The organism is Chryseobacterium sp. JM1 (assembly GCF_000737715.1).
In the GTDB taxonomy this organism is placed as follows: Bacteria; Bacteroidota; Bacteroidia; order Flavobacteriales; family Weeksellaceae; genus Chryseobacterium.
In genome coordinates this window covers 115,343-173,013 of the sequence record NZ_JPRN01000008.1, presented here as the reverse complement: position 1 = coordinate 173,013, position 57,671 = coordinate 115,343, and the positions used below count along the sequence as shown (strand labels likewise).

At 37.1% G+C, this 57,671-nt stretch carries 53 protein-coding genes and 1 tRNA gene (2 of these 54 running past the window's edge); 20 read left to right on the top strand and 34 right to left on the bottom strand.

Annotated features, from left to right (window positions below; translation table 11 throughout):
• A protein-coding gene (uvrA, locus tag IW22_RS14835) for an excinuclease ABC subunit UvrA (RefSeq protein ID WP_034727773.1) crosses the window boundary here: on the top strand, window positions 1–1,018 show its 3' portion. The gene continues 1,775 nt to the left of window position 1, outside the view; only the last 1,018 of its 2,793 coding nucleotides appear in the window; its start codon lies off the left edge, out of view; it ends in the stop codon at window positions 1,016–1,018.
• A gap of 51 nt (window positions 1,019–1,069) precedes the next feature.
• On the opposite strand, the gene IW22_RS14830 is transcribed toward uvrA, so the two are convergent.
• From IW22_RS14830 to IW22_RS23695, 4 genes are all read right to left on the bottom strand, one after another.
• Window positions 1,070–1,711, bottom strand: coding sequence for an NAD(P)-dependent oxidoreductase (locus tag IW22_RS14830; RefSeq protein WP_034727914.1), 642 nt, complete (start codon window positions 1,709–1,711; stop codon window positions 1,070–1,072).
• A gap of 995 nt (window positions 1,712–2,706) precedes the next feature.
• Entirely contained in the window at window positions 2,707–3,438 is a 732-nt protein-coding gene (locus IW22_RS14825; protein ID WP_034727771.1) for a hypothetical protein, read from the bottom strand.
• 5 nt (window positions 3,439–3,443) lie between these two features.
• Window positions 3,444–4,427 carry a hypothetical protein gene (locus tag IW22_RS14820; RefSeq protein WP_034727769.1) on the bottom strand — a complete coding sequence of 328 codons (984 nt, stop codon included), beginning with the start codon at window positions 4,425–4,427 and terminating at the stop codon, window positions 3,444–3,446.
• A gap of 67 nt (window positions 4,428–4,494) precedes the next feature.
• Complete coding sequence (locus tag IW22_RS23695) at window positions 4,495–5,928, bottom strand: tetratricopeptide repeat protein (protein WP_117616586.1); 1,434 nt, start codon at window positions 5,926–5,928, stop codon at window positions 4,495–4,497.
• 463 nt (window positions 5,929–6,391) lie between these two features.
• Between IW22_RS23695 and IW22_RS14810 the strand changes: the two genes are divergently transcribed.
• Both IW22_RS14810 and IW22_RS14805 read left to right on the top strand, forming a co-directional pair.
• On the top strand, window positions 6,392–7,633 hold the full coding sequence (locus IW22_RS14810; RefSeq protein ID WP_034727767.1) for a PKD domain-containing protein: 1,242 nt from the start codon (window positions 6,392–6,394) through the stop codon (window positions 7,631–7,633).
• A gap of 95 nt (window positions 7,634–7,728) precedes the next feature.
• A tRNA-Arg gene (locus IW22_RS14805) sits at window positions 7,729–7,800 on the top strand.
• Window positions 7,801–7,823: 23 nt separating this feature from the next.
• Here IW22_RS14805 and IW22_RS14800 read toward each other — a convergent pair.
• The 8 genes from IW22_RS14800 to IW22_RS14765 all read right to left on the bottom strand — a co-directional run bounded on the left by IW22_RS14800 (window position 7,824) and on the right by IW22_RS14765 (window position 17,077).
• Window positions 7,824–8,678, bottom strand: coding sequence for an EamA family transporter (locus IW22_RS14800; protein WP_034727766.1), 855 nt, complete (start codon window positions 8,676–8,678; stop codon window positions 7,824–7,826).
• A gap of 142 nt (window positions 8,679–8,820) precedes the next feature.
• Window positions 8,821–10,566, bottom strand: coding sequence for a CocE/NonD family hydrolase (locus IW22_RS14795; RefSeq protein ID WP_034727764.1), 1,746 nt, complete (start codon window positions 10,564–10,566; stop codon window positions 8,821–8,823).
• 28 nt (window positions 10,567–10,594) lie between these two features.
• Complete coding sequence (locus IW22_RS14790; RefSeq protein ID WP_034727762.1) at window positions 10,595–11,314, bottom strand: LytR/AlgR family response regulator transcription factor; 720 nt, start codon at window positions 11,312–11,314, stop codon at window positions 10,595–10,597.
• Window positions 11,311–12,360, bottom strand: a complete 1,050-nt coding sequence (locus IW22_RS14785; protein WP_051891253.1) for a sensor histidine kinase — start codon at window positions 12,358–12,360, stop codon at window positions 11,311–11,313. The genes IW22_RS14790 and IW22_RS14785 overlap by 4 nt, the downstream gene beginning before the upstream one ends.
• A gap of 367 nt (window positions 12,361–12,727) precedes the next feature.
• Window positions 12,728–13,723 carry a T9SS type A sorting domain-containing protein gene (locus IW22_RS14780; protein WP_034727756.1) on the bottom strand — a complete coding sequence of 332 codons (996 nt, stop codon included), beginning with the start codon at window positions 13,721–13,723 and terminating at the stop codon, window positions 12,728–12,730.
• Window positions 13,724–13,945: 222 nt separating this feature from the next.
• Complete coding sequence (locus IW22_RS14775) at window positions 13,946–14,860, bottom strand: helix-turn-helix domain-containing protein (RefSeq protein ID WP_034727754.1); 915 nt, start codon at window positions 14,858–14,860, stop codon at window positions 13,946–13,948.
• Between the two features lie 78 nt (window positions 14,861–14,938).
• Window positions 14,939–15,736, bottom strand: a complete 798-nt coding sequence (locus tag IW22_RS14770; RefSeq protein ID WP_034727751.1) for an SDR family oxidoreductase — start codon at window positions 15,734–15,736, stop codon at window positions 14,939–14,941.
• 282 nt (window positions 15,737–16,018) lie between these two features.
• Entirely contained in the window at window positions 16,019–17,077 is a 1,059-nt protein-coding gene (locus tag IW22_RS14765; RefSeq protein WP_034727749.1) for a 3-oxoacyl-ACP synthase III family protein, read from the bottom strand.
• 240 nt (window positions 17,078–17,317) lie between these two features.
• Here IW22_RS14765 and IW22_RS14760 point away from each other — a divergent pair, with 240 nt between their 5' ends.
• Window positions 17,318–20,662: a DEAD/DEAH box helicase gene (locus IW22_RS14760; protein WP_034727747.1), complete on the top strand. Its 3,345-nt coding sequence runs from the start codon at window positions 17,318–17,320 to the stop codon at window positions 20,660–20,662.
• 222 nt (window positions 20,663–20,884) lie between these two features.
• On the opposite strand, the gene IW22_RS14755 is transcribed toward IW22_RS14760, so the two are convergent.
• The 5 genes from IW22_RS14755 to IW22_RS14735 form a co-directional block, all read right to left on the bottom strand.
• Entirely contained in the window at window positions 20,885–21,679 is a 795-nt protein-coding gene (locus IW22_RS14755) for a T9SS type A sorting domain-containing protein (protein ID WP_034727743.1), read from the bottom strand.
• A 211-nt stretch (window positions 21,680–21,890) separates the two neighbouring features.
• Window positions 21,891–22,391, bottom strand: coding sequence for an endonuclease V (locus IW22_RS14750; protein WP_034727741.1), 501 nt, complete (start codon window positions 22,389–22,391; stop codon window positions 21,891–21,893).
• 15 nt (window positions 22,392–22,406) lie between these two features.
• Complete coding sequence (locus tag IW22_RS14745; RefSeq protein ID WP_034727909.1) at window positions 22,407–22,769, bottom strand: glyoxalase; 363 nt, start codon at window positions 22,767–22,769, stop codon at window positions 22,407–22,409.
• Window positions 22,769–23,212: a GNAT family N-acetyltransferase gene (locus tag IW22_RS14740; protein WP_034727738.1), complete on the bottom strand. Its 444-nt coding sequence runs from the start codon at window positions 23,210–23,212 to the stop codon at window positions 22,769–22,771. The genes IW22_RS14745 and IW22_RS14740 overlap by 1 nt, the downstream gene beginning before the upstream one ends.
• Window positions 23,213–23,521: 309 nt before the next feature.
• On the bottom strand, window positions 23,522–24,565 hold the full coding sequence (locus IW22_RS14735) for a M28 family metallopeptidase (RefSeq protein ID WP_034727735.1): 1,044 nt from the start codon (window positions 24,563–24,565) through the stop codon (window positions 23,522–23,524).
• A gap of 388 nt (window positions 24,566–24,953) precedes the next feature.
• Between IW22_RS14735 and IW22_RS14730 the strand changes: the two genes are divergently transcribed.
• Window positions 24,954–26,093, top strand: a complete 1,140-nt coding sequence (locus IW22_RS14730; RefSeq protein WP_034727732.1) for an aminotransferase class I/II-fold pyridoxal phosphate-dependent enzyme — start codon at window positions 24,954–24,956, stop codon at window positions 26,091–26,093.
• 309 nt (window positions 26,094–26,402) lie between these two features.
• On the opposite strand, the gene IW22_RS14725 is transcribed toward IW22_RS14730, so the two are convergent.
• The 10 genes from IW22_RS14725 to pdhA form a co-directional block, all read right to left on the bottom strand.
• Window positions 26,403–29,138: a sodium-translocating pyrophosphatase gene (locus IW22_RS14725; protein ID WP_034727729.1), complete on the bottom strand. Its 2,736-nt coding sequence runs from the start codon at window positions 29,136–29,138 to the stop codon at window positions 26,403–26,405.
• A gap of 315 nt (window positions 29,139–29,453) precedes the next feature.
• Complete coding sequence (locus tag IW22_RS14720; RefSeq protein WP_034727727.1) at window positions 29,454–30,065, bottom strand: inorganic pyrophosphatase; 612 nt, start codon at window positions 30,063–30,065, stop codon at window positions 29,454–29,456.
• A gap of 17 nt (window positions 30,066–30,082) precedes the next feature.
• Complete coding sequence (locus IW22_RS14715) at window positions 30,083–30,595, bottom strand: hypothetical protein (RefSeq protein WP_034727726.1); 513 nt, start codon at window positions 30,593–30,595, stop codon at window positions 30,083–30,085.
• 211 nt (window positions 30,596–30,806) lie between these two features.
• The gene (locus IW22_RS14710) at window positions 30,807–31,739 is read right to left on the bottom strand and encodes a phytanoyl-CoA dioxygenase family protein (protein WP_034727723.1); all 933 of its coding nucleotides are present in this window, start codon (window positions 31,737–31,739) and stop codon (window positions 30,807–30,809) included.
• Between the two features lie 72 nt (window positions 31,740–31,811).
• Window positions 31,812–32,666 carry a hypothetical protein gene (locus tag IW22_RS14705; protein ID WP_131401738.1) on the bottom strand — a complete coding sequence of 285 codons (855 nt, stop codon included), beginning with the start codon at window positions 32,664–32,666 and terminating at the stop codon, window positions 31,812–31,814.
• Between the two features lie 8 nt (window positions 32,667–32,674).
• Window positions 32,675–33,352, bottom strand: a complete 678-nt coding sequence (radC, locus tag IW22_RS14700; RefSeq protein ID WP_034727720.1) for a RadC family protein — start codon at window positions 33,350–33,352, stop codon at window positions 32,675–32,677.
• An 84-nt stretch (window positions 33,353–33,436) separates the two neighbouring features.
• On the bottom strand, window positions 33,437–34,015 hold the full coding sequence (locus IW22_RS14695) for a murein L,D-transpeptidase catalytic domain-containing protein (RefSeq protein WP_228384050.1): 579 nt from the start codon (window positions 34,013–34,015) through the stop codon (window positions 33,437–33,439).
• Between the two features lie 16 nt (window positions 34,016–34,031).
• Window positions 34,032–34,700, bottom strand: a complete 669-nt coding sequence (locus tag IW22_RS14690; protein WP_034727716.1) for an ABC transporter ATP-binding protein — start codon at window positions 34,698–34,700, stop codon at window positions 34,032–34,034.
• A gap of 255 nt (window positions 34,701–34,955) precedes the next feature.
• Window positions 34,956–36,572 carry a 2-oxo acid dehydrogenase subunit E2 gene (locus tag IW22_RS14685; protein WP_034727715.1) on the bottom strand — a complete coding sequence of 539 codons (1,617 nt, stop codon included), beginning with the start codon at window positions 36,570–36,572 and terminating at the stop codon, window positions 34,956–34,958.
• 98 nt (window positions 36,573–36,670) lie between these two features.
• Entirely contained in the window at window positions 36,671–37,672 is a 1,002-nt protein-coding gene (gene pdhA, locus IW22_RS14680) for a pyruvate dehydrogenase (acetyl-transferring) E1 component subunit alpha (protein WP_034727713.1), read from the bottom strand.
• Window positions 37,673–37,796: 124 nt separating this feature from the next.
• Between pdhA and IW22_RS14675 the strand changes: the two genes are divergently transcribed.
• Genes IW22_RS14675 through IW22_RS14665 form a run of 3 tightly spaced genes read left to right on the top strand, consistent with a single transcriptional unit; the run spans window position 37,797 to window position 40,717 of the window.
• Window positions 37,797–38,399 carry a phosphatase PAP2 family protein gene (locus tag IW22_RS14675; protein ID WP_034727711.1) on the top strand — a complete coding sequence of 201 codons (603 nt, stop codon included), beginning with the start codon at window positions 37,797–37,799 and terminating at the stop codon, window positions 38,397–38,399.
• Between the two features lie 9 nt (window positions 38,400–38,408).
• Window positions 38,409–38,903 (top strand): BlaI/MecI/CopY family transcriptional regulator, encoded by a 495-nt coding sequence (locus IW22_RS14670; protein WP_034727707.1) that lies wholly within the window; start codon window positions 38,409–38,411, stop codon window positions 38,901–38,903.
• Between the two features lie 23 nt (window positions 38,904–38,926).
• Complete coding sequence (locus IW22_RS14665; protein WP_051891251.1) at window positions 38,927–40,717, top strand: DUF4153 domain-containing protein; 1,791 nt, start codon at window positions 38,927–38,929, stop codon at window positions 40,715–40,717.
• 515 nt (window positions 40,718–41,232) lie between these two features.
• Here IW22_RS14665 and IW22_RS14660 read toward each other — a convergent pair.
• On the bottom strand, window positions 41,233–41,601 hold the full coding sequence (locus tag IW22_RS14660) for an RNA recognition motif domain-containing protein (RefSeq protein WP_034727704.1): 369 nt from the start codon (window positions 41,599–41,601) through the stop codon (window positions 41,233–41,235).
• A 309-nt stretch (window positions 41,602–41,910) separates the two neighbouring features.
• On the opposite strand from IW22_RS14660, the gene IW22_RS14655 reads away from it, so the two are divergent.
• The 6 genes from IW22_RS14655 to IW22_RS14630 all read left to right on the top strand — a co-directional run bounded on the left by IW22_RS14655 (window position 41,911) and on the right by IW22_RS14630 (window position 47,507).
• Window positions 41,911–42,114, top strand: coding sequence for a helix-turn-helix domain-containing protein (locus IW22_RS14655; RefSeq protein ID WP_034727699.1), 204 nt, complete (start codon window positions 41,911–41,913; stop codon window positions 42,112–42,114).
• 53 nt (window positions 42,115–42,167) lie between these two features.
• Window positions 42,168–42,578, top strand: coding sequence for a DUF6157 family protein (locus IW22_RS14650; RefSeq protein WP_034727698.1), 411 nt, complete (start codon window positions 42,168–42,170; stop codon window positions 42,576–42,578).
• Between the two features lie 95 nt (window positions 42,579–42,673).
• Window positions 42,674–43,066 carry an acyl-CoA thioesterase gene (locus tag IW22_RS14645; protein WP_034727696.1) on the top strand — a complete coding sequence of 131 codons (393 nt, stop codon included), beginning with the start codon at window positions 42,674–42,676 and terminating at the stop codon, window positions 43,064–43,066.
• Window positions 43,063–43,623 carry a helix-turn-helix domain-containing protein gene (locus IW22_RS14640; protein ID WP_034727694.1) on the top strand — a complete coding sequence of 187 codons (561 nt, stop codon included), beginning with the start codon at window positions 43,063–43,065 and terminating at the stop codon, window positions 43,621–43,623. Before IW22_RS14645 ends, IW22_RS14640 begins: the two co-directional genes overlap by 4 nt.
• Window positions 43,624–43,908: 285 nt before the next feature.
• Window positions 43,909–46,773 (top strand): heavy metal translocating P-type ATPase, encoded by a 2,865-nt coding sequence (locus tag IW22_RS14635; RefSeq protein ID WP_034727691.1) that lies wholly within the window; start codon window positions 43,909–43,911, stop codon window positions 46,771–46,773.
• A gap of 5 nt (window positions 46,774–46,778) precedes the next feature.
• Window positions 46,779–47,507: a DUF72 domain-containing protein gene (locus IW22_RS14630; RefSeq protein ID WP_034727689.1), complete on the top strand. Its 729-nt coding sequence runs from the start codon at window positions 46,779–46,781 to the stop codon at window positions 47,505–47,507.
• Between the two features lie 4 nt (window positions 47,508–47,511).
• Here the strand turns inward: IW22_RS14630 and IW22_RS23690 are convergent, their stop codons facing one another.
• Window positions 47,512–48,339 (bottom strand): carboxypeptidase-like regulatory domain-containing protein, encoded by an 828-nt coding sequence (locus IW22_RS23690; protein WP_081873956.1) that lies wholly within the window; start codon window positions 48,337–48,339, stop codon window positions 47,512–47,514.
• Between the two features lie 263 nt (window positions 48,340–48,602).
• Between IW22_RS23690 and IW22_RS14620 the strand changes: the two genes are divergently transcribed.
• The 5 genes from IW22_RS14620 to IW22_RS14600 all read left to right on the top strand — a co-directional run bounded on the left by IW22_RS14620 (window position 48,603) and on the right by IW22_RS14600 (window position 54,208).
• Complete coding sequence (locus IW22_RS14620; RefSeq protein WP_034727687.1) at window positions 48,603–49,469, top strand: polysaccharide deacetylase family protein; 867 nt, start codon at window positions 48,603–48,605, stop codon at window positions 49,467–49,469.
• A 289-nt stretch (window positions 49,470–49,758) separates the two neighbouring features.
• Complete coding sequence (locus IW22_RS14615; RefSeq protein WP_034727686.1) at window positions 49,759–50,418, top strand: YggS family pyridoxal phosphate-dependent enzyme; 660 nt, start codon at window positions 49,759–49,761, stop codon at window positions 50,416–50,418.
• A gap of 56 nt (window positions 50,419–50,474) precedes the next feature.
• Entirely contained in the window at window positions 50,475–51,659 is a 1,185-nt protein-coding gene (locus tag IW22_RS14610) for a sigma-54-dependent transcriptional regulator (protein WP_034727684.1), read from the top strand.
• 105 nt (window positions 51,660–51,764) lie between these two features.
• A complete protein-coding gene (locus IW22_RS14605) occupies window positions 51,765–53,123 on the top strand; it encodes an MATE family efflux transporter (protein WP_034727682.1) in 1,359 nt (452 codons plus the stop codon).
• A gap of 257 nt (window positions 53,124–53,380) precedes the next feature.
• Window positions 53,381–54,208: a GLPGLI family protein gene (locus IW22_RS14600; RefSeq protein ID WP_051891249.1), complete on the top strand. Its 828-nt coding sequence runs from the start codon at window positions 53,381–53,383 to the stop codon at window positions 54,206–54,208.
• 51 nt (window positions 54,209–54,259) lie between these two features.
• Here the strand turns inward: IW22_RS14600 and IW22_RS14595 are convergent, their stop codons facing one another.
• Both IW22_RS14595 and IW22_RS14590 read right to left on the bottom strand, forming a co-directional pair.
• Window positions 54,260–54,760 (bottom strand): GNAT family N-acetyltransferase, encoded by a 501-nt coding sequence (locus IW22_RS14595; RefSeq protein WP_034727681.1) that lies wholly within the window; start codon window positions 54,758–54,760, stop codon window positions 54,260–54,262.
• Window positions 54,761–54,981: 221 nt separating this feature from the next.
• Window positions 54,982–55,548 (bottom strand): Crp/Fnr family transcriptional regulator, encoded by a 567-nt coding sequence (locus IW22_RS14590; RefSeq protein WP_034727679.1) that lies wholly within the window; start codon window positions 55,546–55,548, stop codon window positions 54,982–54,984.
• Window positions 55,549–55,625: 77 nt separating this feature from the next.
• Between IW22_RS14590 and IW22_RS14585 the strand changes: the two genes are divergently transcribed.
• Window positions 55,626–56,315 (top strand): HAD family hydrolase, encoded by a 690-nt coding sequence (locus IW22_RS14585; protein ID WP_034727676.1) that lies wholly within the window; start codon window positions 55,626–55,628, stop codon window positions 56,313–56,315.
• 10 nt (window positions 56,316–56,325) lie between these two features.
• Here the strand turns inward: IW22_RS14585 and IW22_RS14580 are convergent, their stop codons facing one another.
• From IW22_RS14580 to IW22_RS14570, 3 genes are all read right to left on the bottom strand, one after another.
• Window positions 56,326–56,775, bottom strand: coding sequence for a hypothetical protein (locus IW22_RS14580; protein WP_034727673.1), 450 nt, complete (start codon window positions 56,773–56,775; stop codon window positions 56,326–56,328).
• Window positions 56,776–56,826: 51 nt separating this feature from the next.
• Window positions 56,827–57,540: a hypothetical protein gene (locus IW22_RS14575; protein WP_131401737.1), complete on the bottom strand. Its 714-nt coding sequence runs from the start codon at window positions 57,538–57,540 to the stop codon at window positions 56,827–56,829.
• A gap of 65 nt (window positions 57,541–57,605) precedes the next feature.
• Window positions 57,606–57,671, bottom strand: partial view of an alpha/beta hydrolase family protein gene (locus IW22_RS14570; protein ID WP_034727666.1) — the final stretch only. It continues 2,337 nt past the right edge of the window; 66 of the gene's 2,403 nt are visible here — the last part of the coding sequence; its start codon lies off the right edge, out of view — the gene reads right to left on this strand; it ends in the stop codon at window positions 57,606–57,608.

Below are 57,671 nucleotides of genomic sequence, written 5' to 3'. Positions count from 1 at the left end.
AAGAAAAGCCAAGGAATGGATCCATATCAAAGGAGCAAGACAGAATAATCTTAAAAATATAGACGTAGACGTACCCCTGGAAAGCCTTACGGTGATCTCAGGTGTTTCCGGAAGCGGAAAATCTACGCTGATGAAGGAAATTTTAACCAATGATATCCAGATTCAGCTTGGAATGGGTGGTAAAAAGGGAGATTATGATTCCGTAGAATTTCCAAAGAAACTGATTAAAAATATTGAACTGATCGACCAGAACCCGATCGGAAAATCATCAAGATCCAACCCGGTGACTTATCTGAAAGCCTATGACGACATCAGGGATCTTTTTGCCAAGCAGAAAGTATCAAAAATGATGGGTTATAAGCCTAAGCATTTCTCTTTCAACGTAGACGGCGGAAGATGCGATGAATGCAAAGGTGAAGGGGTCATCAATGTTTCCATGCAGTTCATGGCAGATATTGAGCTTGAATGTGAAGTATGTAAAGGAACCCGTTTCAAAAGCGAGATCCTGGAAGTGAAATTCGATGAGAAAAGCATTTCTGATATTCTTCATATGACGGTAGATGAGTCTCTGGAATTCTTTAAAGACAATAACGAAGAAAAGATCGTGACCAAACTGAGACCGCTTCAGGAAGTAGGATTAGGTTATCTTCAGCTGGGACAGAGCTCTTCTACCCTTTCCGGAGGTGAAGCACAGCGTGTGAAACTGGCTTCTTTCCTTGTTAAAGGAGTAACCACAGATAAAACCTTATTTATCTTTGACGAACCTTCTACAGGGCTGCATTTCCATGATATTCAGAAACTGTTGAAATCGTTGCAGGCTTTGATCGATCTTGGGCATTCCGTGATCGTTATTGAGCATCAGCCGGATATTATCAAATCCGCGGATTATATAATAGATATCGGGCCTGAGGCTGGAAAATATGGTGGCGAAGTTGTTTTTGCAGGCACACCGGAAGATCTGGCGAAAGATAAAAAATCGCATACCGCGAAGTACATTAAGGAGAAACTTGAAAACTAAATACAAATAGAGAGCCGGATGGCTCTCTATTCTTTTGTAGGAACGTGAATTCTATTCCTTTACATTATACAGAAATGGACTCTGTTTATTATAAGTATTATCCTCAATCTGGGAAACCAGAAACTCAGAAAGGTCTGCTGCGCTGATCTGTTCGCCTTTGCAATCTGTCAGATTCGTTTCTGTTTTGAAATGTTCTGAAGTCGGAATGATTAAGGGAAGCCTGACCAGAGTCCAGTCCAGATCGCTGTTGACAAGGATTTCGTATTCATCCTGCTTATCTTTTGTGGTTTTGGGATAATTCTGGTACATCCAGTCTGTAGCCGCTTTTACCTTTTCGTTCTTATGATCAAAAGGAGTGTCCACATTCAGGCCGGTGATCGCAATATATCTTTTGATCCCATGCGCATTCATCGATTGTATAATATTGTTTGTGGCATCGGTGAATATTGATTTCTCTCCGACAGGCTGTCCTATCTTACTGATCACGGCACTGCAGCCTTTAATAAGGTTGTCAACAGCACTAAAATCTCTCGCATCTCCTTTCACTAATTGAATTAAAGGATTCTGAAGAGTAAAATTTTCAGGAGTCCGGAGAAGTAATTTCATAGGATACCCTTTTTTAAGAAGTTCTTGAACAAGATAGTTTCCGGTTTTTCCGGTTCCGCCTAGTACGGCAATGGGAGTTGTTTTCATAATGATCTCTTTTGGTAGCCAGAAAATAAAGCCATAGTGAATGATGAATAAATCCATGCACTTATGGTCAGTTTCTCTTTAGCGTTAAATAAAATAATAGTAAAGTCAGGTTCAGATAATTTGAACCTTAAGGTTTCAGACGTTTAAAAATGCGTCTGAATGGGGAATGATATTTATTAAGAGATATTAATAGCCCAAATGTAGAGCTTAATTTTTAATCTGCAAAAAAAAACGACCAAAGAGTAATTTTATAAATATTTTATACTGAACTCGTTTAAACTTTTTCTTTGAAGTTGATTAACTTTATTTTCGCCAGGAATGAAACAGAAAAATCAGGTCCTTTCCATTGATCCAATGATATTCAAAATTTTAAAGCTTCCATATAACACGATTTCTATCATGAATATTTCTGCCACCAGATTGTAAAATTTCCTTTATTTAAAGGAAAAAAAGACTGAAAAATACCATTGAAGATAAAGCAACTCCATACTTATCCACAAAAAAATGTGGATAACTTGTGAATTTTAACATTAAATTCATATTTCATATTAAAAATATGACTACATTTACTATGTAATACAACTGAAATGAAATCTTTTTTTGCTTTTTTCAGCTTTGAAATTGCAATTAAATTTGAAATAAAAATTTAAGCACAGCATTGTCGGCTGTGCTTTTTTAATTGTTGTCTAATTAAAAAAATGAGATGTTTTATCTACTGGATCCGCTTCTAAAGAGCGGGTCCTTTTTTTTACCCCTAATAGAGGCCTTTTGGAGAGATTCTTTATATGTTTTTTTGATTCAAAGCTGATAGATTTTTCTCTTTGTACTACTTAAACTATCTGATGTTATGAGACAACTCTGCATTTATTAAAACCCCAAATTGCACAAATATTTTTCATAAATGACACCAATAGGCATGACCTAATGGTGCTATTTATTCTTAAAATGATTGGATTGTTTTATTCTCGCAGATCAAGCCAATTGAGCAGATGCTATTATTCCCTTTCAAACTTTTTCAAGGTTCCGTTTTGATTGAGTTCAATGGAGTGTCTTTCCCTGCTGCCATTAATACTTGCCGGAAACCATCGAATTTTGTTATTGGCAATGGATATATAAATACTGGTGAGCGGTTTTGCTCCTTCTATCTGTGCTATCTTTTGGCTGTAAAGATCTGCAGCTTTGGCGACGTTGGCAAAATCCATTTTATCCAAAGGGACCAAACGGCTTTGGATATCATCCCTTACAGATATCTGCTCAGGTCTCGGTTCAGACCACTTCCCGTCTTTGTATTCATAATTATCAATATAATCAGGATTCGTAGGGTGCTGAAGCATCACAAGGATACTGCCATTGTCATAAAAATACATGGTGTAATAAATATTAATTTCTTTTCCGGCATACTGAGGAAGTTTTCTTAAGGCTTCCTCAGCGTTCTTCAGCTTGTTTTCATTGGTTAAAAAACCTGTGTTTTTACCTTCTGTATAGGTATCGTTTTGTGTTTTGGTATGTTTTTCCAGCATCGTGTTGACCAGTCGCTGGGCTTCTTCTATCTGTTTTTCAACCTCCGGACTGTAAGAATTGGGAGCAGAAACCGGAATTTTTTCATCTTTTTTATGCTGAACTGTACTATCTTCTGTAGGTTCAAAAGTTTCTTTTACGCTTTTGGAAACCTGCTCACAGCCTGTTAAAAGAATGCTTCCTATAATTATAATGACATAATTTTTCATGGTATTTAACTTATATTGTCAAGATCCTCCGCAAAGGCGATTCGGTTCGGATCTTCTTTCAGGTAAAAAATATCAAAAGTTGGTTGCTTTACATTATTCATATCAAGAAGGTTGACGATCTTCTTAATTTCAGCTCTCCGGGTCTGATTCTGTTCATCGGCATATTCCACTTTAAACAAAACCATCGGCTGTTCATTGATATAAGTTCCGGTCAGATCAGCACTGATTAATCTGGCTGTCGTTCTGATTCCTTTAAATTTAATCAATTCAGGTTCTCCTTTTTTACCATTGAAAATCCTGTTGATAAAGTAGAAAAAAATAAGTTTATAAAACAGTAATATCGCAGGACAGAGCAGCAAAGGATGCCAATATATAATGAACCGCCACCCCATTCCATTGCTCTCGGTCTGATAGGAGTAGATATAATACCATGCAACCAGAGTAACAATGGTCAGCCAGCCTACAGTGATTAGAAAAATGGTCAGAATATTGATGCTCGCCTCACTTCCCGCAAAAATAAAATAGGGCATTTTCTTTACCTCTTTATCAATGAGTATGTCTACTGTTTTTCCTTTTTCAAACCGATGTTGATGAGGTTTTGAATCATTAACAACTGCTTTCTGTTTGATATCCGTGTTGACCAGATTCTTAAAAGCAAGCACAAGTTCATAGGTATCATATTGACTCCCGGGCTTAGATATTTTTACCGCTTCCAGAATTTCAGCTTTTCTTCGAACACCGTGTTTAGCAAGATGGATCACATTTCTTTTAGCAATAAAGTTTACCACGATCCATTTATAAAACCAACTCAACAAAACAATGCTCCATAAAAGTACAGAAAGCCCCAAAAGCCCTACTGCAAGCCATGGATTAGTGTCGTTGAGAAAGGGCGGTTCCGCATCTTTGATGTTATAATACAAAATCATGGGAAAAGGTACCGCAAAAAACAGCATATAAAGCATCCAGAATATTCCAAAGCCTCGACTCATATTTTTGTTTTTTTGTTAATCATAAGATACTCATTTTAGGTAAATTATATGGACAAGCAAAAATATTTTATTTCATCAAATCCCGGAACCACAGATAAATCTCTGTATCATTCGGAATATTGAGCTTTTTCCGGATGCGGTATTTTTTTGTCTGAACTGTTCTTACCGAAGTATAGGTATAGGCTGCAATATCTTTTGTAGAGAAATTAAGATAGACATAGGCACAGAAACGGATCTCTGAGCTTTTAAGCTGTGCGGCTTCAACCAGTTTCCCTGAGAAACCGGGACAATAATCATTAAACCGGGTTAAAAATTCCGGGTTATTTTCTTTGGCCAGCACAATCACCTGTTCAAATAGATTATTATCTTGTATGAAAGGAATTTCGACAGGAATAATTTCTTTATTGACGGTTTTCTTATTGTAAAAAAGGTAGATAAAAATAAGGGTTAAACATACAAAAAGACCGATACAGAGATAGATCAAAGTTTTTCTTTCCATTGTTTTGCTGCCTTCTTCTGTCAGTTTTTTCTTGTCGAGAATATCTTTCTGAATTTTATTTTGAGCATCGTTATGACTTTGTACCTTCAGCAGCTGCCTTGAATAATAATCAGCACTATCCTTCTCGCCCGTTTTCTCATAGAGATTGATAAGATCCGTAATAACGCTTTCCTGATAGTTTTCACTTTTATAATGATGAACCGCTATGTTTTTGCAGATCCATAAATTCTGTTGCGCTTTTTTGAAATCTGCTGTCTTCAGATAATATTCCGCAGCATAGAAGGAAGCAATGTACTGAAGCCCTACCTCATCAAGACTCCTGGCATCCTGCAGCCCTTCTTCAATGTAAATTTTTGCAGAATCCATCTTTCCCAATTTCTGGTAGGCGCCTGCAAGATAGGCTGCCGGTTTGTAACTGTTACTGATTTTATTTTTGTTTTTCGCCGTATTCTGTCCAGGCTGTTTTCTATATTCTTTTGCTTTCAGATAAGCACTTCTGTACGCTTTCAGTGCTTTTTTATTTTCGCCCATTTCAGTGTAGATCCCCGCATACTGCCAGTCGATGAGATATTCGTAATATGGATTTTCTTTTACCTGAAACGATATATCATCCAGCAACTTAAGGGCTGCCACTCTCTCACCCAGCTTCTGGTGCAAAAGAGAACGTATGGTATAAAAATAAAAAACAGCTTCAAAATCTGTTTCGGAAGTGATGAGGTTTTTCTTTTCGATTAGATCTGTATAATGAAAAGCTTTTTTAATATCATTGTTCTTATTATAGATATTGGCAATTTTAAGATATCCAAAAACTTCACAATCCCGATAGTTTTCCTGATGACATATGGAAATGATGCTGTCTATTTTTTTAATCTCACGGTCTCCAGCCGTAGAAAATTGAATATCAAAAATGATACTTTTCAGTCTTTCTTCAGTAACCTTTTGAGCCAATGAATAGCAACATATTGAAAAGAAAAATAGACAGGAAAGTATTTTTTTAGCCATACTTATTTTTTAGTATTCTTAATCTGTTAAAGGGTTTCATTAGTCGGTGTCGTAGCAAAGTAGCACCTACGTCTTAGCTACTACTCTTTATCAATCAGTGTTTTAAAACCAAGCCCGGAAAGAAAATAATAATTAATTTCGGGAATCTTTAAAACAGTGAGATATTCACAATGCCAATGTGATATTTTTACAACAAAGATAAATCCGATGCAATATTAATAATATTTCACTACTATTTATATAACTTTCTATTCAGATATAAATTTTATCAATTAAATATATTTTTTATGAAGAAAAACTACCCCTTACTATTGCAGGCTTCTGCCCTGCCTATCTTTCCAGGATCTGAAAATATGTATCTTTCCAAAAACCCACCTATTTCACACTAATGATTACCATTTCATGGATCTGTTTTTTAGCCGATCATGGATATTTGGTTTTACTTATTTAAACATTAATTTTTATGAATACTATGATTAAAAGTATACTGATTCTGGTCCTGTTCAATATCTCCACACTCCTTTTCGCTCAGGCTGATCAGGTTTTGTTTATTGGCAACAGCATGACCTATTTTAATGATATGCCGGTTCTTTTTAAAGATCTGGCCGCCTCAAAAGGAAAAAATGTTGAAGTTACCTCCCATACTGTGGGTGGCGTTGGATTTGCAAACCATGTCAACGACAACACTCTTTACCAGACCATACGCTCTAAAAACTACAAATATGTCGTTATGCAGCCTGGGACCGGTGAGTCCGGCGGATATTCCGTTCCTGTTGCCCTGACTGCAGAAAGAGGCCGCAAACTCAGAGATTCTATCCGGAAATACAGTCCATGCTCAAAGATCTTTTTGTATGAAATTTCGAATGGCATTGCTTCTCAAAATGGATATCCCGCGTATTTTGCCTCCCAAAAAGTCATTAAGGATTCCATCACAAAAATGTCGACCCTTATGCAGACAGAAATGATTCCTGCAGGAGAAAGTGCAAGAGCGCATTATACAGCGACACAGGATCTCGCATTGCACAGCTCCTACGGTGATGTTCATCCCAATCCTCAGGGTAGTTATCTTGTAGCTGCTTCTGTATATGCCGCCCTTTTTCAGGACCGGATTTTCCCGTCTTCTTTCCTAAGTGGGATGACGCAAAACAAAGCGGAATATTACCAGCAGCTGGCAGACGGAACTTTTTTTAATAATCCGATCCAATGGAATTCCAATGTTTTTCACCTTCATGCAGGTTTTTCAGCAAGTGGCAGCGGACAGAATATTAGTTTCTCCAACCTTTCAACGAATTATGATACCGTTTTGTGGACCTTCGGAGACGGAAACACATCTACTGTTATAAATCCGACACATCTTTATGCTGCGTCCGGAACATATACCGTATCTCTTAAGGTGACTAAAAATTCTTGTTCTGAAACATTCACTAAAACGATTAATACCAGCCAACTTTCAGTTTCTGATTATGCTGTAAAGAAATTTCAGTTTTACCCGAATCCTGTTTCCAATACGGGCTTTTTAAAGACCGAAAAATTTATTAAAGAAGTTGATATCTACAGTATGGATGGCAGAAAAATAAAAACGCTGTCTTATTCAAAAGTGAATGATGTAAAGATTGATTTTTCAACATACAGTAAAGGAGTTTATATTCTTACTATCCTTTTTGAAGACGGAAATTCTGAAAGGCTTAAAATTATAAAAGAATAAACCGGGATTTCCCGCTATTCCATTCATTTAAAAGACTTTGAGCGATCAAGGTCTTTTTTTTATTTAAATTAATCAGTATTTTTATTCTCTCCAACGGCCTCATAGTTCAACGGATAGAATAGAAGTTTCCTAAACTTTAGATCCAGGTTCGATTCCTGGTGGGGCTACATATCGCCACTAAAATAATATTCTATTTAGCTTCTATACCTTTGGAAGTTATTGCAGAGCCAGCTGATGCAATAACCACACAGGCTACGGCAATACATTCGGTCACTGATAAATATTCCTGTAAAAATACGAAAGCGGCTAGAGAGGCCATTGCAGGTTCAAGGCTCATTAAAATACTAAAAGTTCGTGCCGGTAAATGTTTAAGGGCATTTATTTCCAGCGTAAAAGGAATAGCACTGGAAAGCAGAGCGAGTGCCGCTCCTAAACCGATCAAGTGTGGGCTGAGGTTAGAAAGCCGTCCATCAAAAATTCCAAACGGCAAAATAAAGATTGTTGCAATGAGCATTCCAATAGTCACCGCATCACCACCTTTCATTATTTTAGATATTCTTCCCCCAAGAATAATATAGGCTGCCCAAAAACCACCAGCGAGTAAGGCTAATAAAACGCCAACTAAGTTTAATCCGTTACTCGACCAAGGCGCAATTAATGCAATACCAATGGCCGCTAAAATAATCCATACAAAATCTGTCATTTTTTTTGAGCTGAAAATTGCCAGAACCAATGGTCCTACAAATTCTAAAGTTACCCCCAGCCCAATTGGGATACGCTCAATAGCCATGTAGAAAATTAAATTCATGGCACCTAACGATACGCCATAAAGTGTTACATATTTCCATTGTTTTACATTGAGTTTGGATAGGTTGGGGCGGAAAGCCATCCATAAGATAATCGCAGATAACCCAATCCTTAAAGTAGCCGTAGCCGCTGCTCCAATTTCAGGGAAAAGCCCTTTCGCAATGGCAGCGCCACACTGCACACTTACAATAGATAATAATACGGCCGGAATCGGTGGAAGCTGAAACTTAGTCTTCATTAGTATGATTTGAATTACAATATTACAGCTTTTGATTTGTTCGGGTTACATTGTGTGAATGCAATTTATCATAAGTTTTATTTGCTAACCGAAAATCCCGACTCCCTAACTGACGGAGCTTCATTTAAAAAAATGAGTCAACTCAATGTCTTAATACCGGAATCTTTACAAAGCTGTCATTGTACCATTTCACTTTTAAGGGTTCTTTGGCATCTTTAATGGTTTCTTCACTGACTGTTTTTCCTGTTCCATAGTTGAGTTCAGAAAACGGATTTTTATTTACATTCAGATAGATAACCAGACGACTCCCCTTACTTAGCTGCTTACTCACCAAATGTGTATTGGAGAACGGAATGGTTTCAATTTCATTAGGTTTCAGTAGTTTCCTTTTTGTAATATCTGTTGAGTAACTTGCCCTTCCAATAAAATATGACAGATGAAAATATTCTCCATTTGGCATTAATTCATACAATGTCACTCCGATATCCATATCTTTTTTATTGATACTGGCTTTAATTTCTCCTAAAAAGGAACCATTGATTAAGAGTGGTTCTTCCAAGGGTTCACTAATGAAATTAAATCCGTTAGAGGTATCTATTTCCCTACGAATAATGGGTTCCGGGTAGTAATCATTATTTGCTATTTCTCTGTTTGCAAAATCTACCGATTGCTCTAAATAATTTTTTTTAACAGGTTTTTGTGAATTTAAAGAGTAGAAATTACCTGAATTGGTATCAGTCAGATACAAGGTTAAAAAACCATTACTCATTTTATCAATAGATGGAGCACTGCGCCATTCATTGGCCCCCATTACCTGATAGTTAATCCTGTCTTTCAAAACTTTGGGTTTAGGCCCGTTTTTTAAAATATAGTCAAACCATTGATACGTAATTGTGTTGATATCAAATAAAGCAACAGGGTCTATTTTATATTGGTACAAAGTAGCTTCTCCTCCACTTTGAGTCCCAAAATGCCCATAAGGTCCTATAATTAAATACGCAGGGGTTTGAGGACTATACTTTTGAAGTTCTCTCAAATAATATAAACCCGAATTCTGTCCATCATTGTAGTAACCGTCAAATGCCAAAACGGGTATTTTTATTTGTGCAAAATCTTTTTTATAGGGAGTCATTTTTTGCCAATAATGATCAAAGGAAGGATGACTGATCCATCGTTGAAACCATTTGTTGGCTACCCCGTCTATACTGTCTAATTTCTTATAGGCCACTCCTGTTTCCCACCATTTATTTTGCATTTTTCTAAAACGCTGTCTGTCACTTCCAGCTATGGTGTCCAGGTATTTGTTATTTCCAACGTAGAATGCCCATTCATAATTGGGATTAACGAAGGTATTATTTTCCATAGGCAAACCCTGTCCCGGTCTCGCTGCTACATAAGGTACAATTGTTTTAAGGGCCGGGTGCAGGTTTTTACACGCTGCCCACTGTGTAAATCCATTATAACTTCCTCCATACATTCCAACACTTCCATTAGACCATTTTTGTTTACTGATCCAATCTATGACATCATAGGTATCATTGGCGTCGTTCTCATATGGAAATATTTCATCCTGACTGAATCTTTTTCCTCTTGCATAGGCTATAACTCCTACATAACCATTATCTACAGCTCTCTTTAATGATACCATATCTCTGCCTGCATCTCTAACATAAATTGTTGACTGAAGGATTACAGGTGCTGGTCTTTCATCTCCTTTTTTACGTACCACTATTAAAGATAAGGTGGCTCCATCTCTGGTTTTTACAGAAACACTATCCTGAATATTATAAATACTTTGTAAGTCTTCCGTTTTTGTTTTTTTTGTCTGTTGGGCAGGACAATAGAAAAATGCAAGAAACACAATGATGAAATTCAAAAATACTTTCATGGGTTAGTTTTGTTTAGGTTGTTTTTTATCAGATTTTATTTATATTTCTGAATTTAACAGATTGGCGGTTTGAAACTTCTAATAGCTCTCCTGTTTTTAGTTTTACCTCTAACCTACCGCCAGTAATTTGTTTTACTTCCTGGATGTATTCAATATTGATAATCTCAGTTCTGTTTATTCTAAAAAATATACGTTCATCAAGCATCTCTTCCCAATGACGAAGTGATCGTCTTTGAAGCGCTTTTTTCCCTTGAAAAAAAAGTCTGGTATAATTTTCAAGTGATTCAATTAAATAAATGTCATCAAGCTGGATAAAGAATCGTTTCTCCCCATCCTTGATAAAAATCTTCCGGTCTTTGGTTACCCCATTATTTAAAGAAGACTTCTGGTTTACAGCATCTCTTATTTTTTCAATTGCCTTTGCAAAACGCTCCTCTCTTATAGGTTTCATGAGATAATCTAACGCATTTACTTCAAATGCCTGTACCGCATATTGATCATAAGCCGTAATAAACATCACCGCAGGCACATGGTCTAAAGACTCCAATAAATCGAAACCGGATTTCTCTGGCATCTGAATATCTAAAAAAAGCAAATCAGGCATTTCTCTTTCAATCAAATGCTTAGCGTCATCAGCATTTTCAGCCTCACCAATCAGAACAAAATCTTCGTACATTTTTAATGTTTTTTTCAGTTCTTCCCGGGACAAACGTTCATCATCCACTATTATAACTTTTATTTTTTTCATTTGAATGGGAGTAAAATAGTGGCCAAAACCGTTTCGTCTTCTCTCTCCTTAATTTCAAAAAAGGCATTTCCATTGTATTGCAATAAGAGCCTCTCTTTTAGATTATTAAGTCCAATACCGGAATCTTTAATCTTATTACTCAGTTTTCCCGGATTTTGAACACTGATTTTTATCCAATTGCTTTCCTCTTCAATTTTTATAATAATAAATCCTCCATTTTTTCTTTTTTCAATACCATGTTTTATGGCGTTTTCAACCAGGGACTGAATACTCAAAGGAAGAATCTGATGTTTTGACACCTCTGCATTGATCTCCATTTTTATTTGTAACCTTTCCTCAAATCGCATCTTTTCTAATTCAAGATAATCATTAACAAGATTAATTTCATCACTTAAGGACACTAATATCCCTACATTGCTGTGTAAGGAATTCCTTAGCAGCTCAGACAAAAGATCAATGGCCCGTCTTGCTGAATTGGGATTTTCTAATACTAGAAATTTTATATTATTCAATGAGTTAAAAAAGAAATGTGGGTTAAGCTGTGCACTTAGATTATTCAATTGCACCTCTTTTATCCTAAGCGACAATTGTGCAGTTTCAATTTCAAGTCTTGAATAATGGAAAAGGTGGTAAGCCAATAACCAAATAGACATTAATCTGGTCCCCGTAATAAACACCTGTAGTTCCCTAGATTTGAAAAACGTAATGAATGAAGTCATTGTACTTTCTAAGATAAACAGCCGTACCAGATAAAGTTTAGTGACTATCAAAAACATATATAGTAAAGAAAGTATCAAGACACTGATGGCAATTTTTGGAGCTAACTTTTTCAGATTTAACTTATTCCAGCCTTTTCTTATGGCAAAATTTCTGTAAATATGGGTCAATGCAATCCCTATAAATACATCCAATATCAAATCTGCTATTCCTATTTTCCAGCTAAAATTACCAGTTAAAAATGCTGAGAGTCCCCAATAAAAGGAAGCCGAAAACCATCCAATGAGCTGAATCTTCCAGTAGGTAGATATTTCTCTAATTATTTTCAATACATAAATTTTTTAATGCTTTGGTAAAGGTATTCCTCTACTACAGATTGAGCAAATAAAAGTACATGAACGAAAAATAATAGCAGATGAACGCAGATTGCTTCCTTACTTTAGAAAAGGGATAAAAAAATCTAAATTTACAAGAGAGTCTACAGATTCACATTAAAACGGAAAGAGCTTTCAGTATACTGAAAGCTCTGTTCCTATAAAAACCACTTACCGAAAGTCTGATGATGAAACCTAAAATTTATTATTCAGAGATGAACAAATATTTATGCAAAAGTTCATTCCTGATCCACAACCTATAACAATTTTTTGTACTTCCGGACTGATCAGTGGTTTTTATGCTGAAAACTAAAATCTTGCACTATTTCTTTATCATTTTTTTCGAAACTATATTTCCGTTCTTTAATTCTCCCTGAATGATATAAGTTCCTTTTGGAAGTTTTGAAACATCAATATTCTTCAGATTTCCGGTTTTTAAAACAGATTTCCCATCCATAGAACTAATGGTGATCCTTGTAAGATCTTCATCAGCCTGTAATGTAATCCTATCTGAGGTTGGGTTCGGGAATATTAAAATTTCTGTCTTCTTTTTGTTTAAATCAGAGGTTGATAAAGCCCCCGGAACAAGATAAGACACGGCCTTCGAAACATTGGTATTTCCATTCAAAGTGAAGGTATTAATCCCAAAGGAAAAAACCATTCCCGAGCTCTGGCTGATCCATTGATAAGATTCGTGGGTATAGGGCAAAGGCGGCTGTCCCGGTATGGTCTGAGTAGCCGTTCTCATTCTCTTTACCCTGAGAACATTCGTATACGTTCCGGTAGGGGTAATAACTGTTCCATAGCCGTCTGCGATAAAGGATTCCTGTCCGGCTTCACTGGTATTTCCTGCCCCCGAAACGGTATTGAACTGATAGGTCTCATTAAACTGCTGCTGGTACGTAACCGGAAACTTATACATGATCAAAGGATCTGTATAGGTTACCGTCCCATTACCCAGACTGGGTCCGAAATAGGATCCTACCATAGTGGCTTCTGAATCGGTCATGATATTGAAATCATACGTGTCGAGCGCAATGGGATTCGTAATCCTGTTTGCTGTTGGAAACCTGAAACAATTGGTCTGTCCCGGGCATATATTCGTGGTAGCAGTTACTGGATTGGCTGCTGTATAAGCAGAAAAATCCCATGTAACATTAGCTCCGGCTGCTCCTGCAGTAATGGATGTGGATGTAACATCACCCGATCTGAATGTAGTGGGTATATTAATCCTGTCAATTGCGGATCTGGTTACCGTAGGCTGCGCATAAGCCATCATTCCTACGGTAATGGCTAAAAGAAAGTTAATTTTTTTCATGTGTTTATACAGGATTTGGTGAAAGTGATTTATATGGAGTGTTTTTTTATTACAAATGTATCTTTAGGTTTATAGAGTATCAATCCTGAAAAAAAAGTATTTTTTTCTACCTATAATTAGGTATTTCATATCATTTTTAAAATCAGTATTTTCTCCGTTCGGTTCCAAAAACAAATAAGCCCGACACAGTGCCGGGCTTATTTTGAATGTATTTGTTTGATCTCAATTAAAAGACTGTCTGTAGCTCAAAGGGGTTTTGTCTGTTTTCTTTTTAAACAGCTTATTAAATGACTGCGGATGTTCAAAACCTAATGCGTACGCTACTTCCGATACGGAAAAACTCGTTGCTGTAAGGTATTCTTTAGCTTTTTCAATCAATTTTTCATGGATGTGCTGTTGTGCATTTTGTCCGGTAAGATTTCTAAGCATATCACTTAAGTAATGAGGTGAAAGATTCAGTTCAGAAGCCAGAAATTCTACCGTGGGAATGCCTCCGTTTAACGTCTGCTCTTTATTAAAATAATCTTCCAGTACGGTATCCATTTTGGACAAAAGATCACTGTTGACTGCTTTTCTGGTAATAAACTGTCTCTTATAAAAACGGTTACTGTAATTCAGCAGAACTTCAATATAAGAGATAATCACATCCTGACTTACCTCATCGATGGCGGTATTCAATTCATTCCTGATATTGTCCAGCAGTCCGGTGATAACTGTTTTTTCCTGATCAGACAGATGCAGCGCCTCATTCGTATCATAAGAAAAGAACCCGAATTTCTTAATGTTCTTCGCTAAAGGATAGGTCCGTATAAAATCCGGATGCACAAGCAGCGTATAGCCACAATATTCTGCATCCACATCTGTAGAAAGGATCTGTCCCGGCGAGGTGAACATCATTCCGCCTTCATTAAAGTCATAATACCCCTGCCCATACCCCATCTTTCCGTGTTCAGAAAATTTATAGGAGATCTTATAAAAATTCATCAGGAAACTTTTTTTCAGCATTTCTTTATCCACACTCATTTGGGTATTGTCTACTAGACTTACCAATGGATGCACCGGTTTGGGAAGCTTCAGCAGATCGTGAAGTTCTGATATGGAGGAAATTTTCATTGGGGAATTATCTTTCTTTTCCATGATATAAATGTATTAAATATTTGGTTGTAAAGACAGCATAAAAGCAATGTATTTATGCTGTCCTCCAATTTATTTGGCTTAGATAAACTGTTTCCCGAACTGCTCTCTGAAAAGCTCGTCTCCCAATTCAAGACGCTGTGCGTAAATCGCTTTGGCATCTTCTCCGGCTACATATCTCAGTTGTTTTTTACCGTCTGTAGCCGCTTCATAAACCACCTCAGCAATTTGTACCGGTTCAGAAGCCGCTTCCATCATTCCTTCCATTTTCGAGAATAGAGAATTGGTCATTTCATCATAAGCTGGACTTGTAGCAGCATCTAAAGAACGGCTTACAAAATCTGTTTTAATTCCTCCAGGAGAAACAGTTTTGATATCAATTCCAAATCTGTTCAGCTCATACGCTAAGCTTTCGCTCCAGCCTTCAAGCGCCCATTTGGTAGCGTGATAGGTAGATCCTAAAGGAAAAGCAACCAATCCACCTATTGATGTGGTAGAAATAAACATTCCGCTCTGTTTTTCTCTGAAATACGGAATGAATGCCTGCGTCACGCGGATCACACCCAGAAGATTCGTATCCAGCTGTTTTAAGATCTGCTCGTCAGATAATGCTTCCAAAGGACCGATAAGTCCATATCCTGCATTATTAAAAACCACATCTACATTACCCAGCTCAATTGTCTTTTTCACCGTTGATTTGATCTGTTCCAGATTGGTGACATCCAGTGGAAGCAGGGTTACATTTTCCAGATCTTTAAGCTCCGTTGCTGCTTCAGGGTTTCTCATGGTAGCGATCACGTTCCATCCTCTGCTTTGAAATAATTGGGCAGCCGCTTTTCCTAATCCTGTTGAAGCGCCTGTTATAAAAATTGTTTTCATTTTGTTCTGTATTAAATTAACAGGACAAAGGTCAGCATTAGAAAAAAGGCCGGAGTTGCCAAATTGGACTAACGTGTAGCCAAAATGGATCTCTCATTTCAATTTGTAAAGAAGGTAGCGCTTCATGGATAAAAAGCATGAGATGTCTATTCAAAGATAAAGCAACTCTCATTCAATTTCAAAAAAATTAAGGCTCAGATGACAAAAATCTGAGCCTTATTTCAATATAGGAGATCAAAATATGATGGTAACCATTATTTATTCTCTCTGATAAGTTGTAAGTTAAAATTTATAAACGAATGAATTGATATTCATCCCCGCTCCTACAGAAGCGAACAGAACGACCTGGCCTTCTTTTATTTCGTGGGAAGGAAGTTCTCCGTTTAAGATCATGGTAAGCAAGGTTGGAATAGTAGCGACACTGCTGTTCCCCAATTTACTGATGACCATCGGCATAATATTTTCAGGCATCTGAAGGTTGTACAGCTGATAAAAACGCTTTACGATAGCCTCATCCATTTTTTCATTAGCCTGATGGATAATGATCTTATCAAGCTGATCTATAGAATATCCGCTGGCATCCATACATTTTTTCATGGCATCTGCTACATTCACAAGCGCAAATTCGTAGATCTTACGCCCATCCATTTTGATATACTTCGTATCCGGACAGCTTTCGTTGTTGTAAGATTTCCCGAAAAACAGGAAGTCTTTCTCGTTTAAAGTATAAGAAGCTGATAAATGGGACTGTATTCCGCTGTTATCATCGCTGATTTCAAGAATAGCCGCTCCAGCTCCGTCAGCATAGATCATACTGTCTCTGTCGTGGATATCTACCACTCTGGAAAGTGTTTCTGCCCCAATCACCAGGCAACGCTTTGCAATCCCTGATCTGATGAAGGCATTGGCCTGTATCACCCCTTCAATCCAGCCCGGACATCCGAAAAGGACATCATAAGCCACGCAAAAGTTATTTTTGATTTTTAGCAGATGCTTTACCCTTGAAGCCAGACTCGGAACACTGTCCGACTGAACGGTACCGAATCGCACGTCCCCAAAATTGTGGGCAAATATGATATAATCCAATGTTTCAGGATCTATTTTAGAATTTTCTATCGCTCTCTGTGCTGCTATCAGTCCCAGATCCGAGGTCACCTGATGCTCAGATGCGTACCTTCTTTCTTCGATGCCGGTAATTTCCTTTAGCTTTCTGGCAATAATATCATTCGCTTCCTTTAATGACTCTCCGTTTTTATTAATAAAATGATGCTGGTCAAAAAATAAATTTGTAATTGTTTCCGGCGGAATATAATTGCCGACGCCTATAATCTTGCTTGTCATTAAAAAAAAATTATAATCTTCTTAAATTCATTTCGTATTTTTCATGAATTTAAATATTGTACAATAATAACGATAAAATATCTATTAATCGTATGATAAATTATAATTGAATATTTATATTGGTATTCAAAGCATACGATGGGCTTTCAACTTTCGCTAAACACCTCTCTATCACTGGTTTTTCACTTCATCACGAATACCATGAAATCTTGTCATCCTTTTTTGTAAATTCGCGTGCTTATGGCAGCATATATTCTTGAAAATACCAGCTTCACGACCCTTTCTGTGTACGATCTTCTGAAACACACCTCCGGCAGCGCATTTCTGGAGATCAGAGACTTTCACGGAATCTACCCTTCTGCCATTGAAAATAACCATGGAATTTTCACAAAAACATCTCCGTTACAGGATTTTCCGGACGTTTCTGTCAGCCAGATCGGGAGTTCAATAGTGACTACCTGCAGCTGCACTCATCCTAAAGATAAACTTTGTGAGCATCAGACAGAAATCATTCACTGTATTTTAGAAGATAAAAATTTCAGGACTTTTTTTGAACCTTATCTCCGTAAAAAGCTGTTTATCGCCAAAGCGAAAAGCTACGGCCTGGAAAATGAGTCTGACCTGGACGCTTATTTTGAACTGGAATATGCTGACGGTATTATTGAAGTAAAGCCTAAGATCAAAGAGATGTTATCCATCGATGAAGATGTTTTCAAGCAGCAACTTCTTCCCCAACGCACTTCTGTGATTGAAGAACTGGCTTTGCAGGAAAACGGAAAGAGAAAAATACTGGTTATCGGCAGACACCGCTACTACAGCCATCTCAACTTTTCACTGATGGAATCTGAAACCACACAAACGGGAAAGATCAAAAACCCTGTCAATCCGGTTGATGCCATGCAACTGATCTGGAAAGCTGAAGAACCGTTTCATATTAAATTTTACACCGCCGTTTCTGCTTTTCAGAATAATTACAACGAAGATTATAACCCGGCAGAACTGGAAGCTCTTAAACTGATTGTACAGAATCCACTTGGACTGGAAACGTATTACCACGACCGTGAACTCTCGGAAACTGTTTCAGCAAAATCTCTTGTTCCTGTCCATCTTGAGGTTTTAAAAGCCGAATTACAGCTTAGTGTATTCAAAAAAGAACCTTTCTATGAAGTAACTGGAGAACTTGAGTTTAACGATATTTCCATTCCATTTAAAAATGTCATCATCAGGAATGAGTATTTTGTGTACAGCCGGAATACCTTCAGTTTTGTAGATGATCCCGATATGTTGAGGGTTATCAAATTTTTTAAAGCCAATAATGAAATCCTGCTTGTTCATGCTTCAAAGTACGAAGCATTTACGCAGAATGTTCTCGCTTCACTTGAACAACGTATTCACATTAATTATAGTTATATACAACCTGCAACTCCAGTACAGCTTGAAGAAAAAAAGCACCGGAATGAACGGATCATTTATCTTCGTCAGCAGGGAAATTATATTGCTGTTACTCCGGTTATGAAGTATGGTCAGGCTGAAGTTCCGGTCTATTCCAGAAAGCAGCTTTTCGGTACGGACCAGAACGGAAATGTCTTTAAAATTGACCGGAGTGATGCTGAAGAAGCCCGCTTTACGTCTCTCATCATGAAACAGCATCCGGATTTTGAAGAACAAATGGACGGCTATGATTATTTTTATCTGCACAAGGATAAATTTCTGGATGAAAACTGGTTTCTGCATGCTTTTGAAACGTGGAGAAACGAAGGCGTGATCATCCTGGGATTCAATGAACTCAAAAATAATAAAGTCAATTCGCACAAAGCGAAAATCAATATTCAGATTACCAGTGGCCTAGACTGGTTCAATGCCAAGCTTAAGGTAAGTTTCGGACAGAAAGATGCCGCCTTGAAACAACTTCACCGCGCTATCCGGAACAGAAGCAAATTTGTACAGCTGGATGATGGCACACTTGGTCTACTTCCGGAAGAATGGGTCGACAGGATGAATGAATTTTTCAGGATCGGGGAAATTGATGCGGAAGACCTTAAAATTCCAAAGATCAGTTTCACAGAAGTCTCTTCGCTGTTTGAGAAAGAAATTTTAAGCGAAGAAATGCAGGAAGAACTTGATTCTTATTCACTTCAGTTTTCATCTGTCAAAAACATTCCACAAATAGCCGTTCCTAAAGGATTAAATGCTGTACTAAGAGATTATCAGCACGACGGTCTGAATTGGCTGGACTTCTTAGACGGATTCAATTTCGGAGGCTGTCTGGCGGATGATATGGGACTTGGAAAAACACTACAGATCATTGCATTTATCCTTTCTCAAAGAGAAAAAAACGGACATACAACCCATCTTGTGGTTGTTCCTACTTCCCTGCTTTTCAACTGGCAGGAAGAAATCAGTAAGTTTGCGCCATCTATAAAAGTGATGACGCATTATGGAGCAGATCGCGTAAAAGCATCGGAACATATGTCTGAGTATGAAGTGGTGCTTACCAGCTACGGAATGCTGCTTTCCGATATCCGTTTTCTGAAAAATTTCCGCTTCAATTATGTGTTCCTAGATGAATCACAGACCATTAAAAATCCTAATTCAGAAAGGTATAAAGCAGCGCGTCTTCTTCAGTCGAGAAACAGAATCGTACTTACGGGTACACCCATTGAAAACAATACTTTCGATCTTTACAGTCAGCTTTCTTTTGCCTGTCCGGGACTCTTGGGAAGCAAGCAATATTTCAAAGATATTTACGCGATTCCTATCGATAAATTTGAATATGGAAAACGGGCTCAGGAACTTCAGGAAAAAATAAGACCTTTCATTCTCCGCAGAACAAAAAAACAAGTCGCCAAAGAACTTCCTGAAAAAACAGAAATGGTGATCTACTGCGAAATGGATGCTGAACAGCGTAAGATTTATGATGCCTATGAAAAGGAACTTCGTGAATTTATCGCCGCCAATGATGACGATGATCTGAATAAAAACAGCATGCATGTTCTGACAGGTTTAACCAGACTCAGACAGATCTGTAATTCTCCTTTACTTTTAAAAGAAGGATACTCCGGTGAACATGCCGTGAAAATAGAAATACTGATGGAACAGATCCAAAGTAAATCTAAAGGCCATAAAATCTTAGTATTCTCACAATTTGTAGAGATGCTGGATTTACTTAAAGCAGAACTTGAACGTAAAAAAATTCCGTTTGAATACCTTACCGGACAGACCAAAAACAGAGGCAAGGCTGTTAATAATTTTCAGGAAAATGAAGAAATCCGCGTATTTCTGATCAGTTTAAAAGCCGGCGGTGTAGGCTTAAATCTTACCGAGGCAGATTATATTTATCTGGTAGATCCATGGTGGAATCCGGCAGCGGAAAATCAGGCGATTGACCGAAGTTATCGTATCGGGCAGACAAAAAATGTAATCGCTGTACGACTGATCTGTTCAAATACTGTGGAAGAGAAAATCTTAAGCCTTCAGAAAAAGAAGAATGAATTGGCTCAAAACCTGCTGCAAACCGATGGAACCGGCATTCAGAAGCTTTCGAAGCATGATTTGCTGGAGATACTAGATTCCGGGCCGTTATAGAGGTTTCGGGCGGGCCGGATGGCCCGCCCGAAACTCTCCCAATTATTTATTGATAGATAATTTTTCTGTCAAGATTAATAGGATTACTTTGATTCTTAATTAGTTTCATCTCACATTAACTTCCCATACATATTAATGGTTTCTTACCAAAAGAAAACCGGCAGATAGGTCTGCCGGTCTAAAAAAACAAAAATTGATATGGATATGATTAGATAAGTGTTTCTATTTTTTAATGATCTTTTCAGTGATGCTTTTTTTATCTCTGGTGTAGATCTTAATCAGATAAGTTCCGGAAGCTAAGCTGTCCATATTGACAACACCGGATGTACCTTCTGTAAGCTTCTGCCCTGCTAAGTTATAGACTTCATATTTTTCAAGACCTTCTTCAGTTTTCACATGTACAGAGCCTGATGTAGGATTAGGATGTATTTTTACAGAAGATTTCTTGGTTACCTCAGAGGTTGCCAGATTGGAAGCCAGTATATTGACACTATAATCCTCTGTCTGTCCAGCTCTTAAGCCGCTATCACAGGCTGTATGAATTGAACTCGCTGCATTTGGGTTTGAATAGGCCGCTGTATTCGTATTTTTAAGAACTCTCATCCTTGTAGCTCCAGGTATTGCACTGGCAGGAACTGTAATCGTTCCTGTGATGGTCATTGCATTGAATGGATTAGCTGCACCAAGTCTTCCGATAGTAAAACTTTCCCCTGCATCATCAAAACTACCATTATTATTAAAGTCAATAAAAACCACAACATCACTTGGGAACGTACTGGAAGGGCCCTTTACAGAGATCTGATACGTGTTTCCAGCCTTAATATCCGTAGACAGTGAAGTGAAATTTTCATAAGCCTGTGTACTTCCGGACTGAGAAGGGGACGTATTATTGATGTTTCCAAAACTCACGTTGGTGATCATGTTGCTGTCGGCTCCATATTGAAATGCCGGAGTACAATACTGCGCATTCATCATCATATAGAACATTACGGCAGAAAGAGTAGATAGTTGCTTCATTTATTCCTTTATTTTCTTGAGACAAATTTATATTTATTTAGAATCAATAAAAATAAGAAACGAATGACATTTGTCACCTTTTACAGAATAATTTAAAACCCTGAAAGAGAAAATAGATTAATCTATTGAAAATCTAACAATTATGGCAACTGTCAAACAAATGATCTTGCTTGTTTATATTTGAATTTGATAGGTAGATTTGTGAAAATGATTATGTTCTGGACAATTGGTCCAGCTTTTTTAGTAGCGTTGGCATTCGGTAAGCGCCATGCATCTGTTCTACTTTAGGCAGTATTTCATCTACATCGGCTCCCATTGCTGTAAGAAACAGAGGAGTTTTACTTTCGCCTCTTAAAACATCTCTTCTTTGAGAATCCGGAGCAGCAAATTCATTCTTCGCAATTCCGATAATTGGGTATTTCTGGTCCAAAGCTTCATACAGATAGCCTCCCAGACCAATTTTCCCATCGTTATCAAGGGTAACATAGCCGTCTACAATAATAAGATCGCTTTCTTTCAATTCGATCGTTTTCAGTAAACTCAAAATGCAGGGCAGTTCCCTTTTGTAAAATGCACCACTCTCATAAGCAGAGGTGATGTCTGTTTTTTCAGTAAAAATATTGGATTCATTCTCAGAAGTCCAATCTTCAAAGGCGATACACACGGTGTTCGCATAATCGTCATAATAATAAGTATCAAAAGCGTAGATCATATTTCCTTTTCATCATTAAAAAAATTCACCGAAATGCCACAAAATCCCGGACGGATCATGTAAAAAGCATTCCTTTCCCCACTCCATAGTCCGCACAGGCGTAAGTCTGACTCCTTCATATTTTTCGGTAAGGTTTAAAGAAACCAGTTCCTTCCAGAACTCATCCGTATTCTCAACTTCCATAAAGATCATCGTATTGTCTACCCAATCTTTAGCATAATAATCCTGAAGATAGAAACCTGTTTGCTGTCTTTTAAATAAGGACAATTTAGGCTCAAGAATCACTTCTTCAAATCCTAAATCTTTATAAAAACGTCTGCTGACTTCAAAATTTTCAGCTCCGATAAACGGCCTGATCGATTTTACCCCCTGTGTCATCATCTTCTGTTTTTCCAATTGTTAAAAGTCATTTCAAATTTGATTTCATTGCCATGAGTTCCTGCTTCCTGCCATCCGGATTTTCTGTAAAATGTTTCAGCTCTGGTTCCGGGATCTGTTCCCAGCCAGACATTCTCCTGGGTTTGTTCAAAGTACCAGTCGAGCATAATGTCATGAAGTTCCCTTCCAATGCCAAGGTTTTCAAAATCTGGATGCATAAAAAGCGCCCAGATATTGTTTTCTTTCAGGTCTACAATGGAGAACCCAACAATCTGAGATTCAATTTCGCATACCCAGCCTTTTCCTCTTTCGAATAGAAATTCTTTACAGTCTGCCTCAGTAACCAATGCAGGATCAGAAAGCATATTCTCTTTTACGGAGTTTCTGACGGTCTGGATCTGCGGAATGTCTTCCGGTCTGGCTTCACGGATTGCTGTTTTCATTTAAATTTAAATTAAATGTTACTGGACTTATTACAATTTTTGCTAAAGCCGAATGGTTATTGGCTATTTTTATAAAACGGACTAAAGCCCGTTTCTATTGAATATATATTTGAAGATATTTGTTGGTCAGCGCAAAGGCGCAATTGTTTAATACACTTACTGTTTATAAGGCGCAATGATTTTATCTCCGATAAAATTTATACTACAAAAAAAATTACAACTTACTTAAAAAAGTGATTTAAAAACACTTACACACCTCTATTTAAAGTAATTTATTTTCACGTCTTTTCGCTGATCCAACAAAATATTTTATTTCTTATCCACTACAATTCTCTCTGCCCTGTTAGCAATTTCCCATGCAGTAGCAAAAACAAGCTGTGCTCTTTTTTCAAGCAAAGGATAGTCAATTTTCTCAGGATCATCTGTCGGTTTGTGATAATCTTCATGGATACCATCGAAGAAAAACGCCACTGGTACATTGTTTTTAGCAAAATTATAGTGGTCTGAACGGTAATAAAGTTGTTCCGGATCTGCCGGATCATCATATTTATAGTTGAGTTCTAAATTATTCGTCTTTTTGTTAGCAGCTTCATTGATCACTTTTAGCTGGGAACTCAACATTTCTGAACCAATTACATAGACGTATTGTTTCCCCCTGTTTTCGGCATCATCACGGCCTATCATGTCAATATTCAGATCGACCACCGTATTGGCAAGTGGAAATACGGGATTGCTGGTATAGAATTCAGATCCGAACAAACCGTGCTCCTCTCCTGTTACATGAAGAAACAGAATAGATCTTTTCGGACCTTTTCCGGCCTTTTTAGCCTCCTGAAAAGCTTTTGCAATCTGCATTACCGCTACTGTACCGCTGCCATCGTCATCCGCTCCGTTGTAGACTACTCCATTTTTGGTTCCTACATGATCATAATGGGCAGAAATAACCACTATTTCTTCAGGTTTCTCACTTCCTTCGATGAAAGCCAGGATATTTTCGGAATCAGGAAGGTTTCCACCACCTCTTTTTTTCATAAATTCAGCAGGAACCTTCTGATAATAGGACCCCAATGCCTTCGGAGGATTAATTCCCAAGCTTTTATAATAATTGATCATATACTCACCCGCTTTCTTTTGCCCCGGACTTCCCGTATCTCTTCCTTCCATTTCATCAGAAGCGATCACATATAAGTTTTTCTTTAGTTCATCAGCTTTAATGGTCTTATAGGCAGACAGAAACGCTTTATCCGCTTTTGCTACAGATGTAGACTGTGCTGAGGCTCCTTCAGAAGTTTTCGCTGTTCCGCAACTGACTACCAAAGCCAGACCCAACAACGGGATAAGTATTTTTTTCATATGATAATAATTTTCTTAAAAATAACAAATTTTATTGAATCCCAAAACGTGATACACCGACCGTTCATGTTCATTGGTCGTTTTAATACAATTTTTTTCAAAGATTCTATTGTAAATCTTTAAAATTTTAAGCAGTTCTTTCTGCTCACATATTGAACTCATTTAGATTCCTGTTATAAAGTATGAAAGTCAGCTTTGTCAATACTTACTATTTTCAGACTATTGTTTGAATAGAACTTCTTAATGATGGGTAAAAGTTAAAATAAATCAATATTTCCTGAAACAATAACTTATCTTTTGTAAATATTTAATAACAAAAAGAATATATTTTTACGAATTAATTCAATGAACATCTATTTTTCATATATTTGATATAAATGCAAAATAGATGGAAAGAATTTACGGATTCACACATTATTCGTTTTTCACGGAAATGTCTGAACTTGCGTCCAGAAATAACAGCTTCGACCTTTCTCTGGGTCTCCCCGATTTTGATATCGACATACGGCTGAAAACATTTCTGATGGAAGCCGCAGATCATCAGTGCCATCAATATGAGCCGCTTGCAGGAAATCCTCTGCTCATTAAAAATATCATTACATTCAATGCAGCCAGAGTAAACAGTATTCATCTGAAAGAAAATGAAGTGACTATCATTCCCTGTGCAACTTTTGCTTTACATACGACCCTTAAATCTGTTTTAAATCAGGGAGATGAAGTGATCATCATTCAACCTTCCTATTACACATACGGACCTTCTGTGGTCTTAAACGGAGGTGTTCCCATCTACTATGATCTTGATCAGGACTTCACCATCAATTGGGAAAAATTTCAGCAATGTATTTCTGAAAAGACCAAAGCCATCATCGTCAATTCTCCTCAAAATCCTACAGGAACCATCTGGAAGCAAAGCGACTGGAACCAACTGTATGAATTGATAAAGCATCAGGAAATCTATCTTGTTTCGGAAGAAATCTACGACACGTATTGCTATGACGGGGTTGAACATTACAGTTCTTTTCTTCATCCTGAACTGAAAAACAGGACTTTCTGCATTTTTTCTTTCGGGAAAATGTTTCACACTTCCGGCTGGAAGGTGAGTTATCTGCTTGCTTCCGAAGATCTGACGGCAAAATTCAGATGCCATCAGCAGTATATTTCTTACAGTGCTAATGCTCCCGCTCAATATGCTCTTGCAAAGTATCTTGAAGTATTTGATTCTTCTGAAAACCGCCGGATTATGCAGGGGAAAAGAGATATTTTTAATGAAATGATTGCCTTTACGCCTTTAGAAGCTACAAAAAAGGCTGAAGGAAGTGTTTTCCAGGTGGTCAATTTCAGGAATATTTCCAAAACAATGACAGATGTTGAATTTTCGAAATGGCTGACCGTGGAGAAAAAAACGGCTTGTTTGCCACTTTCTGCATTTTATAATTCCCGACAGAACTCAGATTATGTCCGGTTTAGTTTCGCTAAAAAAGATGAAGTGATTATTCAGGCTTTGGAGCATCTGCAGAAACATCTTTAATAATCTGTATATTTTTTTTAACCACGGATTTCACGGATTGACACAGATGATTGGGTATACTTTTTACGGTATAAAAAATCTTTGATTTTTATGAACTTATGTGATCTTTCTGCTTTCAAAGTATTTAAACTTCAAAAAACTTAAGTGTTTCAAAAAACTTTTGAGCCGTTTGTGGTTGGTATTTTTTCCCACATAATACACGGATTTCCCAGATGATTTTGGTTATTTTCTCTTAAACTTAAAGTCTAATCAATAAAAAGCACCGCCTACAATCAGACGGTGCTTTCTATGTTTAATTAACAATTGATTTTAAAGAGCAAGAACTCTTACATCAATTCTTCTGTTTTTTGCTTTACATTCATCGGTATCATTCGCTTCACAAACAGGATGCTGAGAACCGTAGCCTTCTGCTTCTACTCTGTCTGAAGGAATACCCAATTCAAGCAGCTTCAGTTTTGCCGTTTGAGCTCTCAGGTTGGATAATTTCTGATTGCTTTCTTCATTTCCTGTATTATCTGTATACCCGCCCAGTTTTATTTTTAGGTTAGGATAGGCATTTAGAATTTCAGCAAGATTATTCAACTGTAATTCTGAACCAGCCTTCAGATCACTGGATCCGGTCTGGAAATACAGATTTTCTACCGTATACCAGTTATTAGGATCGATGATCGACTGATCTTTTTGTTGTACAGCATTATACAGTTGAAACAGCCTGCTTCCTTCTCCCAATGCAATTATTTTTCCACCTTTCAGTTTAATTTCCTGAATATTTCCGGTTTCATACACAAAATCACCATTTTCGTTTAGGTGTCCTTTGATCTCTTTCGGAGAAGCAGTTACTGTTTGAAGCTGCGCATGACCTGTCGTTGAGCTGGCATTGGAAGCTCTTGTCAGGCTCTCCAGTTTAGCTTTTCTGTTGGCTTCAATTTTATCTTTATGAATGACCGCCAATGTCGGTGCAATCACTAATGACACAATAGACATCAGTTTGATCAGGATGTTCATGGATGGTCCTGAAGTATCTTTAAACGGATCTCCCACTGTATCTCCCGTTACAGAGGCTTTATGCGGTTCTGAGCCTTTATAATACGTCTGACCATTGATATCCACTCCTTTTTCAAATGATTTTTTAGCATTATCCCAGGCGCCACCTGCATTATTCTGGAACATTCCCATTAGAACACCGCAAACTGTAGCTCCGGCTAAGAACCCTCCCAATACTTCAGGGCCGAAAATAAATCCAACCAAAAGAGGTGAAATAATGGTAATCGCTCCCGGAAGCATCATTTTTCTGATGGATGCATCGGTAGAAATAGCCACACATTTTTCATATTCAGGCTGTGCCTTTCCTTCCAAAATTCCCGGAATTTCACGAAACTGTCTTCTTACTTCTTCCACCATAGCCATTGCTGCCTGCCCCACTGCCGTAATCGCAAGTGAAGAGAATATAAATGGAATCATTCCCCCAACAAACAATCCAGCCAGAACATCAGCTCTGTAAATATCAATGCCGTCAATACCTGCAATTCCTACAAAGGCTGCAAATAGAGCCAATGCCGTCAATGCTGCAGAAGCAATGGCAAATCCTTTTCCACTGGCTGCTGTAGTGTTTCCAACAGCATCCAGGATATCTGTTTTTTCACGGACTTCTTTCGGAAGCTCACTCATTTCGGCAATTCCCCCTGCATTATCTGCAATAGGCCCGAAAGCATCAATCGCAAGCTGCATCGCAGTGGTGGCCATCATTCCGGCTGCAGCAATAGCTACTCCGTAAAGTCCGGCACATAAATAGGATCCGTAAATACCGCCTGCCAGTACAAGAATGGGAAGCAATGTAGATTCCATTCCAACGGCAAGACCTCCGATAATATTGGTTGCATGACCAGTAGAAGACTGTCTCACAATGCTGGAAACCGGTCTTTTACCCATGGCTGTATAATATTCTGTGATAATACTCATTAAAGTACCTACAACAAGTCCTACCATAATAGCTCCAAAAACCCCCATCTTCGTAAACTCATGTTCTCTGAGTGTCATTTTTTCAGGAAGAAGGTAGTTCACCAGAAAATAGGAAGAGATAGCCGTGATCACAATACTTCCCCAGTTCCCCAAATTTAGGGCATTCTGTACACTTGAAGTGGATAATCCGTCATTTTCATTAATTCTTACAAATAAAGTCCCGATCATGGAGAAAATAATTCCCGTTCCTGCAATAAGCATCGGAAGGAGAATTGGTGCAAAGCCTCCGAAAGCATCATCGGACATTGTTTCTCTTCCCAGAACCATTGTTGCCAAAACAGTAGCGACATACGAACCAAATAGATCAGCACCCATTCCTGCTACATCTCCTACGTTATCACCTACGTTATCAGCAATCGTTGCTGGATTTCTCGGGTCATCTTCAGGAATTCCTGCTTCTACTTTTCCTACCAAATCGGCTCCTACGTCTGCAGCTTTAGTATAAATACCTCCACCCACTCTGGCAAAAAGAGCAATAGATTCTGCTCCCAGAGAAAATCCGGTAAGAATTTCAATCGTTTTTTCCATTTCGTGGGAATCTACCGTAGAATCAGGAGCAAAGATCTGTTTAATGATCAGAAAGAGAGCTCCCAAGCCAAGAACGGCCAATCCGGCAACCCCCATTCCCATTACAGAACCTCCTGTAAAGGAAACCTTTAATGCTTTTGAAAGTGAAGTTCTTGCGGCTTCTGCCGTTCTTACATTCGCTTTAGTCGCGATCTTCATTCCAATGAAGCCTGCCAGAGCGGAAAATACAGCTCCAACAGCAAAGGCAAGCCCGATACTCCAGTGAGAATTGGAATTGGTGGATCCCATCACAGCCAGCAATATCGCGACTACCACTACGAAATAGGTTAAAATCTTGTACTCAGCCTTTAGAAAGGCCATGGCACCGTCAGCGATATGTCCGCTGATTATTTTCATTTTCTCGTTTCCGGCATTCTGTTTACTTACCCAGTTACTCTGCAGGAAAGTATACAACAAGGCGACAACGCCGAAGACCGGAACTAAATAGAACAAATCCATAGTTTATTATTTTAATATTAATAAAAAGTAATTAGTTTTATAAATATAACAAAAAATCCATTGTTTTATTAAGTCTTGTTCTATAATATATTTTTTTGGAAATTTAAAACACTTTCAACAGGTAATTCTGTAAAAGCATTAATTTATTTAATCATTCCCGTATTTCTTAAGATGTAAACTATGAAAAAGGGGAAATACGTTTTTGAAAAAATCAATACAATAGCTTCTATTTCCATTAGAAAACGAGTTATTTACACAAATAAAAAGGCAGATGAAAATTCACCTGCCTTTTTTATCATTTTGGAATGCTGTATTCTAGCCTCCGAATTTTTCTGCGTAATCTTTTTGAGAAGCTTTGATCACTTTCTTAGCGTGCTCAGCTCCGTATACCTCATGAATTCTACATTTTGCAGGCTCATCCGGTAAGTTTTTATACGTTAAGAAGTAGTGCATTAATCTTTTTACTTCAGCTTCAGGAAGTTCAGCGATATCTCTGAAATGTCCGAAAGCATGGTCACCGATCATTACTGCAACGATTTTATCATCTGCTTCACCGCCATCGATCATTTTGAATCCACCGATTGGAATAGCTTCCATTAATAATCCTCCTGAATGAATGTTATGAGAGCTTAATACACAAATATCAAGCGGGTCATGATCACCTTCCGTTACATCATCAGCTCCAGCTTCTACAGCCAGTTTCATTACTTCATTGTGGCAGTATGTTCTTGGAACAAACCCATATAAAGCGGGAATAATATTAGAAAATTTCTGAGGTCTGTCTACCTTTAAAAATCCTGTTTCTTTATCTACTTCATATTTAATTGTATCTGAAGGAACGATTTCCACGAATACATTGACAACATTTGGCGCATCTTCTCCTGCAGAAACCCCGTGCCATGGATGTGCTTTAAAATTTGGAATCATTATTTATCTGTTATTTTTTAAGTTATAATTAAAATTTCTCTTCTAAGGTCTTCTATGGTAGCTGCGATATAATCATCACCTTCCATATAGTTCATGATGAAAATGGTTTTGAATTCTTCAAGATCTGCGTTCGCATTCAGCCCGTCATAGGTTTTGTGAAGTAAATCTATCAAAGCATTTTTGGAATCTACGATATTCTTCCATGAATTTTTCGTAACATACAGCTGCTGTGAAGTATTGTACTCAAACTCATCATTGATGGTTTTTTCGGTCAGAAAGATGAATTCATTCGGAGCCAGCCCCTTATCAAACTTCTGAATAAGGTTTGAAGGCTTCATCCTTTCCAGGAACAAAGTCATCCTTTCATAAGAATGGGCCTTGTTTTCAGCATTCGATTTTACAGAAAGCAGTTTGATTTCCTGATTCTTAAGGGTAATGTACGAGTGTACAAATTGTCTCAGCAAAACCAGAAAAGGAATTGCGATAATCAATGCAAAAGCATACGGTAAATATCCTGAAAAACTACCCATAATTTTAGACCGCAAAATTACTAATTATTTTCCGGCTTCTAAAGAGTTTTTGAATATATCGGTCTTAGAATTTTGAATATAAATCAGAGAGGATGATGAGGAGATACAAACCGATCATCATTCTGTTGCCCAAACTCGGAAAATCAAAGAAAAATAAATCTACATCCTTAAAAATAAGAGAAGAATTTAATGCTTTGAAATAATTGGTGGATTACATTTCAAAAAGCGCAGGCCTTTGGGTAACTTCATGATAACACACACTGTTTTCATCAAAAAAATGATACACAAGGCTTTTTCTGGTTCTGTTCTTATCAGTATGAGGTTCGCCGCCGTGAAGGATGTTGGCGTGCCAAATTAACATATCCCCTTTTTTAGCTTTAAAAATTTCTTTTTTCAGACCTAATTCCTTGACTTTATCTTCTAAAAATTCTTCATAAGCTCTGTAGCTTTTTTTACCGATTCGGATGGTATCTCCTTCATTTTCATAATCAGAATTGAGGAAATAAGGAAGTTTGTGACTTCCCGGAATATAATGAAGAGCGCCATTAGTTTCATCCACATCTTCCAGAGCAATCCATACTCCAAGAAGTCCGCCTAACGGATAAGTCGTCATGTGAATACTATCGGAATGTGTTTTCTGCTGACTGCCGTTAATGAAATTGATACTCTGAAAAAGCTTGGCTTTACCATCTAAAAGTACAGATAGAAAATCCAGGAGCTTCTTATCACTTCCGATACTTTTAATGATCTCGGAATGATGAATAGCAAACATAAGTTTTCCTCCATAAATGAATTTCAGGGTACCATTTTCCATCAGTGTCTCAATTTCACTGTTGATCCTGTCAGCATCATCTGTAGTGATAAAATTCCTTAAAATCATATAGCCGTTATCATCATACTTCAGCGCACTTTCTTTATTTTCATCTGATAGTTCATTGAAAAAATCTGTATGGATGAGTTTCTCCTGACCAATAGTTCTTTCCGAAGCCGGAAGATGAGCAAAATCAGAACTGGAAATGCTGGAAAAGTAATTTTTACTAATACCGTACTTTTTATATAAAGGAATATTGTGCTGTAATTTTTTCTTATTAAAAAAATTATAGATGACATAAGGTAGTTTATATTGACGGATCTGCTTTAGCATAGCTGAAATATTAAAATAATAATGTTACAAAGTTACAAATAATATTTAGAACAAATCTAAATAACAATTTTGTTAAGAAAATCTTTTAAGAAATTTATTCTCAATAAAACCATACTCATGGAGCTCTGCACCAAAACTTTTGAAAAAAACTTCAATACCACGGATGTTACTTCCCATAAAATTGAGGGATTTTTCGTGGATATATAAACTCAAAATCCTGTCAATCAGAAAAGAGGCCCCATTCTCTGCTTTATATTCTTCATCATTGATCAAACTTAATAGCGAAAACTGTTTTTTATCTTTGATCAAAACAGCTAAATTAATCAATGAATCATTAAAATAAGCTCCACAAAGTTTAAGTACATTATTTTCTAAAAGAAATACAATATACATTTTGAGTTTTATCCAATCTGCTTCTTTACTAAGTCCTTTAAAATTATTTTTGAAAAACCGCATCGTATTCTCATCAAATTCAATTTCTTTGTAAGTAAGATGCTGAGACACTTTTATAGTAGATTTCCTACCTTTAAAATACTTTTTCCTTTTTAATATAGCGTAATCAGAAATTGGAATAATATAATTTTTCTTTTTTTCTAATGTTGTTGAAAAACTATTATCCTGATTAAACAAATACAAAAAAACTGTATAATTTTTCTTTAAAAAATATAAAAACGCATCATTGATTTTCGGATCATCAGTTTTTGAAAAAATTCCTAACTGCTGGCAGAAAAGCGGCATATGAACAAAATTGATTCTAAATTTTTTATAAATATGAATAGGCATTACAGCCTGATAATCTTTATATACTAAAATGTGCCAGTTTCCAGAAAGCTGATCCAAAATTTCTTTTTGCGAATACCAATTTCTTTGTACTGAATTTTCCAGACATTCTGTATATTTTTTAAAATCTATCTGGCTGTATTTCAATCTTCTAATCATAATAATCCTTCATCTGAGAAACTGCAGTAGGTATCCTGTGTAATAATAATATGGTCTAAAAGCTGAATGCTTAAAGTACTTCCGGCTTCTTTTATTTTTTGTGTGATATTGAGATCTTCTGTGCTAGGTTTCAAGCTTCCTGATGGGTGATTGTGAGCAATAATAATACCTGTTGAAAAATGATCAAGAGCTGTTTTAAATAAAATTCTTACGTCTACGATAGACTGGCTTATTCCTCCCTGTGTCAATTTCGATATATGAACTACTTTATTACTCTGATTTAGAAACACCGCCCAAAATTCTTCCGTCCTTAAATCTGTCAGATGATTTTTAAGAATCAGATAGGCATCACCGCTGTTTGAAATAATAGGTCTGTAAGGGATTTCCTGAACAGATCTTCTTTTTCCAATCTCTAATGCTGCAATAATTGAAATCGCCTTCACTTCACCCACTCCTTTAAATTTCATCAGATCTTTACTGGAAAGCAGGCTGAGCTGGTGCCAGTTGTTATTAACGGATGCCAGAATCTTTCTTGCCAGCTCCAACGCGCTCTCATCTCTGCTTCCGCTTCCCATGATGATAGCCAGAAGCTCGGAATCAGAAAGTGAATTCTTACCTTTCAGTAAAAACTTCTCTCTGGGTCTATCGTCTTCAGCAAGAAATTTTATAGTCATTTTTTTAAATTAGAAGTTAGAGATTAGAGGTTAGGGTTGTGTTTATAAATTACTGATTATAAGCTTCAAATCATATGAATGAATTTAATAAAATGCATATAAAATTACAGGTTTTTTAGATTCGTCAAGATATTTTGCACTCTGGGTCAACGCCTTCAAAGAAAGCATTGGGCACCCTAGACTTAAACAGGCCGGACTTCGGCCTTCCTGATCCGGAACGCATCCTAAAGAATGCAGTACTATCGCCCGCTGCATGGCATTGCTATTAGTAGAATCAAGGCCATTTAGCCGATAAGCTTTTCCAAATTTCCCAATGTAGCTCCCTAATATTTCATATTTCCCGAGTGAGGACTGATAAGAGCCTTCCGTATTGCTGAATTTAAGAGTTTCTGAATTCTGAATCACAGATCCTGAACCGTGGGAAACAACAGCTTTCTGCAATATTGTATCGTTTTTAAGGTCATATACAAAATATCGGTACTTTCCGGAATATGTTTTAAAGTTAATAAAAATAGCCAGATCCTGATTATAGTTTTTCCCCTTTACAAAATTTTTAACTTCCAAAACCTTCGCTACCGGGAGAACTACGGATACTTTATTTTCCTGAGACTCCGCTGTAGAGCAGGAAAGAATAAAAAGAAACAGGAAAATAAATTTTTTCATCAGGGTTAAAGGATTTTTATTCGACGATCATGCCATCTTTCATAACCAGCTTTCTGTCTGTAATTTCAGCAAGATTAGGGTTGTGTGTTACAATCACAAAGGTTTGATTATATTTATCTCTCAAATCAAAAAATAACCTGTGAAGGTCATCAGCATTCTTTGAATCTAAGTTTCCTGTAGGCTCATCTGCAAAAATAATTTTTGGAGAATTAATCAAAGCTCTTGCTACGGCAACTCTTTGCGCTTCTCCTCCCGACAATTGATTAGGCTTATGATTCAGTCTCTGTTCTATCTTAAGATCCTCAAATAAAGCATATGCCTTATCTAAAGCCTCTTTTTCATTGGCCCCTCCTATTTTCGTAGGAAGCAAAACATTTTCTAAAGCTGTAAATTCCGGAAGAAGCTGATGAAACTGAAATACAAAACCAATGTTCTGATTCCTGAATTTTGAAAGCTGCTTATCATTCATATTGATAAAAGATTCTCCCGCAATACTTATCTCCGTATTGTACTTATTGGAATTGCTTGGAAGATCTAAAGTTCCCAGAATCTGAAGCAATGTAGATTTCCCCGCTCCGGATTCGCCTACAATAGAAACAACTTCACCCATTTTGATATGGATATCCACTCCTTTCAATACTTCTAAATTCCCATAAGACTTATGGATATTACTCGCTTTAATCATAACCCAAAAGTACTAATTTGATTTTAAAGTTCACCCATAAAACTCAAATCTCAACAACTTTTTTAAAGAAAAAAATTACATAAAAGCAATATTTTGAAAAGCAAAATCTTTATAAAGTTTTTAATAGCATTACAATCAGAATATAAAAAACTTAGCATTATTAAAATGCAAGAAAATCAAACAGCAAAATCAAATTTTGAAATAAAAAAAAACCTCCCGAAATTGGGAGGTTTAATATTTTACAATCCGGGACTGTTACAGTAACAAAGTTAAAGGACTTTCCAGATATGTTTTTAAAGTCTGTAAAAACTGAGCTCCGGTAGCACCGTCCACCACTCTGTGGTCACATGCTAGTGAAAGCTTCATGATATTTCCTACTACGATCTGACCGTCTTTAACAATCGGCTTTTCAATGATCGCACCTACTGAAAGGATCGCAGAATTCGGCTGGTTGATGATACTTGTAAATGTTTCGATTCCGAACATACCCAGATTTGAAATCGAGAATGTAGAACCTTCCATTTCATTAGCCTTAAGACCTTTGCTCTTTGCTCTTGAAGCCATATCTTTCACCGCTGCAGAGATTTGCGTGTAGTTCATCTGATCTGTATTTTTAAGTACAGGAACCACTAATCCGTCAGGAATAGCCACTGCTACACCCACATTGATATTTCCTCTGTGGATGATCTTGTCTCCTGCCCAGCTTGAATTCACCTGAGGGTGTTTTCTTAAAGCAACAGCAGTCGCTTTAATGATCATATCGTTGAAAGAAATTTTAGTATCCGGTAAAGAGTTGATTTCTTTTCTGGCCTCAATCGCTTTATCCATATTGATCTCCACCATCAGGTAATAGTGTGGAGCAGAGAATTTACTTTCAGCAAGACGTTTTGCAATAATATTTCTTACCTGAGAGTTTGGAGTCTCTGTGTCTTCACCCTGAACGAAGCTCAATGCAACCGGAGCTGCTGCCGGAGCAGAAACAGAAGGCTGAGCCTGTGCCTGAGCAGATGGCTGATAATTTTCAATATCTTTCTTAACAATTCTTCCGTTTTCTCCTGAACCATTTACGCTGTTGATATCAACACCTTTGTCCTGAGCCATTTTCTTAGCCAACGGAGAAATCGCTACTCTGTCAGAAGATGAAGAACTTACAGCCGGAGCTGCCTTTTCTTCTGCTTTAGCTTCAGTTTTCTGTTCAGCCGGTTTTTCAGAAGTCTGAGCCGCTGCCTTTGGAGTACCTACCGCAGAAATATCTGTTCCCGCAGGACCGATAATCGCTAAAACTGAATCTACAGGAGCCGCACCCCCTTCTTCTACACCTTGCTTCAATAATACACCGTTGAATTCAGATTCAAAATCCTGAACGGCTTTATCTGTTTCGATCTCAGCAAGAAGATCTCCTTCTTTTACTGTATCGCCTACGTTTTTGTGCCATTTAGCAACTTTACCTTCTGTCATTGTATCAGAAAGTCTTGGCATGGTAATAATTTCTACACCGGCAGGAACTTCAGCAGTAGTCCGCTCAACGCTGGTAGCATTATTTTCTGTTTTGGATTCTTCTTCAGATTTTTTCTCTTCAGAACCACCTGTAGCAGGAGCAGCAGCTCCACCGGTTAATCCTGAAATATCTTCTCCTTCATTTCCTATAATCGCTAAAACAGAGTCTACAGCAGCAGCAGCGCCTTCTTCTACACCTACGTATAAAAGAGTTCCGTTTATTTCAGATTCGAAATCCTGAACAGCTTTATCTGTTTCAATTTCGGCTAAAATATCTCCTTCTTTTACCTGATCTCCTACTTTTTTATGCCATTTCGCCACTTTACCTTCCGTCATAGTGTCGGAAAGGCGGGGCATCGTAATTACTTCTGCCATAATTTATTGTGTTAATTTGTTAATATGATGATGTGGATGATAAGAACAGTGAACAGTGTATGTACACATCATCTATCATCGAATCAGCAAATTATTTTTTAGTTTTCTAATTTGTCTAAGAATGGATAGTTTTCCTGAGCATAAACATATTCATAGATTTTGTCTGCATCCGGATACGGAGAGTTTTCCATGAATTCGATACACTCATCCACAAAATCTCTTGATTTGTTGTCTACAGTTTCCAATTCAGCTTCTGTAGCCCATCCGTTTTCCAGAATTCTATGTTTCACCAGCTCCATAGGGTCGTCATTCTTATGAATAGCTACCTCTTCCTTGCTTCTGTAAGGTTCAGCATCAGACATAGAGTGTCCTCTGTAACGGTATGTTCTTGCCTCAATAAAAGTAGGTCCGTCTCCTCTTCTTGCTCTTTCAATTGCTTCGTAAGCTGCCTCAGCTACTTTTTCAGGATCCATTGCATCTACGGCAAGGCAAGGCATTTCGTATCCAAGACCTAATTTATAGATATCTTCGTGGTTGGCAGTTCTTTTCACAGAAGTTCCCATTGCATACTGGTTGTTTTCAACCACAAATACTACAGGAAGTTTCCAGTTCATCGCCATATTGAATGTTTCATGAAGCGATCCCTGTCTTGCTGCTCCGTCTCCGAAGAAACAGATATTTACAGCTTTTCTGTCATAATACTTATCTGCAAAAGCAATTCCAGCTCCCAAAGGAATCTGTCCTCCTACAATACCATGTCCACCATAGAAACGGTGCTCTTTGCTGAAAATGTGCATAGAACCACCCATACCTCCGGATGTTCCGGTAGCTTTACCGCAAAGTTCCGCCATGATTCTCTTAGGATCTACTCCCATCGCCATTGGATGGATGTGGCATCTGTAAGCAGTAATCATACTGTCCTTCGTTAAATCCATTGCATGCGTGAAGCCGGCAGGGATAGCCTCCTGACCGTTATACAAATGTAAAAAACCTCTGATCTTTTGTTTTAGATAAAGAGAACGGCATTTGTCTTCAAACCTTCTCCACATTGTCATATCTTCATACCACTTCAGGTATACCTCTTTAGAAAATTCTTTCATGTGCTAGCTCTTGCTTTTTTATGATGAATATTTGAGCAAAATTATAAAAAAAACTTTGTTTTTATCGTATACATACTAATTGTTTTTTTGCTTATAGTGTTATATTTGAATTTTAAACTTGAACATGGACGAAAAACAGCCTTTACTGGTACATAAAATTTCAAAAGTCATCTCAGATTTTTTCAATCCGCTCGTTTCTTTATTTATTTTCTTTATTTATATGAGTGTAAGAGAATATTCCTTAAAAGACTCTATTCTTTATTTTGCCCCTATATTATTAATGATTATTGCTCCGGTGGTTATCTGGCTGGTATGGAATGTAAAGACTGGAAGGTATACCAATATGGATGTTTCAGACCGTGTACAAAGGAAAACGCTGTACATCTTCATTGCTGCGTGCGTCGTAGCTTATCTGATTTTTAACTATTTCAGAAACGGATATATCGATCTTGTTATGCTGTTTATTCTGATCCTTATTTTCACCATGCAGATCAGTAATTTCTACATTAAAAGCTCGATGCATACAGCCTTTAATGTATTTGTAGCCGCCTTATTTTTCACCCTGAACTGGAAAGCAGGATTGGTATGGCTGGGGATCGCTGCTTTGGTGGGACTGACAAGGATTATTTTAAAAAGACATACGGTAAAGGAAGTATTTATGGGTGCCGGAATAGCATTTGTGGTATCTTTTATTTATCTTTATTGCAATATACAATTTCAACATTAAGAACATTCTATGAAAATAAATCATCTTACCGCTGCTGAGGAGAATTTTATGAAGCTGTTTTGGAAGCTTGAATCTTTTTATCTTAAAGACATCATGGAGCAGCATCCTGAACCGAAGCCGCATCAGAATACCGTGTCCACCTACCTTAAAATACTGGTGGAGAAAGGCTATATCACGACTCAAAAAGAAGGAAGAATCTTTAAATACACAGTAGTTGTTCCGTCTGAGGAATACCGAAAGTTTTTACTAAAAGAACTTTCCCATAATTTTTTCAACGATTCAGGAAAGGAGATTCTGGAGTTTTTATTTAACGAAAAATTAATATCCCAAGATGACCTGAAGAATTATTTCGACCTTAAAATTGAGATTGTTCCTGCAAAAATTGAAGAACCTAAATTTGAATACGCAGAAGAGGTCCTGAACCCTAAAAAAGTGAAAAAGACAAAAGCAAAAGACAAGGATATTAAAGATAAGGACAAGAAGAAAAAAAAGAAAAAGGACTAGTTTAGTCAAATAACAACCAGATCATGAAAACGAAATTCCAGGAAATAACCGGAAAAGCACAGGATGTCATCTTACGCTATCCGATGGTTTTAGTCATGGCCCTGCTCTCTTCAATCGGGGCAATTTTGGTCGTGAATAATAGATATGACAAAGAGTTTTTCTTTACGCATTCAAAATTCATTGCCTGCTGTTGTCTTGGAATTTCTTTGATGTTTGCTTTAAAAATCCTTTCGCAAAGAATTGGAAAAAGATTATTATTAGAAGGATTGGGAACCGTTTTCTTGGTAGGATTTTTTTTCATTCTGCCCGAAAGAGAAAAAGATTTTAATGAGGTTCATGGTTTCATTATCGCGATTACATTTCTGCTATCTCATTTGCTGGTTTCTTTTGCCGCATTTTTAGAAAAGGATAAAGAACTCAATTTCTGGCAGTACAACAAGAATCTTTTCGTGAATATATTTCTCACAGCCGTATTCACCGGGGTTCTTACCGGAGGTGTTGAGCTGGCGATTCTGGCGGTAGATAAATTATTTGATTTTAATTTCAATGATAACCTTTATATAGATACGTTTTATACTTTAGCTATTTTCGGAAGCTGTTTTATTTTCCTTCTGTTTAATGAAACCGGCCTGGATTATCTTGAAAAAGACGGGACTTATCCTGTCATCTTAAAATTTTTCACTCAATTCGTCCTGATCCCGTTGCTTTTCATTTATCTGATTATTCTTTATATCTATTCATTCAAAATAGTCCTCAACTGGGAACTTCCACGAGGCTGGGTTTCTTATCTGGTACTGGCTTATAGCATTGTCGGAATTCTTGCGTTACTTCTGGTTTATCCGCTTAAGGAAGAAAAGGCAAAATCATGGGTGAAAGTGTTTTCAAAGCTGTTTTACTACACTATCATCCCATTGATAGTCCTGTTGTTTACAGCCATATTTACGAGAATTTTAGAGTATGGTTATACAGAGCCCAGATACTTCGTATTGTTGCTGGCATTGTGGCTATTGAGCGTAGTTGTTTATTTTGTATTGAATAAAAAAGCAAGTATCAAATTTATTCCGATAAGCCTGTTTGCATTTGGAGCCTTTTCTTTAATTTTTCCATATTTGAATGCATTCAGCGTTGCAAAAAGAAGCCAGAAAAACCAATTGATGACGCTATTGAGCCAAAACAAACTTTTGGTTAATAATAAAATAGACTTTCAAAAGAAAATATCAGATAAACTGGTTGACGAAATTGCCGATAAGTTTGGTTTCCTTGCAGAAAGAAAACAGAAAGATTTTCTTTTAAACCTTCTCGATCCTAAAGCAAAGGAACTTTTAGTCCATGATTTTGATAGCCCTACTTCATGGGGAATCAATAACAGTATTAGAAATGCTTTTACCCACGTAGATAAAATTTCAGATGTTTCAAAACTAGAAAGACTTGTTTTAGAATCAGAAACAAAGGTTACCCTTATTCAGGGATACCAATATCTGATTAATTTCAATAGTTTTAATCAGGAATCCAGAACCATCAATGGGGATACATTTCAGATCGATAACCAGACTGAAGTTAATAATACGAGGGCAATCAAAGTAAGTCTGAATTCGAAAGAAGCCGTAGATTTCAGTTCAGCTATGAATAAGCTGTTTGAAGACAATTCAAGGAAGACAGAAACCGTACGCGTGAAGGAAATTGCAATGGAAAGTGACCTGGGCAAATACCATATCAAAATTATTTTCCCAAGTATAACAAGAGAAAAAGCCTCTTACAATAAGCAATACAATATCTACTATGAGGATGCAGTCATGCTGATCAGAGAGAAATAAATATAAAGCCGTTTCACAACTATGGAACGGCTTTTTTGTTTTACCCCTATTTTTTTTATCCACTTTAACACGTTCGCTTAGTCCAATCAATCTTGATTGACTTATTCTTTGCAATGTTAAAGTATGCATTACTAAGGCAAAATCTTCTTATCAAAAAATTGGATTAGGCACAAAAGTTTTGAACTATACAAAAATTATGTACTCTCGCAGATCATATAGATAGAGCAGATTAAAAAAGTAAAAATCTGCGTCATCTGATTAATCTGCGTGAAATTTTTAAATCATTATACATCCACTGCCTTCATTAGAATCAATTCCATTAATTCCCTCTTTGCTTCCCTTTATAAAATAGTAATTTTCTTTACGTTAAAAAACATGGTCTGTTCCTCAGATTTTGCACGTAATCCTGAACATTCCCAATTATAGATGCAAAAAAAAATATCCCTTTCTAAAATCTATTTTAAAAAGGGATAAATAATGCATAAAAAAAGCGGCTAAAAAGCCGCCTTATATTTTTACCAACGATTTCCGCCGCCGTTACCACCACGGTTGTTTCCACCACCGTAGCCGCTACCGCCGCCTCTATTGTTGTTTCCTCCGTAACCTCCTCCTCTGTTGTTGTCAAAGCTTCTTCTTGGCTTTTCTTCTCTTGGCTTAGCTTCAGATACGTTCAACTCTTTTCCGTTGAATTCTTTCTGGTTAAGAGCTTCGATAGCTTGCTTTCCTTCTTCATCACCCATTTCTACAAAACCGAAACCTCTTGAACGGCCAGTTTCTCTGTCTGTAACGATTTTAGCTGATGATACATCACCAAATTCTGCGAATAGATCGTGCAACTCATATTCTTTAGTTGCGTAATTGATGTTTGAAACAAAAATGTTCATTTTAAATAAAAATTAAATATTAATAAAAATTTGATATATAAGAGAAAAACAACATAAATTAATGAACAAATATTGATTCCAAATATAAACGTATGCAAGATACAATTAATAAATTAAAATCAAAGTTTTTTTTCAAGTATTTCTCACTTCTGATTGAATTCACACCTTAATTTTATTAATTATCATCAATTAAGTATTGTTATTCAATAAATTTTTACCGAAATTCGCTTAAAGTTAAAGTTAGTTAACATAATAAAAAACAGTTTAGAAATCCTCCCGAAACAGCAAATATAACCCAATATAATCACTATGCCTATTATAATAAACCTTGATGTGATGATGGCCAAGAGAAAAATGTCACTGAATGAGCTCTCAGAAAGGATCAATCTCACCCTATCGAACATCTCAAACTTAAAAACCGGGAAAGCCAAGGCCATCCGTTTTAGCACCCTGGATGCTATCTGTAAAGCACTCGACTGCCAGCCCGGAGATATTTTGGAATTCCGGGAATAATCCGGATTGAATATTACATAAATTTGTATTCCTAATCACTATACCTATTATATATGATACATACCACCAATTACACCAATACTTTTATTGAAATCGCTGACGACTGCCCGGTATCAAAGGCTGAAATACCTCCCGAGAAGAAAGTAAAGACGTTGGCCAGTCTTCAGTATGAGCAGATTGTAAAAGAACCCTACCGGTATTCTTCCGATGATATTGTTTTTGATTGCCATACCGTAAAAAATGATATTTCTGATAGTGAAAAGCCACAGGCAAGAATTGATTTCTTCTCTAAAGGTCAACCCTGTCTCAGATCCTCCCCTTTGGCCAAACGTTACGGATTCGGAATTCATCATAATGAGGATAGCAAAGTAGCCGTTTTTCCTGCTGAAAGTGACGAGTACGAGAAGTTTTTACATGATAACTCTATCAAAAAAGTAAAAGCCATGCGCTCCAAGAAAATATGATTGAGAAAATGAATCATTTCCTTCAGATCAGTAAATACAGTTTCCTTGATAAACCCAGTTTTTAACACTAAATTTGTGAAGCAAATTATTAAAAGATGAACTACCATACCAGAAAATGGGTAAAACCCGAAGACCTGAACCCGAATCATTCTCTTTTTGGAGGAAGACTTTTGCAGTGGATTGATGAAGAAGCGGCATTGTATGCCATTATTCAACTTGAAAATACAAAAGTGGTAACGAAATTTATTTCAGAGATCAATTTTGTAAGTTCAGCCAAACAGGGAGATATTATAGAAATAGGGATTGAGGCCACTCACTTCGGTTCTTCTTCCGTGACCTTAAAATGCGATGTAAGAAACAAAATGACCCACCAGACCATTATCACAGTAGACAAAATCGTAATGGTGAACCTGGACAGTGAAGGAAATCCTGCACCGCACGGAAAAACACAGATTGAATTTGTAAAAGACAGACTGAGCAAGCCATGAAAATTTTCATCAAAAACATGGTGTGCAACCGCTGTATTTCCGCAGTAGAAAAAATATTCAGCGAGGCAGATGTCAAAATACATTCTGCCACTTTGGGAGAAGTCGAGACTGAAACGGATATTCCAGCTGAAAAAATGCGGGCTGTAGAACAAAACCTCCTTGAAACAGGCTTTGAAAGAATCATGGATTCTACCCATCAGTTGGTTGATAAGATCAAAAACAAGATCATTCTAAAAATCAGTGAACTGGATATTGATGAAGATTTTCTTCTTTCAGAGTTTTTAAGTTCAAAGATCCATAAAGATTACAGCTCCCTTTCCAAAACCTTTTCCCAAAACGAAAATATTACCCTGGAACAGTTTTTTATCCTTCATAAAATTGAAAAGGTAAAAGAGCTGCTTCTTTATAATGAATTTACCCTAACCGAAATTGCCGGAAAACTAGGCTATAAAAGTGTTCAGCACCTTTCTTCCCAGTTCCGTAACATTACCGGTTTTACCCCTACAGAATTCAAAAAACTAAAGGATCATCAAAGGAAAACCCTGGACAGCTTTTAAGTTGGAGAGTCGGAGGGTTTTAGAGTTTGAGTGTGGGAGAGTTTGAGCGTAAACGTGTTTTAAGTTACTCAACTCAGTTACTATGATAATAAAACATCAAAAGTCCCTATTCTCAAACTTTCCAATTTATATACACTCTTCCACTCTCAGACTCTAAAACCCTCCCACTCTAAAACCCTCCAACTCTCAAAACTCAGCCCCGGCAAAATTCTATAACTATTATCCTTAAATTTATAACAGCCTTAGCCATTCATTTTGGACATTTGTACTATAAATTCAAGGATCATGAACAGACAATATAATATACTCGGAATGACGTGCTCCGGTTGTCAGAAAAAAATTTCTGAAAAACTCAACAGTGTTGAGGGAGTAACAGCCGATGTCAATCTGGAAACCCATACCGCAACCATCACTTCCGATAAGGAAATTGAACTTTCAGTTTTAAATAATGCTTTAGGAGATAAATACAGACTGGAAGACCCTAAGAAACCAGAAACTGCATTTGTAAAGCCTCAGGACAGGGTTTCCCCGTCTTCAGTCTATTACTGTCCGATGGAATGTGAAGGTGATAAAGTATACTTCAAGCAGGGCGAAAGATGTCCGGACTGTAAAATGTATCTGGTTCCCATCGAGGAAAAACATGCTAAAGACCCCAATCATAAACCGACGTATTCATCAACCCATCTTCCGGAAAACTTCAAAGATAGTGTAGGAAAGCACTACTGCCCGATGTTTTGCGAAGGAGATAAAGTCTATGATGAAAAAGGCGATTGCCCGGTCTGTCATATGCATCTGGAAGAGATTACCGAAGATTTAGCAAAAAATGCGGCTTCTCATAATCACCAGCAGACTCATTCCCATCATAATCATCATGACCACAGCCATCATCATGAAGCACCAAAAGTCACCGATGATATGGCAGGAAAGTATTACTGCCCGATGTATTGTGAAGGGGATAAAACCTATGATTCCAACGTAGGATGTCCAGTCTGCGGAATGGATCTGGTGAAATATCCCGAAAAGAAAACCGCAAAATATACCTGCCCTATGCATCCGGAGATCATTCGTGACGAACCCGGAGACTGCCCGATCTGTGGAATGGATCTGGTGAGAATGCCTGACAGTGAAGGTGATGAAGAGGATGAAACTTACAATATTTTAAAAAAGAAATTCCTTATTTCTCTGGCCTTTACCGTTCCTGTTTTTATTCTTTCAATGGGTGGAATGTTCATCAATTTCCCTTTTTCTCATAACATACAGGGATTCATCGAGCTTGCCCTTACCCTTCCGGTTCTGTTTTATTCAGGATGGTTTATTCTGAAAAGAGGCTGGGTTTCATTCAAAACCTGGAACTTAAATATGTTCAGCCTGATTGCTTTAGGTGTTGCCGCAGCATTTATATTCAGTATTGTGGCATTGGCTTTTCCGGATATTATCCCTCATGAAATCAGAGGGCACAATCATGAAATTCCACTGTATTTTGAGGCAGTCTGCGTGATTTTAACTCTTGTTATATTAGGACAACTGATGGAAGCTGCAGCCCACAAAAAAACAGGAAATGCCATCAAGGAACTGATGAATCTTTCTCCGGACGAAGCCAATCTTATGGTGAATGGAGAAGAAAAAAGAGTATTGCTTTCTCAGGTAAAAATCGGAGACCTTTTAAAAGTAAAACCGGGTGAAAAAATCCCTGTTGACGGAAAGATTACTGAAGGCACTTCTTTGGTAGACGAAAGTATGATCACCGGAGAACCTGTACCTGTAGAGAAAAGTATTGATGACAAGGTTTCTTCAGGAACCATCAACGGGAACAAAGTATTCATTATGAAAGCTGAAAAAGTTGGCGATGAAACCCTTCTTTCCCAGATCATTAAAATGGTAAATGAAGCCAGCCGAAGCAGAGCTCCTATCCAGAAACTGACTGACAAAGTTTCCAAAGTTTTTGTCCCTGTTGTGATTCTTATTGGTGTTCTTACCTTTGTTTTATGGCAGTTTTTTGGACCCGAAGGTAAGAGAAGTTTATTTGCTTTCGTGAATGCCGTTGCGGTTTTAATTGTAGCCTGTCCTTGTGCACTTGGTTTAGCCACACCCATGTCTCTGATGGTAGGAATCGGGAAAGGAGCCAAAAGCGGTATCCTGATCAAAAACGCAGAAGCCCTGGAACAAATGCATAAAGTAAATGTTCTGATCACCGATAAAACGGGAACATTAACAGAAGGAAAGCCGTCTGTAGAATATATTGAAACGTCTGGAAACGGAGACAAAAATGAAATCTTAAAACTGGCTTTTTCACTTAATCAAAACTCAGAACACCCGTTGTCAAATGCGGTGATCAAAAAAGCAAAAGAAGAAAATTTAAACGCTGAAAAAGTAGATCAGTTTGAAAATATTTCAGGAAAAGGAGTTCAGGGAAATATCAAGGGAAAAACGGTTTATTTAGGAAACGAAGGTCTTTTAATCTCCAACAACCTTTCCATCCCACAGGAATTAAAACAAAAAGCGGTGGAAGTACAGTCGAAGGCACATACCATTTCTTATATTGCACAGGATAAAAATGTGTTGGGCTTCATCAGTTTTACCGATAAGATTAAAGATACTTCCAAAAAAGCAGTTCAACGCCTGATGAATGAAGGAATTGATGTTATCATGATGACCGGAGACAATGAGCATACCGCAAAAGCAGTTGCTGACGAACTGGGAATCAAGCATTATAAAGCAGGCTGTCTTCCGGAAGATAAGCTGAATGAGGTGAAAAAACTTCAGCAGCAAGGTAAAATCGTAGCGATGACCGGCGATGGGATCAATGACTCCCCGGCTCTGGCTCAATCCAATGTAGGAATTGCAATGGGAACCGGAACTGATGTTGCGATGGAAAGTGCAGAGATTACATTATTAAAAGGAGATATTTTAGGCGTCGCAAAAGCCAAACTCTTAAGTGAAAAACTCCTTAAAAACATCAAAGAAAATTTGTTTTTCGCCTTCATCTATAATGTATTGGGGATTCCGGTAGCGGCAGGATTATTGTATCCTTTCTTTGGAATATTATTATCACCCATGATCGCAGCGGCAGCCATGAGTGTCAGTTCACTGTCTGTTATTCTGAATTCACTGCGTTTAAATTCTGTAGATCTGGATGCGGATGTAAAATAGAAAGTATGAAAAAAGGAAGTCTTTACATTGGATGTTCGGGATTTTATAATAACGACTGGAAAGGGTCGCTATATCCTGAAAATGCCCAAAGTAAAGACTTTCTTACTTTATATTCCGGGGTTTTCAATACGGTGGAGATCAATTCTACCTTTTACAGAAAACCTACCGCCAAAACTCTTCTAAAATGGCATGATGAAACGCCTGATGACTTTAAGTTCTTCATCAAAATTCCGAAAGCCATTTCCCACGAAAAACGTCTGAAAGAAGCCAAAGAAGATATTTCGGAATTTTGCACCCACATTCAGACTCACTTACAAGAAAAGCTTTCCGGGTTTCTGTATCAGTTTCCACCTTCCTTTAAAAAATCACAGGAAAATATGGACTTGATTATTTCCAGTCTTGATTTTAAGTATGTCAACGTCATTGAATTCCGCCATGAATCCTGGTGGACCGATGAAATTTTTACTTTTTTAAAAGAACATCAAATTATATTTTCCGGGGTAAGTTTTCCGGGAAACTTTCCTGAAGATATAATCATCAATCATCCTGAAATTTTATATTACAGGCTTCATGGAAAACCTGTTCTTTATAAATCAGAATACAGCGCTGAATTTATTGATGCTCTTGCGGAAAAAATCAAACATTCAGAACGAAAAGCATTTATATTTTTCAATAACACGTGGGGAAATGCTGCCATTAATAATGCGCTGTATCTCAAGAAAATTCTAGACTAATTATTTATTTTTCTATTAAAACATCTACATTAATCGAAGGCTCTCCTGCTGAGAACTTTTTCCATTCTCCAAAATAATTTCTGTAATAGGTATTTTTAGAAAACGCGAAAATATTTCCTCCTAAAAAAAACCTTCCTTTAAAATCTTCAGAAGCCCTTACGGAAACAAAGAAATCCCCATTCAACCAAATACTTTTATCATTTAAATCTAAAGAAATGGTATTGTCCCGGATGTATTCTTTGGTTATCGTGAGCTTCAACGTTTCATTCATCACCGATTCTCCGGGAAAATCACCTGCGGAGTTTTGAATATCGAAGATCAGGGTAACAGGCTGCTCAATTTCAAATATGGCTAGATTGAGATTAATCTTTTTTACTTTTAGTTTTCTTTGGTTTTTGATCTTTATCGCATATTCTCTGAAAATTTTCTTCGGATCCTGCGAATCATAACCGCAATATGATCTTTTTGAATTTTTGGTACCAAAGTTCTTTTGAACATATTTTTTGGGAACAATATTCACATTTTCAATTTTAACTGCTCTTTTACTGAGTGAAATATCATATTTGGATAAAGCTTCAAAATCTGAAATCTTGATCTTAAAAGGTTCGTATCCGTTTACCTCTACTTTCAATATTTTATTTTTATCTAAACCTGTAAAATCAATGAGATACTTTCCTTCCTGATCGGTAATACTTCCGGTGTCTTCATTCTCAATTCCAATTCTGGCATCTGTAATAGGCTGATGCTTTTCCGAAAAGATGGTTCCTGAAATCTTCTGAGCAGATAAATTGGCTGTAACCAGAAGAATAAATAGATGTTTAAAATTCATCATATAAAATAATTCCCGAATATAGGAAGAATAAGAAAACCTCAATACAAATAGAAAAAATAAATGGATTTAGTATTTATAAATGTTAAAATTAAAGAATACAAAAACATAATCTACAAACCCGGCATTCTATCCGAAATATGCTTTAAAATAAAGTCCTTAAAATAAACTTAAAAAGTAAAAATTTAACAATTGATGGCATATAATTTGTTAATATTTCAGCATTATTTTAACGATTTTTAACTATTTAAATCTCCATTATCTTTATGAAAAAAAAATTTGGGGAAAAGTCAAGAAACATGACTTTTCTTGGGATGACTGCATTGATGAGTGCGGCCTCAATGGTATTCAACAGCTGTAATGACAAAACCGATGTGAAAGAATCTGCTCAGATGACTTCACAGGAACATCCCACCGTACAAACGGTCCCCCAAATAGATGATGAGAGCGTAGAAACCGATAAAAGAATTATCTACCTTACCTTTGATGACGGGCCCAACCAGGGAACGGAAAACCTTCTTAAGATCTTAAACAAAAGAAACGTTTGTGCCACTGCCTTTCTGGTAGGAAAGCATGCCTATGGAAGCAAAAGACAGAAAGATGATATGGAGCTTCTGAAAAGCAATCCTCTGATCGAACTGGCCAACCACAGTTTTACTCATGCCCACAACAAATACACAGATTTTTACAAAAATGCTGATGCCGTCGTCCGTGATTTTGACATCGCAAAAGACAGTCTGAAACTTTATGATAAAATAGCCAGAACTCCGGGCAGAAATATCTGGAGACTGAATAATATTAATGTGACAGACATTAAAGGATCAACTGATGCCGCCAACGGTCTTAGAAAAGCAGGCTACAAAGTAATCGGATGGGATCTTGAATGGAGACCTTCGCAAAAAATGACTTTGAAAGGCAGCCACGAAGCGATGATCAAAAAGGTAGACAGCATCTTCCTTAATGATCTGGAAAAAACATCCAGACACCTGGTTTTCCTTACGCATGATCAATATCTGAGAGACGCAGATTCTATCAATGAGCTGGATATGTTTATTGAAAAACTGCAGAAAAGCAACAAGTTTGTGTTCAGAAAGATCTCGCAGTATCCGAAGATTAATGATATACTTAATTAATGTAACAATGTAATAATCTAACAGTGTAACAATCTATTAGTGTAGCAATTTATCAGTGTAACAGTGTAATGATTTAGCAATGTAACAATTTGGTGATGATGGAATAAATTGTATTGCGGGTAAACTGGCAACTGGCAACTAGCAACTAGCAACTAGCAACTAGCAACTAGCAACTAGCAACTAGCAACTAGCAACAAATATACACCGGCAACTCATAAACCAGCAACTGTCAACAACAATTTTACAGATTCATTAGTTTTTTCCTTTTATAATTCAGAAATTTGCATTTATGGGTATTCAAGAAAATTATACAGCAATAAAAGATCAGCTTCCGGAAGGAGTTCAGCTGGTAGCGGTTTCAAAAACACATCCGGTTGAGGCTGTTCAGGAGGTTTATGATCTGGGACAGAAAGTTTTTGGTGAAAATAAAGTTCAGGAGCTTATGGAGAAATATCCGCTCCTGCCTAAAGATATCGAATGGCATCTGATCGGGCATCTGCAGACGAATAAAGTAAAATATATTGCTCCGTTCATCGATACCATTCAAAGTGTGGACTCTGAGAAACTTCTTGCAGAGATCAGTAAAGAAGCAGGTAAGAACGACAGAACGATTAAAGTACTGTTGCAGGTAAAAATTGCAGCTGAGGAAAGTAAATTCGGGCTTGAGATTGATGAAGCGAAAACCCTGTTTCAAAAATATATTGATGGAGAGTTTTCCAATGTTGAAATAACCGGACTGATGGGAATGGCGACATTTACGGAGGATAAAGATCAGGTAAAAGAAGAATTTTTAATTTTAAAAGGGCTTTTTGATGAATTAAATCAGTTAAAAACACTTAAAACATTATCTATGGGAATGAGTGATGATTTCCCGGCTGCCATTGAATGCGGTGCCAATTCTGTGAGGGTTGGATCTGCTATTTTTGGGAGAAGAGATTACTCAAAATAGTATATTTAGGTATGGTTTTTGCTAATAATTGAATCAAAAAATCTAAATTTGCAACTATGCAAAAAATCCTTATTGTAGAAGACGAAAAAGCAATCTCGGGAGTATTACACAGTATTCTTTCTGATGAACTTACCGATTACGAATTTGTTATCGCTGAAGATGGCCTAGAAGGCTACAAACAGATAGAAAAAGAAGATTTCGCATTGGTGATCTCTGATATCAAGATGCCTAAACTTTCCGGAACAGAACTTTTAAAGCAAAGTATGATCCTAAAGCCTGAAAGCACATTCATCATGATCTCGGGCCACGCAGACATCGACTCTGCTGTTTCCTGTTTAAAGGAAGGCGCATATGACTTTATTTCCAAACCTATCGACATCAACAGACTGATTACAAGTGTGAAAAATGCTTTAGCCAAAGAAAGTCTGAAAAAGGAAAATAAAAACCTCCAAACTGAAAACAAGACCTTAAAAAGAAAGGTCAACAAAAAATACCAGATGATCGGTGATTCTCCTGCTTTGAAAAAAATCCAGGATATGATCGAAAAAGTAGCTGTTTCTGACGCGAGAGTTCTGATCACAGGACCCAACGGTGCTGGAAAAGAATTGGTAGCTCATGCAATTCACAACCAAAGTGAGCGTGCAAGAGGTCCGATGATCGAAGTGAACTGTGCGGCTATTCCATCTGAACTTATTGAATCTGAACTTTTCGGACACGTAAAAGGTTCTTTTACGGGTGCTATCAAAGACAAGCAGGGAAAATTTGAGCAGGCTAACGGCGGTACCATCTTTTTGGATGAGATCGGAGATATGAGTCTTATTGCTCAGGCTAAAGTCTTGAGAGCATTGCAGGAAAGCAAAGTTTCTCCTGTGGGAAGTGATAAGGAAATAAAAGTTGATGTAAGAGTGATTGCAGCAACCAATAAAAACATGCAGAAGGAAATTGAGGAAGGAAAATTCAGGGAAGACCTTTACCACAGGCTTTCTGTGATTGAAATCTATGTTCCACCATTGGATGACAGAAAAGATGATATCAAATTGTTGGTAGACCATTTTTCCGGTATGATTGCCGATGAACACGGTACTGCTGTGAAAAAATTTGATGATAAAGCGATTGATGCGCTTAAAGTGCTTTCATGGACTGGAAATATCAGAGAACTGAGAAATGTGGTGGAAAGATTAATTATTCTTGGCGGAAATTCTGTTTCCGAGGAGGATGTTGCAAGTTTTGTAAGGAAATAATTTAATTGAACATTAAATATATTATAACAATTTGCAGTAGCCTTACTGCAAATTTTTTTTTGCCCTATTTTTAAATATTAAACTATATATGAATCATAAAATATTATGAGCTTTTTAAACAAAAACTACACGAAAGAATGCCTGACTCTGGCTCTACCTGTAATGCTTACGCAGGTAGGGCAGGTCTCGGTGAATTTGTTCGACAATATTATTGTCGGAAAACTTTTAGGTGCAGATGCCCTTGCTTCTGTTTCACTGGGAAACGCTGTGTTTTTCTCTGTGTTTGTATTGGCACTGGGATTTTCATTTGCTATTCCTCCGCTGGTTTCTGAAGCACACTCCAAGCAGGACCACGGAACTATTAATTCTGTATTCAGTCACGGATTTGTGATCAATATGTCTGTAGGAATTATTTTAATGGCAGTCTTGCTTTTAGGCATGCCACTACTCTATCATTCCGGGCAGCCGGCGAAGATCATTCCCAATACGGTAGATTTCCTGGGCATTATGGCGATCAGTATGATTCCTTTTATGGCATTTCAGACACTTCGTGAGGTGTCTGAAGGACTTTCCTATACCATAGGCGTAACTAAGGCAACGATCATTGCGAATATCATCAATATTGTCCTGAACTATGTTCTGATCAAAGGAATCTGGATCTTCCCTGAGATGGGGGTAAAAGGTTCAGCTTTAGCAACATTGATTTCCAGAATATTCATGGTTGTATTCCTGTATGTCGTGTTGGTGAAAGAGAAAAAAACAAGAAGATATATTAAAGACTTTTCTTTAAAAATTCAGGTGTTCTCCAAAAATATGTTCGATAAAATGGTGAAACTGGGTCTGCCTACGGCTTTACAGATGTTCTTTGAAGTAACGGCTTTCGCAGGTGCTGCGTTTATCTGCGGACTGATTTCAGCTCACGATATTGCCTCTCACCAGATTGCCTTGAGTATGGCTTCATTCACCTTTAACCTTTGTGTAGGATTCAGTGTGGCCTCAACAGTCATGATCGGAAGGAAGCTTGGTGAACAGAATTTCGTTGAATTAAGAAAAGTCGGGATCAACAACCTGAAGATTTCTTTTATTTTCATGTGTATCTGCGGATTGTTCTTTGTTCTGGGAAAAAATATCCTTCCGACTTTCTTTACTAAAAAAGAGGAAGTTGAAGTGATTATGCTGGCTTCAAAACTAATGATTATCGCTGCCTTATTCCAACTTTCAGACGGAATTCAGGTGACGGCTTTAGGAATGCTGAGAGGTCTTCAGGATGTAAAAATACCATCCATCTATACTTTTATCGCGTACTGGGTGATTACGATTCCTTTAGGATATTTCCTTTGTGTCACTTTAAAAATGGGTGCTTTCGGAATGTGGATCGCTTTAGGATTGGGACTTACTGTTTCTGCGGTTTTCCTGGTGAAACGATTTCTCAATATGTCTGCGAAAAGAATTAAGCAGAATTAAGGAGTTGGAAGCTGGAAGAGGGAGGTTGGAAGCTACTATTGGGCTTTTTTATTCCTGATAGTCTGATGAAAATAGATGAACAATTAACGTTCTATTAAAACCGGGCTGTAACTGTTCCTGAAGTTGAACACACTGCTCTATTCCCGATTCGATGTTTCTAATCATAAAAAATTTGCTAAAAAAGCTGCGCGAAGTCGAAGACTTCGCGCAGCTTTTTTTATTTTTGGTCCCTCAATTAAACAGAATCAGTAAAAACCATGAAAAAAATTATATGCCTGCTCGCTTTGTATTCAGGTTCATTCTATCAGTCGCAAACCAACAGATTTATTTATGAACTTCAGTACAGGAAAGACGGTTCTGAAGAGTACAGACACAATCTTATGAATCTTGATATCAGTCCGAAATCTGTCAAGTTTTATGATAAAAAATTTGCAGACTATGATTCCATCAATAAAAAGGCAAATACCGCTGTTTCGAGATACAGTACAAAAACCGATCAAGTTGTTGAAAGAGCACCCAATTCATTTAAAAACAAATGGTACAGAGACTTCTTCGAGTATTTCGTAGTGAATACCAATGATGAAATGAACTGGAAACTGCTTCAGGAAACCCAGCAATACAACGGCTATAAGCTTCAGAAAGCAACGACCGATTTCGGAGGAAGAACATGGAATGCATGGTTTTGCAATGAAGTAAACATTAAAGAGGGTCCGTATAAATTCAGAGGACTTCCGGGCCTGATCTTTATTTTGGAAGACACGGATAAAAATTTCATCTATAAACTGATCAGCAATAAAAAACTGGACACCGAATATGATACCAGAGAATTCGTAGAAACCCATTACGGTAAACCGGCTCTTCCTATTTCTAACGAGAAATTCAACAAGTACATCGAAGAGTTTTACGAAAACCCAACAAGGACGTTAGCAGAAAGCATAAAAAACGGCCAGAAAACCTCTTTTAAGAACGAAAGTATAGAAACTATTGAAGAGCTCAACAGCAAAAGAGCAATGCTTCAAAACGGGATAAAAAGCCGCTACATTTACATTGAAAGGGATAAGGAGCCTTCTTTTAAAACGAAATAATAAATTGAATTCGGCGAAGTCTTCGACTTCGCCGAATTCAATTTATATCAATCACCCAACTCTTTTCCCTAAAATCGTCAAACTCCTTTCTATCCCGTCCAGAACCGCTACATCTGGAAACATACCCCATTCTTGAAACCCGAAATGTCTGAAAAGTTTCATACTGGCTTCATTATGAGAAAAGATAAATCCGAGAAGTGTTTTTATTCCTAAGCCGGGTGCCCGGTCAATGCAGTATTCCATCACTTTTTTCCCAAAGCCTTTTCCTCTGCAGGATTCGTCCAGATAGATACTCATTTCAACCGTTCCATTGTACGCAGGTCTTCCATAAAATGAAGAAAAGCTTACCCATCCAACTGTTTCATGATCATTTTCAATAATCCAAAGCGGTCTTGTTTCAGGATTGTGTTCTCCAAACCATTCTTTTCTGCTTTCTACAGACACATTTTCAGTATCTGCCGTCACCAGTCTTGAAGGAATGGTAGAATTGTAGATCTCAACAATCTTTTCTAAATCTTTCAGATCAGCATTTCTGAATTGTAAGTCTTGCATTATAGGTTCGGCTTTTTCCCTACAAAAATAAGAAGTAAAAAACTTTTAAGAGTAGAGATTCAATCAATAATTGCAACTAATGTTGGGATGGAAGTTGGAAGAGGGAGGATGGAGGCTACTGTTCGGCTTTCATTTAAACAACCGGGTTAAATTTAGTAAAGTAAAAACATTACTAGCTGTGTTTTCGTACTCAACAACTCCCATCCTCCATCTTCCTTACTTTATTGACCCAAATTCTTCAGTGTCCTGTTCAGACTTCTCACCGTAATTCCCAGGTAAGCCGCCATATCTTCCTTTGAGATCTCAATTCCCTCCTGTTTCTGTAATTCAAGAAGTTGTGCTAAAGTGTGCTCAGCTGCATATAATTGTTGGTATGAAGCTCTTTTGGAAGTATTAACAATTCGTTCAGCAAAAACATCCAATAGGAGATTGTTAAACGAAAGATCACTTTTGACTAAAGTTTTGAAATACGGTATAGCGATAGCATAAACGATGACATCGGTTACTGCTTCAATGCTACAGAGACAGGGAATATTACGGATCTGTTCTATTTCGCCGATGATCTCTCCTTTTCCCAGAAATTCAATAATATATTCTTTGTCGTTGTCTTCAACTAAAAAACATTTCGTAATACCTTCTTTAATGAGCATTATTTTTGAAGGATTTTCATTCTGGGTCAATATTCTTTCCCCTTTGGAAAAAGGTCTTATGATGATATCTTCTTTACGTTCCTGCTTTTCGTAAAGGTCTTCTACATAGTTTAAAAACAACTGGTTGGTCCTTAGCATATCTTATCCGGGACAAATGTCCTTTTCTAATTGAATTTTTATACTGAATTTTGTCGGGAGAAAAATACAAAAGTAAAATGAATAATCACATAACGACCATCGCCTTTGACGCAGATGACACCCTTTGGATCAATGAACCTTATTTTCAGGAAGCAGAAAAGGAATTCTGTGTGCTGCTCGAAGATTATCTGCCACAGCATTCCGTATCTCAGGAATTATTTAAAACCGAAATGCAGAACCTTCATCTGTATGGTTACGGTGTCAAAGGTTTTATGCTCTGTATGATTGAAACGGTGAGCAGGGTTTCCGGTGGTACCGCATCGATGCAGTTGATCAACCGGACTATTGAAATCGGTCAGGAACTTCTTCAGAAACCCATAGAATTGTTGGATGATGTTACTGAAACATTGGATGCATTAAAAGGAAAGTTCAGGCTGGTAGTCGCCACAAAAGGAGATCTGCTGGATCAGGAACGAAAGCTAAAAAATTCAGGACTGCAGGAATATTTTCACCATATTGAAATTATGAGTGACAAGAAGAAAAGTGATTATCAAAAGCTGTTGAAACATCTGGATTGTCAACCTGAACACTTCCTGATGCTTGGAAATTCTATCAAATCAGACATTCTGCCCGTCCTGGAAATCGGAGGTTTTGCAGCACATATTCCTTATCATGTGACTTGGAGCCATGAACAGCATGAACACCATCTGGAGCATGAGCATTTTATGGAGCTGAAGAGTATTGATGAAGTGTTGAAGTACTTATAAAAATGCCTGCTCAAATGAGCGGGTTTTGTTTTACTTTTTGGTACAGGTTTTCTACTTCAATATTATTTTTCCATCCTCCGGATTTATACATTGAGATAATAATCATTTTTTCAAATTCAGCTAATGTTCGGGAAGCGCCATTTACCGTTGCTCCTTTCCAGGGACTGTCGTTTCCGGGAATCACATATTCGATCCTGTATTCACCGTAATAATTGGACCTAAATGCATTAATCACTATATAATAATCTGAATCCTTATGATCATTATTAAATAAAAGTAATGATGCATGAGAAGTTAATCCATACAAAACAGTTTCCTTAAACATGCTATTGATGGACTCCATAACTTCCAGCATTGGTGTTCCACCATCTCCTATTTGATCTTCAGGTTTTGGGATAAACTCTTTGTAAAACTCCTCTAATGTTGCTTTTTTTTGTTCAAAACGTCTAACTATTGGCATGATAAAAATTATTGTGGGAAATTAAAAATTATAGGATTATTTTTCATCAGATTATTTACCGCTAAACTTCAAATATTTCTTTATCTCTTCAGAATTATACTTTTTTTCAAAGTAAGCCAGTTTATCATGATATTCCGGATGTTTTCTTTTTATGAAAAAATATGACTCAGTAATCAGTTCTACCAAATTCTGTGATGAAGACGGATTATCAAGTACTATCCTGTCAAATTTTACTAAAACGGAATCAATCTCCTTCATTGTCCATTTTGATTCCTTAGTACCAAATAGCTGAATGAAATTTAAAAGCTCATGCTTAGTTTTAATACTGGCTTTATGCTTCCTGTAAACCTCTGTAGCTTTTATATTATCTTTTTCCAAAAAGACCATCTTGTAAAGTTCATCCGCTAAATGTGAGTTCGATCCTACACAACCCTGAATAATAGTAATGGGTTCATTATTTTTCAGATAAGAATCAAACAGCTGGCTTAATGTCTTAAGCTTTCTATTGAAAACAGCATATGAACCATACGCTTTAGCTACAGGATTTCCATTAAAAGCAATATATTCCACTTCTTGATCAGAGGCTTTTTTATCGATCTCTTTAAACAATTTATAGACTTCGCTTTCAGATCCTCCATACCCAATAGCAGCAGATTCAACACGTTTACTCTTTGATAATTCGTCATACAATTGCTTGATTTCAGGAGATAATTGCCCAAAACCAAAAGCAGGAATCAAAAATAATAGAGAGGTTATTTTCATCATGGTTAGTATAGAAAAGGAATTAAAAAGCCCGTTCCAATCATGAACGGGCTTTCTCTCAAAATATTTTATTTCTTCAAACACTTCTCAAGGAACTGATCCTGTTCCCATAAAAGGTGTAGAATATTTTCTTT

Excerpts from the sequence above, each read along its gene's own strand:
- IW22_RS14830 (WP_034727914.1), bottom strand. The coding sequence starts at position 1,711 with ATGAAAACAACTCCCATTGCCGTACTAGGCGGAACCGGAAAAACCGGA.
- IW22_RS14825 (WP_034727771.1), bottom strand. The coding sequence starts at position 3,438 with ATGAAAAATTATGTCATTATAATTATAGGAAGCATTCTTTTAACAGGC.
- IW22_RS14820 (WP_034727769.1), bottom strand. The coding sequence starts at position 4,427 with ATGAGTCGAGGCTTTGGAATATTCTGGATGCTTTATATGCTGTTTTTT.
- IW22_RS23695 (WP_117616586.1), bottom strand. The coding sequence starts at position 5,928 with ATGGCTAAAAAAATACTTTCCTGTCTATTTTTCTTTTCAATATGTTGC.
- IW22_RS14810 (WP_034727767.1), top strand. The coding sequence starts at position 6,392 with ATGAATACTATGATTAAAAGTATACTGATTCTGGTCCTGTTCAATATC.
- IW22_RS14800 (WP_034727766.1), bottom strand. The coding sequence starts at position 8,678 with ATGAAGACTAAGTTTCAGCTTCCACCGATTCCGGCCGTATTATTATCT.
- IW22_RS14795 (WP_034727764.1), bottom strand. The coding sequence starts at position 10,566 with ATGAAAGTATTTTTGAATTTCATCATTGTGTTTCTTGCATTTTTCTAT.
- IW22_RS14790 (WP_034727762.1), bottom strand. The coding sequence starts at position 11,314 with ATGAAAAAAATAAAAGTTATAATAGTGGATGATGAACGTTTGTCCCGG.
- IW22_RS14780 (WP_034727756.1), bottom strand. The coding sequence starts at position 13,723 with ATGAAAAAAATTAACTTTCTTTTAGCCATTACCGTAGGAATGATGGCT.
- IW22_RS14775 (WP_034727754.1), bottom strand. The coding sequence starts at position 14,860 with ATGGAAAAGAAAGATAATTCCCCAATGAAAATTTCCTCCATATCAGAA.
- IW22_RS14770 (WP_034727751.1), bottom strand. The coding sequence starts at position 15,736 with ATGAAAACAATTTTTATAACAGGCGCTTCAACAGGATTAGGAAAAGCG.
- IW22_RS14765 (WP_034727749.1), bottom strand. The coding sequence starts at position 17,077 with ATGACAAGCAAGATTATAGGCGTCGGCAATTATATTCCGCCGGAAACA.
- IW22_RS14760 (WP_034727747.1), top strand. The coding sequence starts at position 17,318 with ATGGCAGCATATATTCTTGAAAATACCAGCTTCACGACCCTTTCTGTG.
- IW22_RS14755 (WP_034727743.1), bottom strand. The coding sequence starts at position 21,679 with ATGAAGCAACTATCTACTCTTTCTGCCGTAATGTTCTATATGATGATG.
- IW22_RS14750 (WP_034727741.1), bottom strand. The coding sequence starts at position 22,391 with ATGATCTACGCTTTTGATACTTATTATTATGACGATTATGCGAACACC.
- IW22_RS14745 (WP_034727909.1), bottom strand. The coding sequence starts at position 22,769 with ATGACACAGGGGGTAAAATCGATCAGGCCGTTTATCGGAGCTGAAAAT.
- IW22_RS14740 (WP_034727738.1), bottom strand. The coding sequence starts at position 23,212 with ATGAAAACAGCAATCCGTGAAGCCAGACCGGAAGACATTCCGCAGATC.
- IW22_RS14735 (WP_034727735.1), bottom strand. The coding sequence starts at position 24,565 with ATGAAAAAAATACTTATCCCGTTGTTGGGTCTGGCTTTGGTAGTCAGT.
- IW22_RS14730 (WP_034727732.1), top strand. The coding sequence starts at position 24,954 with ATGGAAAGAATTTACGGATTCACACATTATTCGTTTTTCACGGAAATG.
- IW22_RS14725 (WP_034727729.1), bottom strand. The coding sequence starts at position 29,138 with ATGGATTTGTTCTATTTAGTTCCGGTCTTCGGCGTTGTCGCCTTGTTG.
- IW22_RS14720 (WP_034727727.1), bottom strand. The coding sequence starts at position 30,065 with ATGATTCCAAATTTTAAAGCACATCCATGGCACGGGGTTTCTGCAGGA.
- IW22_RS14715 (WP_034727726.1), bottom strand. The coding sequence starts at position 30,595 with ATGGGTAGTTTTTCAGGATATTTACCGTATGCTTTTGCATTGATTATC.
- IW22_RS14710 (WP_034727723.1), bottom strand. The coding sequence starts at position 31,739 with ATGCTAAAGCAGATCCGTCAATATAAACTACCTTATGTCATCTATAAT.
- radC (WP_034727720.1), bottom strand. The coding sequence starts at position 33,352 with ATGACTATAAAATTTCTTGCTGAAGACGATAGACCCAGAGAGAAGTTT.
- IW22_RS14695 (WP_228384050.1), bottom strand. The coding sequence starts at position 34,015 with ATGAAAAAATTTATTTTCCTGTTTCTTTTTATTCTTTCCTGCTCTACA.
- IW22_RS14690 (WP_034727716.1), bottom strand. The coding sequence starts at position 34,700 with ATGATTAAAGCGAGTAATATCCATAAGTCTTATGGGAATTTAGAAGTA.
- IW22_RS14685 (WP_034727715.1), bottom strand. The coding sequence starts at position 36,572 with ATGGCAGAAGTAATTACGATGCCCCGCCTTTCCGACACTATGACGGAA.
- pdhA (WP_034727713.1), bottom strand. The coding sequence starts at position 37,672 with ATGAAAGAATTTTCTAAAGAGGTATACCTGAAGTGGTATGAAGATATG.
- IW22_RS14675 (WP_034727711.1), top strand. The coding sequence starts at position 37,797 with ATGGACGAAAAACAGCCTTTACTGGTACATAAAATTTCAAAAGTCATC.
- IW22_RS14670 (WP_034727707.1), top strand. The coding sequence starts at position 38,409 with ATGAAAATAAATCATCTTACCGCTGCTGAGGAGAATTTTATGAAGCTG.
- IW22_RS14665 (WP_051891251.1), top strand. The coding sequence starts at position 38,927 with ATGAAAACGAAATTCCAGGAAATAACCGGAAAAGCACAGGATGTCATC.
- IW22_RS14660 (WP_034727704.1), bottom strand. The coding sequence starts at position 41,601 with ATGAACATTTTTGTTTCAAACATCAATTACGCAACTAAAGAATATGAG.
- IW22_RS14655 (WP_034727699.1), top strand. The coding sequence starts at position 41,911 with ATGCCTATTATAATAAACCTTGATGTGATGATGGCCAAGAGAAAAATG.
- IW22_RS14650 (WP_034727698.1), top strand. The coding sequence starts at position 42,168 with ATGATACATACCACCAATTACACCAATACTTTTATTGAAATCGCTGAC.
- IW22_RS14645 (WP_034727696.1), top strand. The coding sequence starts at position 42,674 with ATGAACTACCATACCAGAAAATGGGTAAAACCCGAAGACCTGAACCCG.
- IW22_RS14640 (WP_034727694.1), top strand. The coding sequence starts at position 43,063 with ATGAAAATTTTCATCAAAAACATGGTGTGCAACCGCTGTATTTCCGCA.
- IW22_RS14635 (WP_034727691.1), top strand. The coding sequence starts at position 43,909 with ATGAACAGACAATATAATATACTCGGAATGACGTGCTCCGGTTGTCAG.
- IW22_RS14630 (WP_034727689.1), top strand. The coding sequence starts at position 46,779 with ATGAAAAAAGGAAGTCTTTACATTGGATGTTCGGGATTTTATAATAAC.
- IW22_RS23690 (WP_081873956.1), bottom strand. The coding sequence starts at position 48,339 with ATGATGAATTTTAAACATCTATTTATTCTTCTGGTTACAGCCAATTTA.
- IW22_RS14620 (WP_034727687.1), top strand. The coding sequence starts at position 48,603 with ATGAAAAAAAAATTTGGGGAAAAGTCAAGAAACATGACTTTTCTTGGG.
- IW22_RS14615 (WP_034727686.1), top strand. The coding sequence starts at position 49,759 with ATGGGTATTCAAGAAAATTATACAGCAATAAAAGATCAGCTTCCGGAA.
- IW22_RS14610 (WP_034727684.1), top strand. The coding sequence starts at position 50,475 with ATGCAAAAAATCCTTATTGTAGAAGACGAAAAAGCAATCTCGGGAGTA.
- IW22_RS14605 (WP_034727682.1), top strand. The coding sequence starts at position 51,765 with ATGAGCTTTTTAAACAAAAACTACACGAAAGAATGCCTGACTCTGGCT.
- IW22_RS14600 (WP_051891249.1), top strand. The coding sequence starts at position 53,381 with ATGAAAAAAATTATATGCCTGCTCGCTTTGTATTCAGGTTCATTCTAT.
- IW22_RS14595 (WP_034727681.1), bottom strand. The coding sequence starts at position 54,760 with ATGCAAGACTTACAATTCAGAAATGCTGATCTGAAAGATTTAGAAAAG.
- IW22_RS14590 (WP_034727679.1), bottom strand. The coding sequence starts at position 55,548 with ATGCTAAGGACCAACCAGTTGTTTTTAAACTATGTAGAAGACCTTTAC.
- IW22_RS14585 (WP_034727676.1), top strand. The coding sequence starts at position 55,626 with ATGAATAATCACATAACGACCATCGCCTTTGACGCAGATGACACCCTT.
- IW22_RS14580 (WP_034727673.1), bottom strand. The coding sequence starts at position 56,775 with ATGCCAATAGTTAGACGTTTTGAACAAAAAAAAGCAACATTAGAGGAG.
- IW22_RS14575 (WP_131401737.1), bottom strand. The coding sequence starts at position 57,540 with ATGATGAAAATAACCTCTCTATTATTTTTGATTCCTGCTTTTGGTTTT.